The 53,010-nt window shown below is 59.4% G+C and carries 31 protein-coding genes and 5 pseudogenes; 13 read left to right on the top strand and 23 right to left on the bottom strand.

The genetic code is table 11. The annotated features are described in order from the left end of the window. On the top strand, positions 1-1,745 hold a 1,745-nt coding region (locus tag ABID26_RS34690), incomplete at its 5' end, for a class I tRNA ligase family protein (RefSeq protein WP_354418015.1). A 188-nt stretch (positions 1,746-1,933) separates the two neighbouring features. Here ABID26_RS34690 and ABID26_RS34695 read toward each other — a convergent pair. The 9 genes and pseudogenes from ABID26_RS34695 to ABID26_RS34735 form a co-directional block, all read right to left on the bottom strand. Continuing rightward, positions 1,934-2,701, bottom strand: a complete 768-nt coding sequence (locus ABID26_RS34695; protein ID WP_354418017.1) for a sulfotransferase — start codon at positions 2,699-2,701, stop codon at positions 1,934-1,936. Positions 2,702-2,912: 211 nt separating this feature from the next. Beyond that, positions 2,913-3,701, bottom strand: a complete 789-nt coding sequence (locus ABID26_RS34700) for an ABC transporter permease (RefSeq protein WP_354418019.1) — start codon at positions 3,699-3,701, stop codon at positions 2,913-2,915. Between the two features lie 3 nt (positions 3,702-3,704). Continuing rightward, positions 3,705-4,613, bottom strand: a complete 909-nt coding sequence (gene nodI, locus ABID26_RS34705; RefSeq protein ID WP_354418021.1) for a nodulation factor ABC transporter ATP-binding protein NodI — start codon at positions 4,611-4,613, stop codon at positions 3,705-3,707. A gap of 10 nt (positions 4,614-4,623) precedes the next feature. Beyond that, positions 4,624-4,998, bottom strand: a pseudogene (locus ABID26_RS34710) (carbamoyltransferase C-terminal domain-containing protein); the annotation flags it as partial. 12 nt (positions 4,999-5,010) lie between these two features. Beyond that, positions 5,011-5,112: pseudogene (locus tag ABID26_RS34715) on the bottom strand (carbamoyltransferase N-terminal domain-containing protein); the annotation flags it as partial. A gap of 13 nt (positions 5,113-5,125) precedes the next feature. After that, positions 5,126-5,772: pseudogene (gene nodS / locus ABID26_RS34720) on the bottom strand (nodulation methyltransferase NodS). 10 nt (positions 5,773-5,782) lie between these two features. Then, on the bottom strand, positions 5,783-7,126 hold the full coding sequence (gene nodC / locus ABID26_RS34725) for a chitooligosaccharide synthase NodC (protein ID WP_354418023.1): 1,344 nt from the start codon (positions 7,124-7,126) through the stop codon (positions 5,783-5,785). A gap of 15 nt (positions 7,127-7,141) precedes the next feature. Beyond that, positions 7,142-7,801: a chitooligosaccharide deacetylase NodB gene (nodB, locus tag ABID26_RS34730; RefSeq protein WP_354418024.1), complete on the bottom strand. Its 660-nt coding sequence runs from the start codon at positions 7,799-7,801 to the stop codon at positions 7,142-7,144. After that, positions 7,798-8,388 (bottom strand): NodA family N-acyltransferase, encoded by a 591-nt coding sequence (locus ABID26_RS34735; RefSeq protein WP_354418026.1) that lies wholly within the window; start codon positions 8,386-8,388, stop codon positions 7,798-7,800. Before ABID26_RS34735 ends, nodB (ABID26_RS34730) begins: the two co-directional genes overlap by 4 nt. An 809-nt stretch (positions 8,389-9,197) precedes the next feature. Between ABID26_RS34735 and nodB (ABID26_RS34740) the strand changes: the two genes are divergently transcribed. The 4 genes from nodB (ABID26_RS34740) (at position 9,198) to ABID26_RS34755 (ending at position 13,192) form a co-directional block, all read left to right on the top strand. Next, a complete protein-coding gene (nodB, locus tag ABID26_RS34740) occupies positions 9,198-9,857 on the top strand; it encodes a chitooligosaccharide deacetylase NodB (protein WP_354418028.1) in 660 nt (219 codons plus the stop codon). Positions 9,858-10,138: 281 nt separating this feature from the next. After that, positions 10,139-11,050 carry a LysR family transcriptional regulator gene (locus ABID26_RS34745; RefSeq protein WP_354418030.1) on the top strand — a complete coding sequence of 304 codons (912 nt, stop codon included), beginning with the start codon at positions 10,139-10,141 and terminating at the stop codon, positions 11,048-11,050. Positions 11,051-11,752: 702 nt separating this feature from the next. Further along, complete coding sequence (locus ABID26_RS34750) at positions 11,753-11,935, top strand: phosphopantetheine-binding protein (RefSeq protein WP_354418032.1); 183 nt, start codon at positions 11,753-11,755, stop codon at positions 11,933-11,935. 48 nt (positions 11,936-11,983) lie between these two features. Beyond that, complete coding sequence (locus ABID26_RS34755) at positions 11,984-13,192, top strand: beta-ketoacyl-[acyl-carrier-protein] synthase family protein (RefSeq protein WP_354418034.1); 1,209 nt, start codon at positions 11,984-11,986, stop codon at positions 13,190-13,192. Positions 13,193-13,357: 165 nt separating this feature from the next. On the opposite strand, the gene ABID26_RS34760 is transcribed toward ABID26_RS34755, so the two are convergent. Both ABID26_RS34760 and ABID26_RS34765 read right to left on the bottom strand, forming a co-directional pair. After that, the gene (locus ABID26_RS34760; protein WP_354418036.1) at positions 13,358-13,738 is read right to left on the bottom strand and encodes a thioredoxin domain-containing protein; all 381 of its coding nucleotides are present in this window, start codon (positions 13,736-13,738) and stop codon (positions 13,358-13,360) included. Positions 13,739-13,932: 194 nt separating this feature from the next. Next, positions 13,933-14,712 carry an AraC family transcriptional regulator gene (locus ABID26_RS34765; RefSeq protein ID WP_354418038.1) on the bottom strand — a complete coding sequence of 260 codons (780 nt, stop codon included), beginning with the start codon at positions 14,710-14,712 and terminating at the stop codon, positions 13,933-13,935. A gap of 132 nt (positions 14,713-14,844) precedes the next feature. Between ABID26_RS34765 and ABID26_RS34770 the strand changes: the two genes are divergently transcribed. From ABID26_RS34770 to ABID26_RS34785, 4 genes are all read left to right on the top strand, one after another. After that, positions 14,845-15,795: an aldo/keto reductase gene (locus ABID26_RS34770; RefSeq protein WP_354418039.1), complete on the top strand. Its 951-nt coding sequence runs from the start codon at positions 14,845-14,847 to the stop codon at positions 15,793-15,795. Between the two features lie 635 nt (positions 15,796-16,430). After that, entirely contained in the window at positions 16,431-16,568 is a 138-nt protein-coding gene (locus ABID26_RS34775) for a hypothetical protein (protein WP_354418063.1), read from the top strand. Between the two features lie 274 nt (positions 16,569-16,842). Beyond that, on the top strand, positions 16,843-18,576 hold the full coding sequence (locus tag ABID26_RS34780; protein WP_354418064.1) for a type I secretion system permease/ATPase: 1,734 nt from the start codon (positions 16,843-16,845) through the stop codon (positions 18,574-18,576). Between the two features lie 31 nt (positions 18,577-18,607). After that, the gene (locus tag ABID26_RS34785; protein ID WP_354418041.1) at positions 18,608-19,921 is read left to right on the top strand and encodes an HlyD family type I secretion periplasmic adaptor subunit; all 1,314 of its coding nucleotides are present in this window, start codon (positions 18,608-18,610) and stop codon (positions 19,919-19,921) included. Between the two features lie 80 nt (positions 19,922-20,001). Here ABID26_RS34785 and ABID26_RS34790 read toward each other — a convergent pair. Next, positions 20,002-20,721, bottom strand: a pseudogene (locus ABID26_RS34790) (IS3 family transposase); the annotation flags it as partial. An 899-nt stretch (positions 20,722-21,620) separates the two neighbouring features. Here ABID26_RS34790 and ABID26_RS34795 point away from each other — a divergent pair. Then, positions 21,621-25,511: a Ulp1 family isopeptidase gene (locus tag ABID26_RS34795; protein ID WP_354418043.1), complete on the top strand. Its 3,891-nt coding sequence runs from the start codon at positions 21,621-21,623 to the stop codon at positions 25,509-25,511. A gap of 485 nt (positions 25,512-25,996) precedes the next feature. Here ABID26_RS34795 and ABID26_RS34800 read toward each other — a convergent pair whose 3' ends face one another. Next, entirely contained in the window at positions 25,997-26,482 is a 486-nt protein-coding gene (locus ABID26_RS34800) for a molybdopterin-dependent oxidoreductase (protein WP_354418044.1), read from the bottom strand. A gap of 1,357 nt (positions 26,483-27,839) precedes the next feature. Between ABID26_RS34800 and ABID26_RS34805 the strand changes: the two genes are divergently transcribed. Further along, the gene (locus tag ABID26_RS34805) at positions 27,840-28,247 is read left to right on the top strand and encodes a Ros/MucR family transcriptional regulator (RefSeq protein WP_354418046.1); all 408 of its coding nucleotides are present in this window, start codon (positions 27,840-27,842) and stop codon (positions 28,245-28,247) included. Positions 28,248-28,444: 197 nt separating this feature from the next. Beyond that, the gene (alr, locus tag ABID26_RS34810) at positions 28,445-29,617 is read left to right on the top strand and encodes an alanine racemase (RefSeq protein WP_354418047.1); all 1,173 of its coding nucleotides are present in this window, start codon (positions 28,445-28,447) and stop codon (positions 29,615-29,617) included. A gap of 353 nt (positions 29,618-29,970) precedes the next feature. On the opposite strand, the gene ABID26_RS34815 is transcribed toward alr, so the two are convergent. The 10 genes from ABID26_RS34815 to ABID26_RS34860 form a co-directional block, all read right to left on the bottom strand. Continuing rightward, the gene (locus ABID26_RS34815; RefSeq protein WP_354418049.1) at positions 29,971-33,783 is read right to left on the bottom strand and encodes a Ulp1 family isopeptidase; all 3,813 of its coding nucleotides are present in this window, start codon (positions 33,781-33,783) and stop codon (positions 29,971-29,973) included. A 523-nt stretch (positions 33,784-34,306) separates the two neighbouring features. Next, positions 34,307-34,456, bottom strand: a complete 150-nt coding sequence (locus tag ABID26_RS34820) for a hypothetical protein (RefSeq protein WP_354418051.1) — start codon at positions 34,454-34,456, stop codon at positions 34,307-34,309. 247 nt (positions 34,457-34,703) lie between these two features. Continuing rightward, positions 34,704-35,639 carry a MurR/RpiR family transcriptional regulator gene (locus tag ABID26_RS34825; protein ID WP_354418053.1) on the bottom strand — a complete coding sequence of 312 codons (936 nt, stop codon included), beginning with the start codon at positions 35,637-35,639 and terminating at the stop codon, positions 34,704-34,706. Positions 35,640-36,092: 453 nt separating this feature from the next. Then, on the bottom strand, positions 36,093-36,461 hold the full coding sequence (locus ABID26_RS34830; RefSeq protein ID WP_354418055.1) for a tetratricopeptide repeat protein: 369 nt from the start codon (positions 36,459-36,461) through the stop codon (positions 36,093-36,095). 241 nt (positions 36,462-36,702) lie between these two features. Next, entirely contained in the window at positions 36,703-38,763 is a 2,061-nt protein-coding gene (gene sctV / locus ABID26_RS34835; RefSeq protein ID WP_354418057.1) for a type III secretion system export apparatus subunit SctV, read from the bottom strand. Between the two features lie 5 nt (positions 38,764-38,768). Then, complete coding sequence (locus ABID26_RS34840; protein ID WP_354418058.1) at positions 38,769-39,146, bottom strand: tetratricopeptide repeat protein; 378 nt, start codon at positions 39,144-39,146, stop codon at positions 38,769-38,771. A 42-nt stretch (positions 39,147-39,188) separates the two neighbouring features. Beyond that, positions 39,189-39,740: a hypothetical protein gene (locus tag ABID26_RS34845; RefSeq protein WP_354418060.1), complete on the bottom strand. Its 552-nt coding sequence runs from the start codon at positions 39,738-39,740 to the stop codon at positions 39,189-39,191. 25 nt (positions 39,741-39,765) lie between these two features. Further along, positions 39,766-40,656, bottom strand: coding sequence for a SctD/MshK family protein (locus ABID26_RS34850; protein ID WP_354418061.1), 891 nt, complete (start codon positions 40,654-40,656; stop codon positions 39,766-39,768). A gap of 115 nt (positions 40,657-40,771) precedes the next feature. After that, complete coding sequence (locus tag ABID26_RS34855; protein WP_040971374.1) at positions 40,772-40,978, bottom strand: hypothetical protein; 207 nt, start codon at positions 40,976-40,978, stop codon at positions 40,772-40,774. A gap of 981 nt (positions 40,979-41,959) precedes the next feature. Next, on the bottom strand, positions 41,960-49,051 hold the full coding sequence (locus tag ABID26_RS34860; protein WP_354418062.1) for a shikimate kinase: 7,092 nt from the start codon (positions 49,049-49,051) through the stop codon (positions 41,960-41,962). A gap of 2,479 nt (positions 49,052-51,530) precedes the next feature. Between ABID26_RS34860 and ABID26_RS34865 the strand changes: the two are divergent. Further along, positions 51,531-53,010 (top strand): annotated as a pseudogene (locus ABID26_RS34865) (hypothetical protein); the annotation flags it as partial.

Below are 53,010 nucleotides of genomic sequence, written 5' to 3' on the forward strand. Positions count from 1 at the left end.
GCTGTGCTGCTAACCACGCTCGTAAGGACGACCTTAAGAGCGCAGCCTCGCTACCGTGCCATGCTCGCGCAAGGCGGCCTTCGCCGGAGGCGTACATTTCCAGGAAGGAAGCGACGGCAAAAGACAGACCGTTGTTGCTGGTCCCCGCCATGCTTACCCCGAACGGGCACATGCACATAGGTCATGCCTCAGGACCGTTCCTCCACGCGGATGTGTTGCGCCGAATTGCTGAGACAGGCGACCGAGAGGTCTTCGTGCTGCAGGGCACGCACGGTCATCTTGAGCACATTGCAATTGCGGCCGACGCTGCAGGACTGGAATACTACCAGCTCGCGCAGAAAAATACGGCTTCTTTCCAGGAGGCTCTGGATCGGCTCAACGCAGTCCCGGATATTTTCCTTGGGACAGAGCCAGACCGCCGCGGCAAGGCGGTCGTTCTCGAGGTCTTCAAGCGACTTTGTAGCAAGGGCCTGATCGCTGAAAGAGAGCATTTGGTCCCATATGACGTCGAAAGCGGGCGCTTCAGGGTCGACGCCTTCGTCCACGGCAAATGTCCCTATTGCGGCGGCTACGCTTCCGGCCATGAATGCGAGGATTGCGGCGCGCTGGTCCTCGATGCCGAACTTCAGGATCCGGTTGATCTCGAGGGGCGTTCCCTGGAACGTCGCCCCCTGAAGCGCCTTTTCCTGAATCTCGCTCCAATGCATGACGCGCTCGAATCCTTCGCCTCGCGGTCCTTCCTGCCCATTTACGCCAAGCACTACATCGAATCCTGGCTGAGCCGGGGGCTTCCGGAAGTCTGCATCTCTAACCCAAACCGAGAGGGAATCCGGATTCCAATCCCAGGATTTGAGTGTCAGCGGTTCAACATCACCATCGAACACGTGCCTCGGCACTTGCTTGCCTTAGAAATGATAAGGGAAAAGAGCGGATGCCCTGTCTTGTGGTACCAAATTCCGCGGGACGAGCTGCCGGAGCTGAACATTCTTTTCGGGGCGGACAACGCCTTCGGACGCTTGTTGGTCATTCCCGGCGTACTTTTGGCGCTTGATCTGCATGAGATGCTCCCTCGACGGATTTTCGTAAATCAGATGCTCACTCTCGATGGGAGGAAGTTCTCAACATCACGAAATCACGCAATCTGGGTGAACGATATCACTGGAAAAGAAACCGGCGAACCGCTTCGCTTCTACTTGTGTCGCCGGCGCCCGGACGGTTGTGTTGAGGACTTCTCCCTGAGTTCTTACGAAAGCTGGAAACGGAATTTCTGGGACGAACGGCTGTTAAGATCGACCGGGAAGGCTAACCAGGTCATCGAGCGGGTCGCAACTGACGAGCTCCCTTGTCCTGGCCAGTGGTCAGCCACCGACATTGCGTTCCTGGCGGAGTGCAGACGCTTCAATGCAGAAGTGCGAACGCGCTTCGAAGCCGATTACCCGGACGTCCGTCAGCTGACACGTGCAATCGAGGCGTTCGTCGACGCAATCGACCGCTATTCATGTTCAGTGCTGCACGTTCCAGCTGCAGCGAAGGAAAACGAGGCGCTTGACCGGACCGCGGCCCGCGCAGTGACCTTCGCGCTTGTCGGACTCTGTGTCGCGGCCTACCCACTCATACCTGATTTCGCCGTCCGCATCGCAGGGAGTCTTGGGCTGGGGGTTCCCAAGCTCAGCTGGTTAGACCGCGACTGGATGGCCGAGCCAGTGCGTCTGCCTGAAAGCATTGGCGCCAGAGGCGGTGAATAGCCGGTAAAATGATTTCGGACTTACGCGGAGCCGCACATCGAGGAGCGGGCGCCGGGGAAGGCGCGCCAGGAAACGTCGGCGACACGTCTGATGTGGACGCCGATGCCGGTCGGGCCATACGCTCCATCCGTTCTCCAGCATAGTGGCCTTCGGTGTTCGCGTGAGTTTTTTATCTTTCGATAAACCTGTCAGTCGATCGCCACTGCCCTTCCCCTCTCGCCGACGTCAAAGAATCTCGCGTAAGGTCCGTGCGAGAAGTGGCGGCGCAACTCATGAAAATTCTCGATCGTTTGCTCTAGCGGTCGCATTTCCTGGCGCTGAAGCGTCGCCGTACTGGAAAATCGAAGCGCCGGAACGCCTAAGAAATCCCAAATCGCTGCCAAGCATGTGGCAGGTTCGCGCAAAAGGCACTCGTACTCGATCTCAAGCATATTGCTCTTCGTGAAGGATCGCACGACCCGAGCGTGGAAATCGTCGGCAGCCTTGAAGTATGCCTCACAGTCGGCGGTCGATAATCTAACTTGCGGCGGCGGAGCATCATTGTCCGACCTGAACTTCAGCCATTGGCGCGTTTGTCTCGCCTGTACCAGTGACCGCAGCGATTCCAACGTATTTTCGCGAACCACGAGGATGACTCTGAGGCCCGGCCAGCGTGTCAGCTCGGCAAAAAAACCCGGACGATCATGAAATTGAGGTTCGTTGACCTTGCAGCCCACATGCGTCGCCTTTTTGTCGCTCTGCGCGGGACAGCACGAGTAGGCAAGCTCAAGCAGCTCTCGATCGCTGCGAAGCAGACGATGCTTATCAGGCCAAGTCGTGGCATATGGATTGAGCAGCTCACCGTTGCTCAACACATTCGGATGCGCGTTCAGCAATTCTTCCAGGTAGTGCGTGCCAGTTCTTGGCATCGCCAGGATCACGAATGGCGCAGGCGGCGGTATGTGGCTATCAGTCATTGCGTGTGTTCCTAACCAGCATTAGTCGCGGCAGTTCGGGTGGCGCTTCGGACGAGATGCCTGATTGCTATCTTCGAGACTGCCTCGCTCAAGGATGTTCGCAACCGGTCGGACTAGCTCGAACTCAAGCAAACCGTACAATCGGAGGGATAGCACCACGGTCTGCGCTGACAGGGGCGAGTGCCCAAGCCTCGGCACCGACGCAGCAGCGTCAGCGCATCAGGCGCCGACGCAACAGCGCCGCCGACAAGAAGAACGGCAAAACCGCGTAGACGCAAAGTGTGGTAATATGCAGGCCGAGGCTTTCAGCCGGGCGGCCAAGCATGACTGAGCGGATAAGGTCGACCGAGTGAGCCAAAGGCAAGAGGGACGATACCTGCTGAAATGCGCCTGGCATTTGGCCGACCGGAAAGACGGCCCCGGACAGGAACAGCATAGGCGTGAGAACAAGCGTTTGGTAAAATACGAGACAGTCGTAGTTGGGCGCAAGCGCCGCGACGATCATGGCTAGACTTGCGAAAGCAAGCCCAGTTAGGGCGATGATTGGCAGCGCGTAGAGAAGGGACGGCCACGCGGCATAGCCGAGTGTGGCAGCAACTAGCGTAATCGCCGTACCGGCCAGAAGAGACTTGGTGCCGGCCCAGGCTAGTTCACCAAGTACGATATCGCCGAGCGTGAGCTGAGTGCACAGCATCGCTTCCCAGGTGCGTTCTCCTCCCATGCGAGCAAAAGTCGAGTAGATCGTTTCGTAGGTCGCCGAGGTCATCGCGCTTACCGCGGCCATGCCGGCCGCCAGAAAGGCTACGTACGAAGTGCCTTCAACACGACCTATCATTATCCCGAGGCCAAAGCCAAGGGCGAACAACGAGATCATCGGCTCAGCGAGGTTCCCGAGAACCGCCGCAAGGGCAATTTTCTTCCAAGCCAAAAAATTGCGGCGCCACACTGCAACCCAATTCCAGGCATTGGCGGGCATAACGGCCAAATAACCTTCGGTCATTGTTCAGTCCTTCATCTCGCGCCCGGTCAGCCGCAAGAAGACATCCTCGAGATTCGGCGGACGCTGCAAAAGGCGCAGACCAGCAACCCCACGCAGCTGCGTGAGCACCTGCTCGGGATCGGGCGCATAGCAAAAGAGGGTTTCGCCGCTCAGCTCGATGCGTTGCGCGTACGGCTTGACCAGCGATCTCAGTTCATGTGGATTGCCGCCATAGACTTCGACCACCTGGCAGCCGATCTGCTCGTCGATCAACGCGTGTGGTCGCCCTTCGGCGATCTTGCGCCCCTGCTCGAGCACACACAGCCGGTCGCACAACCGCTCGGCTTCCTCCATGAAGTGAGTGGTCAAAAGTATCGTTTTGCCCCGCGCCAACAAGGAACGCAGGCGTTCCCAGATCAGGTGGCGCGCCTGTGGATCGAGGCCAGTGGTCGGCTCGTCCATGACCAAGAGTTGCGGATCATTAATCAGCGCTCGGGCTAGCGTCAGGCGTCGCTTCATGCCGCCGGACAGTTCGGCGACGCGCGCATCCGCCTTGTTCTCGAGGCGGGCGAACTCGAGCAGCGATGGGCTGACCGCTTCAACCTCGCGTTTGCTCATGCCAAAGTATCGCCCGAACACCAGCAAGTTTTCACGTACCGTGAACCTATGATCAAGGTTGTCGAACTGCGGGACCACGCCGATGCGTCCACGTGCCAAACGGGCACGTGCCGGCACTGGCACGCCAAACACGGTGATCTCGCCTGCGTCAGGCGTTGCCATACCGAGGAGCAGCCGTGTAATCGTGCTTTTGCCCGCGCCGTTCGGCCCCAGCAGCCCTAAGCACTCTCCCGGTGCAACGGTGAATGACATGCCATCGACAACGACCCTTTTGCCATATGATTTCGTCACGCCGACGAAGTCGATTGCCATCATGGTCGCGCACTCACACCAGCGGAAGGGCGCCGTCGACCGGCGATAGTTCAGTTTCGGGAATTTCGGTCAACAGCACGCCATCGGACCATATGTGTTCAATTCGTCCCCAGCGGCAGGCTGCGGCGGCACCCTGAAAGGACCCACGTCCATGGTGGTTGGCACTCGTATTGCAAACCAGCGGAATGCCCGTGAGTTTTTCATATTCGATGAGTAGCTCGGCCACTTTGTGCTCAGAGGTTCTGGAAATGGTCTGCAGTCGCACGAAACCGTCGAGATGCACGACAGCGGGGACTTTGTCCCGCCATTCCGCCCGTGTCTGATGCTCGAACAACATGTAAGGATCCGGCGTTCCGGGGCTGAATATTTCCGGCGCGCGGTCCTCAAGACCTCGTCGGTTATTGTCCTCCCGCTTCTCCTGTTCAATGCAAAAGACGAGTTGTCCGTCCTCGACAAGGCCGACCGGCCCGTCATGCGTCAGCTTGATACCACAAATGCGCATAATGCTGCCTCGTCTAACGCAGGCAATTCGACAGATCCGGAGGCCGAACCGGACTCCGAAAACGGGCGAGCAAGCAGTCTTGGTTGGGGGTGTCACCCTGGCACTGCAGATAGTCGACAGCGATCAACGTCTCGTTCAGCATTGCCATGACAGTTTCGGCACCAGCGGCGTGACCCCAGCGCCGGCAAGTGGCATCGCGCGCCGATCCGAATACCAGGTGCCCCCCTGGCGCAAGCATGCGCGCAAGGTTGCGGATGGCAGCGCGCATCTCGGCAATGCCATTTAGGTAATAGAGAACCTCCGCCACGACGATCAGATCGAACGGTTCCTCAGTCGAGAACTGTTGAACATCGGAGACTACCCAGGTGATGTGCGGTAGGTCCTTCATCCGTCTGCGCGTTCGATCAATCGCGCGCGGCACGACATCGATTACTGTAAGCCGTTGGCAATGGGGCGCTAGCCTTTCCGTGAACGCGCCTCCCGCACACCCGACTTCAAGTGCATTTGTGATGGATCCATGCAAAAGCGACAGCCGCAGCATTTGCGTGTGACGCTCCCGCTCGAACGGATTGGCATCGAGCAGCCACGGATCGTCTGCGGCCAATTCCCGATCCAACAATCGATGATTATTGTCAAACTTCAAAATTCGTCTACCTCGATACCGCAACCATTACTCGTCGGAAGTCACCAGCACCGAACAGTCCGGTGCAAGATGGCGCATACGATTCTGCACCGCATCTCCCGACAATTTTGTAGTGCTTGATTCGGTGGTCAGGTTCTGGACGGGAGCCTGTTTCCCATCCTTAACTGCCACGGTGGCAGCGAAGCTGCGCGACAGCCAATCGCTGTTGCTCAACGTACACAACGCATAGGCTTTCAGGGGGATCAAGAGAAAGACGTTGATGAATGTGTGGACAGAGAAGCCTATAAATCGAAGTTGGCGAGCACGAAGAGCCACCACGCTGCAGCGAACGATGGTCATGAATACAATCATCAGGATTGTCCACCATGGCACGGTGCCCATCAGTAGGAACTGCGCGAGGCCTGTTAGCACCGATACGGCGAGTAGTAGCGGCCCGAGATTCTGTCCCACCACGTCCAATGTCAGAAAGCGGTTGAGGCCCGGTAGCAGATTCAGTGCAAGCCAGGTGTCCCGGAAAGTGCTGCGTGCCCACCGGAGTTGTTGGCGCAGATAAGCCCCTAGGCTATCTGGAACGACTGTTGCCGCGATGGCGTCCGGGACGTACTCAGTTCGAAGGCCTGCTTTCAGCATTAGGATCGTAAGATGGCGATCTTCACCGAAGTCGCTTGGCTTTCCCCGAAATGTTTGGGTCTCATACTGATCCAGCAGCAAAAGGAGTGCGGATCGACGGTACATGGCACACGGGCCGCAGCAGCACATTACGGCGCCGAAGCGAGCCTGCGCTGCGCGTTCCTCGTTGCAAGCCAGCCAGTACTCCATATCGATCAACCGGGTCAGCCAGGTGTCGCTCCGGTTGCTGGCTGTCAACTGACCCATGGCTGCGCCGATCCCCGGATCTTGCATCTTCAGCGCAAGCTTTGTGACGACATCGGACGCTAGCATCGTGTCCGAGTCGACATTGAGCACCAAATCTCCAGATGATCGGCGTATCGCGGCGATCTGTGCCTTGCGCTTTCCGGCATTTTTGGGGAGCAGAATGAAGATGAAGTTCGGGTGGCCCGCGAAGCTCTGGTGAACGGGCCTAACGGCGTCCCGATTCCCAGAACCGTCATCAACAACATAGACTCGCAGTTTTCCGGCGTAGTCCTGGTTTGCAATCGACGTGAGGCACTCGAAGAGTGTGCGCGGGTCCTCGTTGTAGCAAGGAATGATGACGTCCACGCTCGGCCAAAGATCGGGACTGGCTAGGTTGTCCGAGACCGATGAAACGCTCGCCGGCCGGGCATAAGCGGCCTGCATGCTCTTATATGTGGTCGAGAGCAGCGCATAACACGAGATGGTGACAGTGCTGACTGTGCCAAGAAGGTCCATGAGATCTTTGGTTCGTTAGTGTTGTTGGGGGAGCGAGCGCATTACAAAGCCGCGGTCGTGCAACGCTGGAATTATGCGCGAGAGGGCCAGGATGGTTTGGCTTCGCAAGCCGGCGTCACTGCCCGGCTTCATCTCGCTAGGAGGGCACCCGTCGTGCAAGAGCACGATTGCGCCCGGCCGGACGGAGGCCAGCACTGCATCGACGATTGCATCGACACCGGGACTAGACCAGTCTTGCGGATCTGCCGACCAGTGGACAGCTGACAGCCCAATGCTGGCCGAAGAGGCGATCACTTGTTCGGTCCAGATGCCATAAGGAGCGCGCATGTACCGCACCGAGGCTCGAGGGCAGGCCGCTTTGATGGCTCTGTTAGCCTCGAATATCTCACGCTGCACTACGCCGGGTTCGCACTCGGACAGATCAGGGTGAGTCATCGTATGGTTAGCTACCTCGTGCCCTTCCGTGATCATTCGTTGGATTAGTGCCGGCTGGTCTGCCGCGTACGCGCCAATGACGAAGAAAGTCGCCGACACACGGTGTTGCGCCAGCACGTCGAGCACCTTCGGTGTGCAAAACGGATGAGGGCCGTCATCAAACGTCAAATAAACGCTAGGTTGCCCGGCACCGTTAGCGCACTCGCTGTACACTTCGGAGAAGCAGTCGAGGTGGCTCAAAGCTCTGCTCCGTTCCGATCAATCATCTCGCCGGCGGGCCAATCGGAGATCGGACGTCCAACTGGCACGACAACGACGAGTGAGTCGTCTATGCGCGTGGGCGGTTTGTCGAGAAGCGCGAAGTGAAGGGTGGAGCGCACGCGAATGCCCGACTTGACGACCAGCAGACCGTCTCGCCCCAATCTTGCAACGTGTTTATGCAACGCAGGCCGAACCGTGCCGAAGCCGAATGGAACCCCGAGTTCCTGCAACACGGGAAGCACGACGCGGAATGAACTGCTGATTCCGCGCCCCTCGAGATCCCGACGAATCCCGTACAATCCGAGTTCAGCCACCAGGAGGTCAGCGCCATCGATTTTGATGAATCGGCGCAGCAAGCCCATGTGTGCCGCAATACCGCTCGAGTCATACGCGATCGCACGGAACTCGGGTCTAGCTCCGGCCCAACTTCGGCTGCCTTCGAACGGCTTGGCATTAAAGGCGCCGGTCGGTCCGTAGGTCCTTCGAAAGAATTCGGCGAGTTCGATATGGTCGGAAAGTTCCAACTCGCTTTCCCAGCACAGCTTCCACCGCACTTGAGAGCGCATACAAAGACTCCTTTTCTGATACTTCCCGAGGGCACGCATCACGCGTCGACGCCGCGTGATCCGGTGCGAGTTCAGACGCTGCCGTCGGCGATCGCGATACTAGCCAATTGAACTGGCCGAACCTCGTACGACGGGGTTCCAGCGCTGATGGGCTCTCTCAAACTTGCCGTCCTTCCTGAGCCCATACCCTTCATTTCGGGTTCCTAATGCAGCACCACCACCGATTGGTAAAATCGATTGTTTGGATGGTTATTATTCGCTCGGTGGATGTCAGGGTCGAGGCCTTCCAAGGGTCCTGACGCTCGTGATCGGCTGGCCGAAGTTGGTGCTGTGCAGCGCCGGAATACGGCTCGGGGACTGTCGACTGCCGTGCACTGGACCCCAGGGATATCAATCCACAGCGCGGATGGGATTTATCCAACCAATCAATTTGACTGATTGCGCTGAATCCTGCATTCATGATCGGACAGCAACGCAAGTTGAGCGAGGTACAAACCGGGGCCCGGGAAGAAACGGCTCTGAAAGAGTTCCTGCCCAGTCACGTCAATAACTGACATGCACCATAAGGCTTGCCGTTTCACTAAGTTTGTCGCCATAGACCCACTGGCGGCCGAAGTATAATCGCACCCAATGCAGGTATGCATGGAACAAGCTGGCGCTCAATTCGAGGTCGGGTCAACCCTTCAAAAGGCGTCACCCGATTTGCCTCAAAGCCCACGGAAAACGCAGCTGTCGCTGTTACACCGGTTGAATGTTCAACGCCCGATTGGCCTGCCGGAGCGACAATCGACCGGAACGGACTAGAGCCAATGATACATTCCGACTGGTTATGGGATGTGCGCAGTGAGTGCGACGACTGCATCGGCCACCGCAGTATATATTTGACTTTTGACGACGGTCCTCACCCGCTTTGCACACCGCAGATCTTGAATCTGCTCGCTCAACATCGGGTCCCGGCGACGTTCTTCGTCATTGGCACCTATGCCTTGGGCCAGCCGGAGCTAATTCAAAGAATGGTCGCGGAAGGGCACGAGGTAGGCAACCACACGATGACTCATCCGGACCTGTCTAGATGCGGGTTCGACGAAGTGCAGCGTGAAATATTTGACGCAAATGCGGCTATTATGATGGCTTGCCCTCAAGCGTCAGTTCGGCACTTGCGCGCGCCATACGGGAACTGGACCGAAGAGGTCTTTGCCGCGTCCGCCATCGCTGAACTGGCAGCTATCAAATGGTCGGTTGATCCGCGCGACTGGTCTCCCCCCGGGGTGGACACGATCGTCGAAACGGTGCTGGAATCGGCCAAGCCCGGCGCAATCGTCCGCTTGCACGACGGGTTTCCTCCCGACGAGCTGATAGCCGGATCTGGTTCAGGTCTGCGCGATCAGACCGTCACGGCGGTATCCCGTCTAATCCCAGCTTTACTTGAGCGCGGATTCCAAATCCGCTCGCTTCCTCATTTTGATTGAAACGCACCGCCGGCTAACTCCGCTCATCGGAGAACTCGCTCGTTAACCCGGATCCGAAGCCCTGTGCTCAATGACGTGCCGTCCCGATCCTGACGCGGCCGCTGGGGCGCAGGACTCTGCAGCACATCTCGGGCCGGAGCTAATGAGCTCCCGGGCGGTCGGCTGCTTCATTTTGCCTCCCCTATTTGCATTTAAAGACACTTTTCAAATGTGACGTCTCATGACATTAGTGAAATCTATTGCTTGGATGACATGCATCCATGCGCCAGATTGGAATTGGAATGCGGTTCAAGGGCCTTGATCTGAATCTCCTCGTCGCGCTCGACGCTTTGATGGCCGAGCGTAACCTCACAGCGGCTGCTCGCAGTATCCACCTTAGCCAACCAGCCATGAGCGCGGCTGTCGCCCGGCTGCGCGGCTATTTTGGTGATGAGCTTTTTACAATGAGAGGCCGTGAACTCATCCCGACACCGCGAGCCGAGGCGCTCGCCTCGCCAGTCCGCGAGGCGCTGCTGCATGTACAGCTCTCGATTATATCCTGGGAGGAATTTAATCCGCGGAAATCCGATCGCTGTTTTAGGATCATGCTTTCCGATTACATGACGATCATTTTCTTTCAGAGGGTCATTGACCGTGTTGCGCGAGAAGCTCCTTTCGTCAGCTTCGAACTCCTGCCTCTCGTTGACGATCTGGATGAACTCTTCCGGCGCGGTGACGCCGATTTTCTGATACTCCCTGAATTGTTCCTGTTAAACGGGCATCCAAAAGCGAGGCTTTTCGACGATACACTCGCCTGTGTGGGCTGTCGGACAAACAAGGAACTGTCGAGAAAGTTCACATTCGAGAAATATATGTCAATGGGCCACGTAATGGCCAGATTTGGACGTTCGCTCAGGCCATCCATTGACGAGTGGTTTTTGATCGAGCATGGCCTCAAGAGGCGGGCCGAGGTGATCGTGCAGGGGTTCAGCCTGATCCCTCCGATGCTACCGGGCACCAATCGCATTGGGACCATGCCCTTGAGGCTGGTTGAGTATTTCGCAAAAACGCTACCGCTGCGCGTCGTCGAACTTCCGCTCTCGTTGCCGGTGTTCACTCTGGCGATGCAGTGGCCTGCGCTTCAGAATGGCGATCCGGCAAGCATCTGGATGCGGAAGATTTTGTTGGAGGAGGCGTCTCGACTGGCGACATAGCCGAAGGCTGCGGTATGATTTGCACAACTTTGGATCTGCTCAGCGTTTCAGCGGTGTGCTTTGTCGCGAGTGGCCGCCTGTCATCTCCGCCAGGAGGCGCAACTGGACACTTGCCGGTTCCCTGCCCGGCGCGGGCCGCAGATCAATACGAGCCAGCCGTTTCGCTGGCGTAAGAGCCTTCCCGCTGAGCGGAGCCATCCCTGCTGCCGTTGGTGCCTGTGAGGCCAGCGACGGAGCAGTATCGGGGACGGTCGGCACGCCTGCCGGCGCGGCATGGCCGGATTCGAGATCGAGCTGGTCGGTCACTGCGCATTCAGGTCGACCGCGACGTCGATAAGGCTACGCGCAAGGCGGCTCAAGCGAAAGCGCAATATGACTGCGTGTACCCTGATCGACTAGCGATACTATTCCCCGCGTCCTGAAATTCCAACACATCACTATGTACAGGAAAACGCGATTTGTGAACGACGCCCTTCAAAATGCGTATTCCGGTAATGCTGGACGGCATTTCCAACCTGACGCCGGTCGCAAACAAATAGTTCGGAGTCCGCCTCTGGCCCATATGCGCCCCATCCATTTCTTGAATGCTTCTTATCCAAAATATCAATTTCCCTGACAGCGCCGAATTTTGCATCATAACAATGCTGATTCTTTCGCGTCACCGAGATTCATGGTCGGCCGCCAGACGGGAGCTTAAAAGGCATGACTGACCAGCTTACGACTGAAGAGCACGCTGAACCGGATGCGAATCCGATCACGCTTGAGACGAAGCTCACTGATTTGGGCATCCATTCGCTGGAAATGGCGGACATCCTGTTTGATCTTGAGACCAAATACGGGATCCACATCGAATCGGACCTTACTGACGTGGAGCAATTCGCATAATATGGGCAGCGTGGTCGAAGCCGTCCGTGCGCTTAATGAGCACTGACGATGAACAAGCGCGTTGTTATCACCGGCATAGGCGGGATTTGTGGGCTCGGCAGCTGTGTTGCCGATATTTGGGCCGCCATGTGCGAGGGCCGTTCAGCAATCGGCGTGTTGAGCAGTCCCTGCCTGCACGACATCACCGCGCGCACGGGATGCGCGATCCGCGATCTTCCTCAGCATGAGATCGAGCGCAAGCAAATTCTTTCGATGGATCGGTTCAGTGTGCTTGCAGTGCTTGCCGCTCGCGAAGCAGTCCAGCAAGCAGGGCTGACCGCGTCTGACAAAAACCGCTATCGCCTGGGTGCGACGGTCGGTGTGGGCGTCTGCGGATGGGAGGCGATTGAGCAAGACTACCGGGCTATGCTGCTCCAAGGCAGAAAGAGGACCGGGGCTTTCACCGCGCCTAAGGTCATGCCAGGCGCTGCTGCTAGACATGTCAGCATGGACCTTGGACTGCGCGGTCCCGTCTACGGCGTCACTTCGGCTTGTTCCTCCTCTAACCATGCCATTGCCTCCGCCGTCGACCAGATCAGATGTGGCCGCGCTGATGCGATGGTGGCAGGTGGCGCCGATGCGCCATTGATTTGGGGAGTAGTGAAATCGTGGGAGGCTATGCGCGTGCTATCGCCTGACACTTGCCGGCCTTTTTCCGCGAATAGGCAGGGCGCTGTTCTCGGCGAAGGCGCAGGCATGATACTCTTGGAAAGTTACGACCATGCCCGAGCCAGAGGCGCTGAAATATTGGCGGAATTAGCCGGTGCGGGCCTTTCGGCCGACGCTTTCGACATCGCGGCACAGACCATCGAGGGTCCCGAGGCGGCGATCCGCGCTTGTCTAGCCGATGCGGGTCTGGTTCCGGAGGAGGTCGATTACCTGAACGCTCACGGCACCGGCACTAAGCCAAACGATCAGATCGAGACCGCAGCAATCAAACGAGCGTTCGGCGACCACGCCTATCGAATGTCGGTATCCTCGACCAAATCAATGCATGCCCACTGCCTCGGGGCCTCGGGTGCACTGGAGCTGATCGCCTGCGTGATGGCAATTCGGCATGGCATCGTACCGCCTACCGCCAACTATGAGCAACCAGATCCGGATTGCGATCTAGATGTTACCCCCAACGTGGCGCGGGAGCGGAAAGTCAAGGTGACGCTTTCCAATAGTTTTGCGTTCGCGGGTACCAATGCGGTGCTGGCCATCAAGGCGGCGTGATTGTTTCGATCCGTGATAATATTGGTTGCGGTCAATCGTGAAGTGGGTGGCCGTCCCTGCCCCGATCTTGGAGCAAAACTCGCGGCAGCGATCAAGAAATAGCCCTGGAGAGCAGATCCGGGAAAAGTGCTTCGCGCTTCCTGGATTGCGAATGGGCTTATCAGCTCAGGCAGCTCGGTCGGGTGTCCGTATGGATGCCCGGCCGATTTTCTTGCGCGGTATCGATAAACAAGCGTAGCCATTTTGTCCGCGGTTCTTCGATGGCAATGCGCCCATCGAACACGAAGTGGGGAACAGAGAGCACGCCCACCCGCGCGGATGGGCCGCCTCCTGCGCGACCCGCTTTTGTTGCGCGGGATCACGAGCGATCGCGCGGGCTTCGGCCGGATCGAATCCGCAGCATGTCGCGATGTCGGTCAGCACGTCGACGGTGGTGATATTTCGCATTGACGAAACGGAGCTTGCTGATTGCGACTGTGGGCCGATATTGCGTGCCGCGTCCGCGCGCGCCAGGATCTGGATCACCTGGGCGAAATTGAAGCCCATCGTGCGCTGCATGAGGAGAAGGCAAAGCAACTGCACAACTCGTCGTGAGCTTTTCCGCTCGCCCCACGAGGGTTCCTGCTTGTGCCCGGCCGGATCTACGGCCCTGGAGCAACGATGCTTTGCCTCCCGGCATCCTGCCGGGGCGGTGCGCCGAATAGCCGCTTGTACTCGCGGCTGAACTGCGAGACGCTTTCCTAGCCTACCGCGTAGGCCACCGTCGCGGCTTCCGAGCGCTTCGTTATCAGGCGTCGACGTGCGTCATGCAGACGGATTTGCTTCTGGTACTGCAGCGGGCTCAATCCGGTAATCGCCTTGAAGTGGCGATGGAACACCGACTCGCTCATACCGGCCACCCTGGCCATGGCCTCGATGCTCAGATGCTGCGCGTAGTGCTCGCGAATCCATGCCATGGCCCGCCGGATGTGTGACAGGCGGCTGCCGGTGCCGGCGATCTGCCGGAGCAGCGCCCCTTGTGGTCCCATAAGGAGGCGGAACATGAGTTCGTGCTCCCTGTGACGCGCCATGACCGGGATTTCACTCGGGCGGTCCAGAAGTTCCGCGAAGCGTCGCCAAGCTTCGATGAGTGCCGGCCCTGCGGGGCTAAATCCAAACCCCTTATCCATCGGCAGCTCCGGCATGCCGCCCATCTCCAGAAGCAGCGTCGAGATCACCTCCGGATCGATGTAGAGGTTGATCGCGACATAGGGCTGCTCGGGTGAAGCCTCGCTGATCTGCCCCATGGCGGCGAGTTCGGCCGCCACCACCATGCAGTGCCCGGCGCCGTACTCCAGCACCTGGTCTCCGATGAAGACCTGCTTGGCGCCTTGCAGGACGAAGCAGACAACCGGGTCGTAGACCAACCAGCCGGGCTCTGAGGGACGGTCGAAGGTGCTGACGCTGACCCGCGGCATTTTCGATTGCGGCCTGCCGGCATGGCGCAGGGCAATGGCTTTGAGTTGGGCAAGATCGGTCATGAGACTATCTGCTCGGGTTCACCTGGAAACGTCAAGCGATCGGCAGGATTAGGCAATGAACCGGCAGGATCGGGCATCGCTCGGTCGCGTGTGAGAAGCGACACTGGGACATAACAGGAAAGGACGTTCACGATGCAGCAGCGCAAGCTTGGCCGCCACGGCCTGACAGTCGGAGCCATTGGTTACGGTGCCATGGGGACCGCCATCGGTTACGGGCCCAGCGACGACAAGGAATCGATCACGGCCATCCGCCGCGCTCATGAACTGGGCGTCACCCACTTCGACACTGCCCGCATGTATGGCTGGGGTGAAGGCGAGAAGCTGCTGGGTATTGCCCTGCGGCCGATCCGCGACCAGGTGACGATCGCAACGAAGTTCGGCCTGACCGAAAGCTATGCCCCCGACTCCCGGCCGGAGACCATCCGCCAGGTCGTGGACTCTAGCCTCAGGAATCTGGGCGTCGAGACCATCGATCTGCTGTACCAGCACATCCCCGACCCCGACGTCCCGATCGAAGACGTCGTGGGCGTGATGCAGGAGTTCGTCCAGGCGGGCAAGGTGAGGTATCTCGGCCTCTCCAACTCGGACGAGGACACCATCCGTCGCGCCAGCGCTGTCGCCCCTATCTCGGTGCAGCAATACCAGTATTCCATCTTCGCCAGGGATGTGGAACCGCTGCTGCCGGTCCTTGAAGAACTGGGTATCGGACTGGTTGTATACTCGCCGCTGGCGCGCGGTTTCCTTACTGGCCACGTAACATCTCGCGACCAATATGCCGCCGATGACTTCCGGCAGAATCTCGGATGGTGGGCGCCAGGGAATTTCGGCAAGAACATGGAGATCGCGGAGGAGCTTACGTCACTGGCCACGGCCAAAGGCATCAGCCTCTCTCAGCTTGCCTTGGCCTGGCTTTTGGCGCGAAAGGTCTACATCGTCCCGATCCCAGGGGCTCGCAACCCGCAACGTGTGGCGGAGAACATTTCGGCTGCCGAACTCATACTGACGGATACTGATCTCAAGCGGATTGACGAGATCGCGCCGAGCGGGGGCGTCGGCGGGCGCATCTGGGAGGATCAAGGGTAAGCTTAGCCATCCGACAGAAGGGTCCCGGACAACTCGATTGGACCCAAAGCGCACGCATAGCAGCTGTCACCGATTGAATGTTCAAGGGCTGATTGGCCCGCTAGCGTGACGGTTAGGGAAGTTGCGCGGGCCGCAGATCATACGAATCAGCTGTCTCGCTGGCGTAGAGCTTTCCCGCTGAGAGGTGCCAGCCGTGCTGCCGTTGGTGCCTGTAAGGCCAGCGTCGGAGCAGATTGGGGAACGCCTGCCGGCACGGCACGGCATGGCATGAAACGAGATCGCGCTGGTTGGCCGCCGTTGCATCCGGGTCGACTGGGGCCCTTGAAGCACTGGGACTCGTTTCCAGTCAGCCTACGGGGCAGCGGGGCGTAGAGCCAATCCAGCTTCGAGGGTGTGATGTGGCGCGCTACCAAAGGCATCCAAGGAGTGAATGCATGATATCCAATCAATCGATTTTACAAATTCGAGCAGCGACACAAGAGTGCTATGAATCAATCGCGAGGAGCATATGCGGTGGCAAAGCCTATCGAAGCTGGGCCCGCAGCCAATACCCCGTACGGCAGTAGCGGTGACGAGTTAATCTTAGATTTCTCCAAGGTAATGCTCGGATCGACGGCCGTGCTGGCACAAACTCCATCTCGGCCGGTCGGGGCGTCGACCGAGCCTTCGGCGGCGCGGACAACGACAAAGTCTTCGGCGGAGAGGGCTTAATTATCTTTTCGGCTACGGTCGAAATAAACCTCGCATGGAGGATGACGACTGAGCGCTGTTAACAGTGTGGCAGACATCGAGGCGTTGCATCTGACTGGGTCCTACTTCACTTTCGTCTCCTCCAAGACGCCAGGACTAAGCATTCCCGCGCTGAGCATCCGCCGTGTGTCAGGAGTTAGTGTCGCCGGTGACGTAGGCCGGTTCTGCGGGCCCATAAAGTGGCAGATTCCAGCCCAACGGTGCTTATGAACGAAGGCCTTTCCTGGTGGTCCCTTCTTGAAAATCTCAGCGAGCAAAGAGCAGTCGCCCTCGAGGCCTTTCGCCCTAACGGCCACCATTTGGGCAATTTTCTCAATCAGTGGCGTGATCAACTTGCTTGCGCTGACTTCGCCACTGTTCATGCTGCAGGTGTATGACCGCGTTCTGGCGAGCGGCAGCGTACCGACGTTGCTGGGTCTCGTCGTGCTTACTGCGGGACTTTATGCATTCCAATCCCTGCTCGACATTCTGCGCGCACGCGTACTGCTGCGGATCGGCGAGCGTTTCGACGGGGAGTTTTCCGGACGCGTTCATGAGGCAATTGTTCGCTTGCCCCTTTTAACACGCAGACCGGGCGATGGCTTGCAGCCGCTTCGCGACCTCGACAACGTTCGCGGGTTTCTAGCCGGAAACGGCCCCGCGGCGTTCTTCGATCTGCCATGGATGCCGCTTTATCTCAGCATTTGCTTCCTTTTTCACTTCTGGATCGGCATGACGGCGCTTGTCGGGGCGGTCCTCCTGGTTTCCCTAACGGCTCTAACTAACGCATGCTCCCGGCGGGCCACACGTGATGCAGTCAACCACAACATGGTCCGCAACGGCCTACTGGAAGCGGCGCGCCGCAATGCCGAGGTCATAGAGGCTCTGGGCCTTGGAAGCCGGATCGCTGCCCGATGGCATAAGGTGAATGCCAAATATCTTGCTGCCAATCGTAAGGCCGGAGATGTGGCAGCTGGGCTCGGCGGGATTTCAAAGTCGCTACGCATGATGCTGCAATCGGCGATCCTCGCCGTTGCCGCCTACCTCGTGATCGCACGTGAAGCTACCGCTGGGGTGATGATTGCCAGCTCCATTATGATGGGCCGGGCCTTGGCTCCAGTCGATTTGGCGATTTCAAGCTGGAAAACTTTGCTTGTGGCGCACCAGAGTTGGGCACGGCTGAAGGACCTCATGGCCAAGATGCCTCAAACCGCTTCGGTCATGCCATTGCCCGCTCCTGAACGCGAACTGCGCGTCGAAGGCGTGATGATCGTCCCACCCGGCGAGAAGAAACCCACCGTGGCAGGCGTTGCGTTTGCCGTTCGAGCGGGAAGCGCACTCGGGGTTATCGGCCCATCGGGTTCTGGCAAGTCAACTCTCGCGCGCGCCATCATCGGCGCCTGGGGGCCCTCCTCCGGAAAAGTTTGCATCGACGGCGCGAGCCTCGATCAATGGAACCGAGAAGCACTGGGCCGCCATCTCGGTTATTTGCCTCAGGGCGTTGAATTGTTTGACGGAACCATCGGCGAAAACATCTGTCGTTTTGATGACAATCCTGATTCTGAGGCTATCGTGGCTGCGGCAAAAGCAGCGGGTGCACACGAACTGATCCTCAGATTTGAACATGGCTATGAAACTCAGATCGGTGAAGCTGGCTCGGCACTTTCCGCCGGGCAGCGTCAGCGTATCGGTCTTGCCCGAGCTCTTTATCGCGATCCCTTCCTAGTCGTGTTTGATGAACCCAATGCCAACCTTGATGCGGAAGGCGAGGTCGCCGTGGTCGAGGCGATCAATTCCGTTCGTGTGCGCAACGGCATTGCCGTTGTCGTCGCACATCGCCCCAGCGCCATCGCCGCCGTCGATTGCATATTGATGCTCGAAGGTGGGCGCCAAAGAGCCTTCGGTCCGCGCGATGAAGTGCTTTCCACTGTCTTGCAGAGAAGAGCAGCGACGCCGCCACGAACTGAATCCAAGGATGTGTCTGCGACCGATGTTGGGAAGGCATCTGCTCGGGGGATTGCGTCTGCGTCCAAGGGCGCTGTGTCCACATAAAGACCTAGGCTGCCCCGATTCGAGGATTGCGATGTCTGAAATTGACACGAAAGCCGACGCTTCCCGTTCTATTCGCCGAAACTTACTGACAGCACTTTTTTTGAGCGTCGCCGTTCTCGGAGGGGCGGGAGCCTGGGCTTCAGTGACGAATCTGTCTGGTGCGGTTGTCGCGTCCGGACACTTTGTCGTCGATTCATACATAAAAAAAGTGCAGCACCCGACCGGTGGGGTAGTGAAAGAAATCCTCGTGCGTGAGGGCAATAGAGTCAAGACAGGCGACGTTATCATGCGACTTGATGCCACTCAGCCACGCGCCAATCTAGCCATCATCATTAAGCGACTCGATGAGTTGGCATCCCGGCTAGCACGGCTCGAAGCCGAGCGTGACGATCTGGCAGAGATCGTCTTGCCGGAATGGCTGCTCAAGCGGCGAGATATTTCGTCGGCGGCCTCCGCAATACTCGGTGAGCGGAAGTTATTCGAATTTCGCAGGCAATCCCGCGAAGGAAAAAAGTCGCAGCTGGCCGAGCGGATCGCGCAATATAAGCATGAGATCGAGGGCCTCAAAGCGCAGCAGATTGCATTTGAGAAAGGTATCGACATTCTCGGACATGAAATTGCTGTTTTGAGTAAGCTGCGCGAACAAGGCATTGTCTCGGACCAACGCTTAAATAGCCTCAAGTCGCAGGCTGCCACCTTAAGCGGTCAGCGCGGTGAAACGGTCGCGAACCAGGCCCAGACGGCGGGCCGTATTGCCGAAACTCGTCTGCAAATCCTGCAGATTGATCAAGATTTCAAGACGGAAGTCGGCAAGGAACTCGCACAGGTCCAGGCCCAAGTGGAGGAATTCCTTGAACGCAAGGTAGCTGCTGAGGATGAGCTTCGGCGAACCGATATCGTCGCGCCGCACTCAGGAATCATCCAACAGGTTGCTGTCCATACGGTTGGTGGTGTGATCAGACCCGCCGATCCCATCATGCTGATTGTGCCTGATGGCGACGATCTTCTGCTGGAAGTACAGATCTCTCCGAAAGACATCGACCAGATACGCCTTGGTCAACGAGCCGTGTTGCGGATGTCGGCCTTCAACTTGAGAACCACACCGGAGTTGAACGGATATGTAAGCTGGATAGCGGCCGATCTGATGACGAATGAAAAAAACGGCACTTCTTACTATCTGGTGCGCCTGTCAGTTCCGCGTTTTGAACTGACGAAGATCAAGGATCTGACATTGATCCCAGGCATGCCGGCCGAAGCGATGATCCAGGCGGGCCAGCGGACAGCGCTTTCCTATTTTCTCAAGCCCCTGTCTGATCAGATCAATCGCGCATTCCGCGAAGAATAGAGTTCTGCTTTTGAGGAGGTGAAGTAGGCTGAGCACTCGCTCGGTGCAAGCTTGCGATCACTTGACCTGCCACTGAGTTGTCATCCAGTGGCGATTAGAGCCTCGACCGTTTCTGTTACGCCGTGTGGCGCGGGTTGAGCAACCGGCGAAGGCGCGGAGCCACCAAATAGCGCAGCGCTGGAGCCGGTTGCGGTGAAGACCACGGCGAAAGCCGCCGGGGTCTGATAGCCCAACGAGGAGTGTGGCCTCGCGGTATTGTAATCCTCCCTCCATTCCGAGATGGCGCTGCGGGCATGATCGATGCCAAAGAACAGGCTCTCGTTCAAAAGTTCGTCCCTCATGCGGCCGTTGAAAGATTCAACGTAGCCGTTTTGCATAGGCTTTCCCGGCGCAATGTAGTGCCATTCGACGCGATGATCCTTCGACCAAGCAAGGATGGCGTTCGATGTGAACTCGGTGCAGTGGTCGGAGACGATCATGGCAGGCTTGCCGCGCCGGCCGATCAGTTCGGTCAGCTCACGCGCCACACGCCGGCCAGAGATCGAGGTGTCGGGGATCGCGGCCAGGCATTCCCGTGTCACGTCGTCGACGATGTTGAGCACACGGAAGCGTCGGCCGCAGGCGAACTGATCGTGCACGAAATCTAGTGACCACCGAGCATTCGGCCGTACTTCGACCAGGATCGGCGCCCGTGTTCCGACTGCCCGTCGTCGTGCCCGGCGCTTGCGCACGGTCAGTCCGTCCTCGCGGTAGAGCCGGTAGATGCGGTTGACCCCTGAAGGCTCGCCCTCCCGCCGGAGTGACGTGCCACTGACATGTCATCCGGTGGCGATTAGAGCCTCGACTGTTACGCCGTGTTGGCGGGTTGAGCAACCGGCGAAGACGCGGAGCCACCAAATAGCGCAGCGTCGGAGCCGGTTGCGGTGATGGTTACATCCAACGCAACAAATGCTTCGCTATACTCTCCTATGGCTCGCCCTCCGTACGTGCGGGGCGGCCACCGATCTTCGCCTCGGAACACGACGTCTAGCACTGATCTGCTTTGACGGTAGCCACTGAGACTCAACGCCCTGCGTCAGATCGCTCTCTGCTTCTGAAGGAAGCCATTAGCTCGGCTCGGGCCTGATCGGGGGCTTGGCTGATGGGCAGCGCGACTCCTGTACCAGCCCTATGACCGAGCCGGTGTTGGAGTGCCTGCCGATCGATGACGAGGTTGTCGAGGTGCAGTCTGGCTGGCTGCAGCCTTTGCCCCAGTCGTCCGACCAGCGCCCTGGTTGCCGTCAAGCACAAAGACGCCGCAATTATAACCGTTCTGCTGCTGGGTTATGCGGGCCGGCTCCAGGCGGGCTCCCAGCCGTTGTGCGAGCTGTGCCGCGGGCTGGTCGTTGTGGGGTCGGCTCCGTAGCCGTAGCCGTCCAGTCCGCCTGAATGACTAAGCTCGTCTGGGGATCGTGAACATTATGATGTCACGAACCGGCGCAACCTCTGATTCAGCATCGCTCAGATGATGCTGAGCTCTCATAGCGCGTCAGCTTGTTGTCAGGTCAGCCAAGCTACGCTCCGACTCAGCCGGGCGGCTCAGGTCGCGCAATCGTTTCACGGATCATCTCGCGGCCTATCCGCGGCCTTATGCGCGAACCAAACGTTTCCAGCCGCCAGGGTCGGCTTGAGCTGCTCGGAACAGGCAAAAGGAGATAGCATGGATCCCTTTAAGAACGTCAATCCATCCCATGTCTCAGATTTCACCCGCACAGACGATGCAGGCTCGCAACAGCAGCAGACCGACCAGGCGCGTTTTCAGGAGCATCTGAACGCGTTGCCGCCGGGCCAGCATCGGCAAGCCGTTCCAAACAGCCGTCTCGCCAGGCGGCGGACCGGCTCAAATGCAGATGCGGTTGGTCCGAGCATGCTGCAAGAGGAGGACGCCGCGGAAGGCGGTTCGCACTTGCCCTTTGCTCCACCAGCTCACTCACCTGCGCAGAGTTTTGACCAGGACGAGCTCTTTGCCGCCGCCGACCGCGCCGGGCCGTTTGCGGCTGCCAGTTTCGCTTCGGAGCAATTCTGGCAGGATGCGGAGCGGGGGGTCCACTCACCGGCGCAAAGTGTCGATCAGCCGCGGAGCCGCGCAGCGATTGGGGTCGGTTACGAAGCTTCGAGTTCCATGCCGCCGCCGGGGGTCAACCTGCCCGCCACGGGATTTGGAAGCGCACCCGATGGCGTGAGCTTCCCTCACGTCGTCGCGGACGCATATCGGCCTGCGGCCAATCAACAGGGCGATTTGACCGGCGCACGCCATACAATGCCGGCCGCGGCGCCGCACCAGGCTGCCGTCATTCAGCAAACCCGCAGCCGCAAGCGCGGCCGCGAGCACCCGGACGAGGCGCTTTTTGCCGCCTACCGTGCCAAGGCGGATAAAACAGCCAAGGTGAGTGAAGGCTCGATTGCTCGCGGTATAACGGCGCTGCGCAAGTTCAGCACATGGCTTGACGAGAATCACCAGAGCCAAATCCACGGTCGGGTTGAGGACGAGCAGCTGGATGGTCTGGCGAAGGACTTCGCGGGCAACGATGCCAAACTACTGGGCGACACCAACGTGGCGTTGGGAAGGCTCCGGCAGCATTCAGCCGGACAGCCTGTGACGGCTGCTTCGAATGTTCGACCCGGCACGAAGGACGATGAGGAACTCTTCGCCCAATACCGGGCAAAGGCCGTCGTCAAAGCACCAACCGTGAGGGGCGATCTAGCGGCGCTGCGCAAGTTCAGCAGATGGCTTGACGAGAACCATCGGACGCAGATCGCCGGCCGAATTGAGGACCCGGGATTGGACGCGCTGGCGAAGGACTTCGCGGTGCGCGAGAGCACGCGTATCAATCCGGCGCTGAAGAGGCTCCGGGAGCATTCTGTCAGACAGCCTGTGACGGCTGCTTCGAATGTTCGACCTGTCACCAAGCATGATGAGGAACTCTTTGCCCAGGCTGCAGGCCTCAAAGAAGGAAGCATGGGAGGGGATTTGACCGGCCCGCGCCATACAATGCCGGCCGCGGCGCCGCACCAGGCTGCCGTCATTCAGCAAACCCGCAGCCGCAAGCGCGGCCTCGAGCACCCGGACGAGGCGCTTTTTGCCGCCTACGGTGCCCAGGCTACAACAAAGGTGAGCAAGAAGTCGATCGCGCGCGACATAACGGCGCTGCGCAAGTTCAGCACATGGCTTGACGAGAACCACCAGAGCCAAATCGACGGTCGGATTGACGACGAGCAGCTGGACGGCCTGGCGAAAGACTTCGCGGGCAACGATGCCAAACTACTCGGTCAACTTAAGATGGCGTTGGGAAGGCTCCGGCAACATTCTGCCGGACAGCTTGTGACGGCTGCTTCGATTGTTCGACCCGGCACGAAGGACGATGAGGAACTCTTCGCCCAATACCGGGCAGAAGCCGTGGGCAGCCTCAAAGAAACAACCGTGAGGGGCGATATAACGGCGCTGCGCAAGTTCAGCACATGGCTTGACGAGAACCACCAGAGCCAAATCCACGGTCGGATTGAGGACGAGCAGCTGGACGGCCTGGCGAAGAACTTTGCGGGCAACGATGCCGTACTACTGAGCGACATCAACGTGGCATTGGGAAGGCTCCGGCAGCATTCTGCCGGACAGACTGTCACAACAGCTAGATCGCGTCCTGTCAGCGAAGACAACCAGGTGATCGAAGATGCATGTCAGGCAGCTACAGGCAGGTACGGAAAAGACACGCTAAATAGCTATCGGAGTACTTTGGGTCGTTTCAACAGCTGGCTTAGTCAGAACTTCGGCGAGGGCATTGCCCAGATTGAACCCGCGGTTCTGAGCCGGGCGGTTGACGAATACAAGAAGAACGCAGGCCCCCGTTTCGCCACAGCCTGGGGCTTTCTGCAGAGATACCGGCAAATGGTCGCAGCCAACAATGCACTGGGCCTGTCAGCGCATGGGCAAGCGGCCCCGCGCGAGCGGCCAAGCGGCCCGGCAATGGGAACTGCCCAGAGCGCCTCACCCGTCGCCTTCTCGCCCATCCCCATGTCCCCGAGCGACCCGGCCTGGGACGTGCTGCGAGCCTTCCATGAAGAAGAGGCCGTACAGCGTGGCGCGCCAATGGCTGCCAATGTGCCGCAGTTCCATCAGACGACATCGCTCCCGCCAGAATTGGTCCCCGTGCCGGCCCCATCCTCGCCTGCTCAAAGTGCCGACTCGTCCTCGACCTTCGCCGGCCTTGCGCCGCTGTCGCCCATACCTTATCGGCGTCCGGATTTTGATCTGAATGCGCTCACGCCCGAGCAACTAACTGAGGGTGCTGACATTAGCGGCTCGGGCCATTGGAGCGCAGTTGCCGGCCCGGCAATTGCCCAGCCCGGCTCGTCACGTAGATCCTCGCAGATCTATGCCGGTCTTGATGACATCGTCGACTTGCAGGACGATGCCGGCTCCGCGCCGCGGCCGGACGCTGCCAGGTCGAGATCGATTGCCGGGCCATCGCCGTCATCGAGCGTGCCTGGCGAAGGTTCCGCCGCATCGAGCGCTGCACATGGCAGGCTCCCGGATCTCGGGCCACAGCTTGGCTCGCGGGAGCAGGCCGATTTGGGGGTAAGGCCCGCCGCCTCGCAGGAAAGTTACGATCAGTCGCAACTTTGGCAGGAGGTGGACCAAGCCGGAAGGCAAAGACCTGCCGGTCGGGACCGCCCCTGCTCAGGGTGGTCGCCGCAGTCGGATCAAGACATGGGGCCAGCTCGGAGGTCCACGTCAGCTCGCTCGTCAGACATCTACCGCGGTCTTGATTCCATAGTTGATTTGCCGTCCACATCGGCCGAGCTGCGTGACGATGCCCATTATGCCCCGCCTCTAGGTACAGCCTCCGACGCTCAGGTTGAGGCGCTCAATCCGCGAGCCTCGTCTCACGACCGCAGCGGACTGGCGCTCGACGCCACGCAATGGCTGAGCGATGAGCATATCCAGAGGGACTACGAGCTGCTGGCGCAGCAGCTGCAGAGGGAAAATTCAGATCTCGCCGCCCGAACGCGGCTCGTCGACCCGCTGATAGCCCATTATCATCTGCGCCTGGGCTCGGACAATGCCGCCCTCAGGGCTTTCCAGCGCATCGTCTATGATCGCAATGGCAACGACGCTTCCGACTTCCTGTTCCTGCCTGTCAACGATGCCAGCGCTACCGATCCCGAACGCCGCGGCAGCCACTGGTCGCTGCTTCTGGTTGATCGACGCGAGCGGGAAAGGCCGGTTGCCTATCATTACGACTCCGCCGGCCGGCACAACTCCCAGCCCGCGGCACAGCTCGCACAACGGCTGGGAGCCCGCCTGGAGCCGGTCCGCATGACCCAGCAGCAGAACGGCTATGATTGCGGCGTCTTTGTGCTTGACGGCACCAGGGCGCTGGTCGGACGACTGGGGCAAAGGCAGCAGCCAGCCAGGCTGCACCTCGACAACCTCGTCATCGATCGGCAGGCACTCCAACACCGGCTCGGTCATAGGGCTGGTACAGGAGTCGCGCTGCCCATCAGCCAAGCCTCCGATCAGGCCCGAGCCGAGCTAATGGCCAAACTCCAATAAACATCGCCTGTCACACGTCCTCTATAAGCCGTCGGGAGATTGGTCTCCGTCACTACGCGCTTATCGGGGAGGCGTGTTTACCTGAGGATTTCCGCCTTTTCCGTTTCAAATGAAGCAATCGGCAATTTTTTGCGGCGTCAACGCGCCCCGCGTCCATGCCTGCGCCCGAGCGCCGGCTCAATGGCCGGGCTGTCAGGCTCCAGAAGCGGCCAGATGCCAGGCAGGGAAAGCTGCTGCGTGTCAATGACGAGCCGCTCTACGAGGCGACCGGCGAAACTGGCTTCAAGCGCAAAGGGGTCACGGCGAGGCGACTGTCGGCGGAACTCGCCTTCACAGCAGTCCTGCTTTCCGCCCGAGGCGAAGATCCCGGCGCAGAGCCTGCAAGGCATGATAAGGATTTCGCCCTGGTTGAAAGCCGCAATTGCAATCGAGGAAATCGTCTTCGAACACACTACAGCCACGTGCTGACCATCCGCGCACGACAGCTACAGGCTCCGCGCCAAGCGATCGTTGTCCGACCTGACAAGATATGGAGCATTCGTCCAATCTCGCACGAAATCCCAATCGAACGCCGCGCGTTCAATAAGCTCTCCGAATCGCAGGATCCAATAGGTGCTGTCCGACAACGGGGATGACGATCCCGAGGTTACCGCGAAGGCGACGGACTCCGGACCGCCTCGGGCAACATGGCCCTTCAACCGATCAGCGATCTCATCGAGTGCTTCGTCCCAAGAGATCTCCATCCACCGCGGATCCGGATCGCTCTTCGGCGTCGTGCGCCGGAGCGGCGCCGTAAGACGCCTTGAATTGTGGACGACTTCCGGCGCCGATCGGCCCTTGAGGCACATTGCCTTTCCGGTCGGATGATCAGGATTTGGCACCACCTTTTTAAGCCAGCCGTTTTCGACGACGTTGATGGTGCCACACCGTGACTTACACAGCGTACAAAAACCGACTTTTTCTTCTATCATGGTAGGCGGGTCTCCGAAGTGCGATCGTCGCTGGCAACAAGAGAGCAGGGCGAAACGCGGCTTCACGACTATCGCGTAGCGACCGACAGTCCGATCTATTCCAGCACAAAAATTCCCATCTAAACCGTCGAGGCGGCGGGGATGGACGGCTTTTATTGCCACTGATCTCGGATTAGTCCGGGCATTGGGCGGCAAAGCCGGAAGATTCCAAGCCGGTCGGCTGGGCCCATTTCACCGAGCAGGACCGGGGGGTCGGTTCCCTCAGATCACGTTCGGACGAAGGCCTATACATTTCGTAATTTGTCATCGCCGGACAATTCACGATAGGGCTCGCTTGCGGCTCGCGTCGCCATCCGAATCGGACCAACTCTATCTCCTCCCGCCGGATGGACGGCTCGAGCCGCCCCTGCCCCGTGCACAGGTCGCTGCAGTTGTCGGAAGCGAAGCTACTCAGCCCGGCGGCAGCTGTTACGCCTGCGCGATTGCCGTAGACCGCAAGCTAGGTCGGTCCCGCCATCTGGTGCACATTCGCAGACCTTTGAGACCGCATCCGGAGCCTGTCCAGCGATGTGTCCATACATTTGCACAGCCCACTGGGAACCTCGGCCCGCAACAGTAAGGAGGGCCCCCTTCGGACCAGGAAAATGGGCAGATTCGCTAAGCGTTATCTCACTCGCCGGCACCCGCGGTTGCCAATTTCGACACACCTGATCGGCTGCTGTCCAGTTCGCCCACGCCGCAGGGTTCGAGGTGTTTGCGCTCGGCCGAGGCGGCGACCGCAAGTATCGCCTAGCGAGACTTCTTTCAGCCGTCATGATGCGGATGCAAGCTAAGGGGCGGCTAATCCCGCCGGTTGGCCCTTGCGTTCCCGTTTAACTCCTGGGCCCGGCTTACGAGCGGGCTTCTTTAGGTAGGCCCAGTCTCGACCGGATCGATCGGGATTCAGATTGGCCGGCAGCGTGCGGCGTCGAGCGCGAATCCAAAAGGCCTTCCGTGGTGTGAATCGAGAAAATGCGGATCACGCCTTTGGAATCCTCGACTGTCGAAGTGTGAAATTCGCTCGGCCCGACAGGCAATGCCTTCTTCGTCTGGCGCATCGCTCACCTGTGTCCATAGCGCCGACAATCGCGCAACCCGACACCATGTTAAAGCGGACCTAGAGGTCCGATAAACTTCATGACCTTGTAGAGCCCGGGAGGGCGGCGATAATCGCGCGCTTCCGGGGCCGTCGGTGGCAAAAAGCCTCCGTGGACTTTCAAACCGACCCCGTTACCCGCGGACTTCGTTGCGTTCATGCCGCGCCACCGTTAAAAAACGAGAGCTTCGGCGACATTGCTTCAGGCAAGGAGTGCACGCGATGGAAGAAACCGACGACAACACTAACGCCGTTATCGAGCTGACCGCCGAGGTGGTCTCAGCCTATGTCTCGAACAATCCAGTCCCGGTCGGAGATATCCCGGCCCTGATCGATCGAGTGCATGGAGCGTTGAAGAGCGCCGGCGGCGGCGCGGCGGAAAAACCGGAAACTCTCACGCCAGCGGTGCCCATCAGGAAGTCCGTCACGCCGGACTACATCATCAGCTTGGAGAACGGGAAGAAGTTCAAGTCGCTGAAGCGGCATCTTTCCGTTCACTATGGCCTGACGCCGGACGAATACCGGGCAAAATGGGGCTTGCCGGCTGACTATCCGATGGTGGCCCCGAATTACGCCGCCGCACGTTCTTCGCTTGCCAAGTCAATGGGACTTGGCCGCAAGGCTACCTGACAAGCCAAAGGGGCGCTCGCTGAGACAGGCCCGCAAGCTTCCTGGGCGATGCGGGCCTGCCAACGCTGATGGCCTTGCCCCTTCTTGAGAGTGGAATGCTGCCGAGCGCGGTCAGGAATTCACCCGTCACCAATACTTAGACAGCTCGGAAAGACTTGATAAATCGACGGTTCTCGGGATTGTTTTCATGTTGTGTCATGCTTGACTATCAGACACTGATACATTGCGGTCCACCCGGCGCCTCTGACCCCCACCGCACGCCGCTGCGCGGCAGCTGGTACGAGATCGACCTGGACGCGATCAGGCACAATTATCGTCAGCTTCGCGCACACCTGCCCGCGGCAGTCCGGATTTTCGCGTGCCTGAAGCGCAACGGGTATGGGTGCGGCGCGGGACCGGTGGCTTCAGCTCTGGCTGCAGAGGGGATTGACGGCTTCGGCGTCGCTGCGCTGCCGGATGCGATCGCGATAAGGCATATGGGAGTCGAGCTTCCAATCCTGCTCTATCCAGGACCTCTGCCCTCATCGGCCGACATCATTGAACGGCTCGGGCTCACAGTCACGATCTCCAGCCTTGAGGAACTGGAACGCTGGCGTGCCGCAATGGACAGCACGCGGGTCTTTGTAAAGGTTGATCTTGGCTTTTACAGGTCGGGGGCAGCGCCGTCGGTTGTCAGCGCATTGCTCGCTGCCGGCCATGCTTATGACGATGTCCATGTCGAAGGGCTTTACGCGCATCTCAGCGAACTACCTTCGAAGGCGCCCTTCCATCTAAGCGAACAGCGCTCCCGTTTGCAGCAGATTCTTCAAGCGGCCAATGCTTCTGGGACACGACCTCCCGTTGCGATGGTGGCGAGCACGGCGGGCGTGCTTCGATACCCTGAGATGGATTTCGATGCCGTCGATCCCGGTGCCTTGTTCATTGGTGTCTCCGAGACGGATCATCCCACCCGGCCTGTCGCCCTGCGGCCGGCTCTTAAGGCCATTTCGAGCTCTCTGGTTTCAATCAAGCGGACCGACTCCTCGCTCGGGACGGCGCCGGATCTGCCTGGCTACCGGCAAGGAATGGTCGTCGGAGTGCTCGGTATCGGTTGGGGAGACGGGCTGCCACGTCAGCTCCCGCCGGGTGCTGAGGCACTGGTGAGAGGCCGGCGTGCGCCTCTGCTGCCGCCGGTTCATTTAGAACATCTCCGTATCGACCTCACGGAGATCCCCGATGCTTGTTTCGGCGATCAGGTGCTCTTGCTCGGGCAGCAGGGAGACCAGACCATCACACAGCATGAGGTCGCCACCTGGTGGGGCACCGACATCGTCGGGCTGTATGCTCAGCTCCGGGACCACGTTCCACGCGTCTATGTCCGAGATTCATAAAAGCACAATCGAGAGCGGGTGATTCCAGAGCAACGGCTTTCACTAAATGGGCAGGACAGGCTTCTTCCCCCCAAAGACCCCGCGAAATAAAGCGGATCCGTGCAAGTCCGGGAGCTGCAGGCTCTCAGCCCTGTGATCGTGGCAAGAAGAATCAGACATGGGCGGAAAGCTACCGGCTGATGACCGATCTCCTAGGCGGGGCCCTGAATCAAATCTGGAACTGAAATTCATTGCATTGGAAGCTTGACCTCTTCGTGAGAGGTTTAGCGATGGCGCACAACGGCTCCGGGATCAGGCTGGGATACCAGAAAACCTCGGTCGGTATATCGCTTTTTGACCAGCAGAGGCCGACATCAGCCCCGCAGTCGGTCTTGGAGTGCTTGCCGATCGATGACGAGGTTGTCGAGGTGCAGCCTGGCTGGCTGCTGCCTTTGCCCCAGTCGTCCAACCAGCGCCCTGGTGCCGTCAAGCACAAAGACACCGCAATCATAGCTGTTCTGCTGCTGGGTCATGCGGACCGGCTCCAGGCGGGCTCCCAGCCGTCGTGCGAGCTGTGCCGCGGGCTGGGCGTTGAGCCGGTCGGCGGAGTCGTAATGATAGGCAACCGGCCTTGCCCGCTCGCGTCGATCAACCAGCAGCAGCGACCAGTGGCTGCCGCGGCGTTCAGGATCGGTAGCGCTGGCATCGTTGACAGGCAGGAACAGGAAGTCGGCTGTATCATTGCCATTGCGATCATAGACGATGCGCTGGAAAGCCCCGAGGGCGGCATTGTCGGAGCCCAGGCGCAGATGATAATGGGCTATCAGCGGGTCGGCGAGCCGCGTTCGCGCGGCGAGATCTGGATTTTCCCTCTGCAGCTCCTGCGCCAGCAGCTCGTAGTCCCTCTGGATATGCTCATCGCTCAGCCATTGCGTGGCGTCGAGCGCCAGCCCGCGGTCGTGAGACGAGGCTCGCGGATTGAGCGCCTCGATCTGAGCGTCGGAGGCTGTACCTGGAAATGGCGTAGAGTGGGCATCATCACGCAGCTCGGCCGGTGTGGACGGCAAATCGACCAGGGGGTCGAGACCGCGGTAGATGTCAGACGAGCGAGCTGACGCGGACCGCCGGGCTGGCCCCATGTCTTGATCCGACGGCGGCGACCACGCTGACCAGGGGCGGTCCCAACCGGCAGGTCTTTGCCTTCCGGCTTGGTCCACCTGCTGCCAAAGTTGCGACTGATCGTAACTTTCCTGCGAGGCGGCGGGCCTTACCCCCAAATCGGCCTGCTCCCGCGAGCCAAGCTGTGGCCCGAGCTCCGGGGGCCTGCCATGTACAGCGCTCGACGCCGCGGAACCTTCGCCAGGCACGCTCGATGACGGCGATGGCCCGGCAATCGATCTCGACCTGGCAGCGTCCGACCGCGGCGCGGAGCCGGCATCGTCCTGCAAGTCGACGATGTCATCAAGGCCGGCATAGATCTGCGAGGATCTACGTGACGAGCCGGGCTGGGCAATTGCCGAGCCGGCAACTGCGCTCCAATGGCCTGAGCCGCTACCCTCCTCAGTTAGTTGCTCGGGCGTGAGCGCATTCAGATCAAAATCCGGATGCCGATAAGGTATGGGCGACAGTGGTGCAAGGCCGGCGAAGGTCGAGGACGAGTCGGCACTTTGAGCAGGCGAGGATGGGGCCGGCATGGGGGCCAATTCTGGCGGCAGCGATGTCGTCTGATGGAACTGCGGCACATTGGTCGCCATTGGCGCGCCACGCTTTACCGCCTCTTCTTCATGGAAGGCTCGCAACACGTCCCAGGCCGGGTCGCTCGGGGACATGGGGATGGGCGAGAAGACGACGGGCGGGGTGCTCTGTACCGCTCCAGTGGGCGGGCCGCTTGGCTGCCCGCGCGGGGCCGCTTGCCCCTGGGCTGCCAAGCCCAGCGCATTGTTGGCTGCGACCATTTGCAGGTATTTCTGCATAAAGCCCCAGGCTGCGCCGAAAACGGGGGCTGCGGTCATCTTGTACTCCTCAACCGCCCGGCTCAGCACCGTCGGTTCAATCTGGGCAATGTCCTTGCCGAAGTTCTGACTAAGCCAGCTGTTGAAACGACCCAAATGGCTCCGATAGATCGAAAGCGTGATTTGACTGTACCTGCTTGCAGCTGCCCGACATGCATCTTCGATCACCTGCTTCTCTTCGCTGACCGGGCGCGCTCTAGCTGTTGTGACAGTCTGTCCGGCATCGGCTTGTCGGAGCCTTCCCAACGCGACATTAAGTTCACTCAGTAATTTTGCATCGTTGCCCGCGAAGTCCTTCGCCAGATCGTCCACCCCCGGGTCCTCAATCCGGCCGGCGATCTGCGTCCGGTGGTTCTCGTGAAGCCATTTGCTGAACTTGCGCAGCGCCGCTAGATCGTGCCACATGGTTCCTTCTTTGAGGCGGGCAGCTATGGCTCTTGTCTGGTATCTGGCCGGGAGTTCCTCATCGTCCTTCGTGCCAAATTCCCGGATATTTGAAGCGATTGTTACAGGCTGTCCGGCAGAATGCTGCCGGAGCCTTTCCAACGCCACATTAAGTTGACCCAGTAGTTTGGCATCGTTGCCCGCGAAGTCCTTCGCCAGCGCGTCCAACCCCGGGTCCTCAATCCGGCCGGCGATTTGCGTCCGGTGGTTCTCGGCCAGCCATTTGCTGAACTTGCGCAGCGCCGTTGTATCGCGATCAATCGAGGCTCCACTCACCTTGGCAGTGTTCGCCGCCTCGGCACGGTAGGCGGCAAAAAGCGCCTCGTCAGGGTGCTCTCGGATGTGCTTGCGGCTGCGCGTTTGCTGAACGAGGGAAGCCTGGTGCGGCGCCGCGGCCGGCATTGTATGGTGCGCGCCGGTCAAATTGCCTCCCCTGGTCCCTTCTTTGAGGCCCGCAGCCTGGGCAAAGAGTTGTTCATAGTCTTTGGTGCCAGGTCGAACATTCGAAGCGGCCGTCCCAGGCTGTCTGACAGAAAGCTGCCGGAGCCTCTTCAACGCCGGATTGATACGCTCGTCATCGCGCGCCGCGAAGTCCTTCGCCAGCGCGTCCAACCCCGGGTCCTCAATCCGGCCGGCGATTTGCGTCCGGTGGTTCTCGGCGAGCCATTTGCTGAACTTGCGTAAGGCCGCTAGATCGCGCCTCACGGCTGATCCTTTGACCACGGCTTTTGCCCGGTATTGGGCGAAGAGTTCCTCATCGTCCTTCGTGCCGGGTCGAACAGCCGAAGCAGCCGTCACAGGCTGTCCGGCTGAATGCTGCCGGAGCCTTCCCAACGCCACTTTGGTGTCGCCCAGTAGTACGGCATCGTTGCCCGCAAAGTCCTTTACCAGACCGACCAGCTGCTCGTCCTCAACCCGACCGTTGATTTGGCTCTGGTGGTTCTCGTCAAGCCATATGCTGAACTTGCGCAGCGCCACTATATCGCCAGCAATCGAGCTTTCACCCACCTTGGCTGTTTTAGCCGCCTCGGCACGGTAGGCGGCAAAAAGCGCCTCGTCCGGGTGCTCGCGGCCGCGCTTGCGACTGCGCGTTTGCTGAACGACGGCAGCCTGGTGCGACGCCGCGGCCGGCGTTGTATGGCGCGCGCCGGTCAGATCGCCCTGTTGATTGGCCGCAGGCCGATATGCGTCCGCGACGACGTGAGGGAGGCTCACAAAATCGGGTGCGCTTCCAAATCCCGTGGCGGGCAGGTTGACCCGCGGCGGCGGCATGGAACTCAAAGCTTCATAACCGCCCCCAAGCGCAGCCCGGCTCCGCGGCTGATCGACACTTTGCGCGGGTGAGTGGACCACCCGCTCCACATCCTGCCAGAACTGCGCCGAAGCGAAACTTGCAGCCGGGAACGACCCGGCGCGGTCGGCGGCGGCAAAGAGCTCGTCCTGGTCGAAACTCTGCGCAGGTGAGTGAGCTGGTGGAGCAAAGGGCAAGTGCGAACCGCCTTCCGCGACGTCCTGCTCTTGCAGCATCCTCGGTCCAACCGCATCTGCATGGGAGCCGGTCCGCCGCCTGGCGAGACGGCTGTCTGGAACGGCTTGCCGATGCTGGCCCGGCTGCAACGCGTTCAGATGCTCCTGAAAACGCGCCTGGTCGGTCTGCTGCTGCGAGCCTGCATCGTCTGTGCGGGCGAGATCAGAGACGCCGGATGGATTGACGTTGTTAAAGGGATCCATGCTATCTCCCTTGCCTGCTCCGAGCAGCTTAAGCCGCCCTGGCGGCTGGAAACTGTTCTATGGGGCTCAGCTGTCGACAGGCTGACGGACCGAGAGCGCGGCAGGACGTAGTCGAGATCATCACTGCAGGCGCGAAGGAGGAACTCGCTGCACGGCCCGCCGATCTTGCCGTTCGACGAGCCCGTGCTACCGCCGTTGCGAAGCTGTCGGATCTGGTGATGACGCGCCTCCCCTATGCTGCCCTGCGGCGCGGCCACCTAGGTGAGTGTGCGTATTGCCTCACGTAACGACTCCGCGAGTTTCAAGCGTTGCCTCATGCGCAGTGTTTGCAGCCTCGCGGCAGCGCTTAAAGGCGCGGTTGTAAGGGAAGCCGACGAAAATTGGGGACCTAAAGAACTAAGAACTGCCCGCCCCACCTCCCAATTCGTTGAATTCTTATGCGAGCGATCCGAGTGCGGGGTGAACTGGGTCTGCAGAAAAATCACGCTCTCCCTATCCAGTCGCCCGTGAACAATGAAGCTCGTCAGGCTTCGAGGGATTTCGGCCGGCTTTGGAGCGCGGCGATCAGCAGCCACAAAAGCTGCCTGAACCAGTTGAGCAGCAGCGAGAAATTGAAGCCGGCTGCATACCGGAATGGTGGCCGGTGTTTGATCGGAATGGCGGCCGGCTTCACGCTGGAATCCGCAGGCCCGGACGGCAATGGCGAGCTCCGGGTTGAGTTGCGGGCGAGGTTTAGCAGGCTCGAGCTCGCTTCCATTTTCATGCTCAAATCAGCTCTCCTGTGCGCTGCCTAGTCTAATCCCGGGCAGTTGCCGGTTTCTCCGCACGTGCAGGGTTTGGTACCATGCCGAGCCGTCCAGGCGCTTGCGATAGGCGTACCCTTCCATGTCGCCTTGCGCACATAATCACGCGGGTAATCATCAAGTAATTTCCGGAAACGCGCTAATCGCGCTTCCAGCGGTTGGATTACATTTCGCACGCCCGCTGTGCTTCCCACTATGGGGCGGTTTCCAGAAGACATCGAGCTCCGCGAGCTGGCGCTCGATTTCCTTCACGACCTCATCGACATTCATTCCGGAGTTGGCAGCGATCAACTTGGCCAAGATCTCGCTTGCTACCAGAGCCGGCGCGATACTTTTGAAGAAGGATTGTGGATTGCTAGTTACAATAACGCTTGCCTTGGCCATACGGGCGAGCGGCGATACGCTGCTGTCGGTAATGGCAACCACAGCCACTCCTTGGCGCGCTGCTTGCCTAGCCGTTTCGATGGTTGCACGACAGTAAGGCTCGATGCCTACGGCCAGTACTACGTCTCCTGTCCCGACACCTCGCAAGGCATCGATGCCGAGTCCCCCGACCGCATCAAGAACAACCGCCTGCCGGCCGAGCCGTGACAGCGTATAGGCAAAATGCTGTGCCACCGGATGCTCTGCGCGCAAGCCAAGGCAGAAGAGATTTCGGCTCTCGGCAAGGACATTGGCAGCAGCCGTTAGCTGCATCGCGTTCGCACATTCCCCGAGCCTCGCGATTTCCGATGCCAGCGTGCCCGCGACGACTCCGACCGTTGAGCAACTGCCATCGCCATCTTGCCGAGGCTCAGGCAGCGGCGATTCGGCAGACGTGCGCAGGGCCTTCGCATAAACGCTGCGCATGTCTTCGTAGCGGTCGAAGTCGAGCCATCGCGCTAGCCTCATCATGGTCGTGTGGGACACACCCGCTAAATGCGCTTGCTCGCGCATGGACATCAACGCGACGTCCTGCGGATGGTCCAACACAAACCGGGCAGCCCGCTGGAGCTGAGGCGGCATCGTCTCAAACCGTTCGACTAAGAGGTCGGTTAGAGGCCCCTTTTTCATAGCCCCTCGCGCCGGTCGGCCAGCTGAAAGGTACGACCTATTTCACAAAAATAGACACTCGAAAAAATTCCAACCGGACGCTCTTGCTGAACGACACTGCCCCGGTACCGGGCTACATCACCCGATGAGACACGCGCCAGTTCTTCATTGCCAACAAAATGCCGCGCCGTTTCTGAACGACTTCTCATGTCGCAGCGATAAGCACCTCTTCTGCACCTCCAAGTTTCAAGAACGCAGAGGAACGTACGTTCGGAGACATACTCTGTTTGATTACCGTGGAAGGCGTCCACTTTCTGGATCCAAGCATTTGAGAGATCAATTCACGTACCTATGGACCAAGCCTTTTCGCGCTGATTTCGGGCTCGTCAGGTTTTGCGGGAACAATAGGGAACAACTGATGAAAGCTGCTGCGACTATTTGATGCCTGCGATGAGCTTCCGCGCGAATGTCAGTCTACCGCGATCGTGCCGGCGCACTCCGTCCTGACTTCTCGTCAAGCGCGAGCGACCGGTTGAGGTTGTTGACCAACATCTGGTTCCCGGGTTCTTTCCTGAGAGCTTGGCGATATAGCGCTTGTGCCGCTCCATGCCGTCCGCAAATGTCGAGCACAACTCCCTTCGCGTTCAATGTGCGCAAGTTGCCTGGAGCCGCAATCAAAACCCCGTCGAGCACCTGGAGCGCCTCGTTCGGGAGTTTCCTTGCTAGTAGGGCTTTCGTAAGCTCTATCGCCGCGTCGACATTGCCTGGTTGCTGCTGCAGCTGATCCCGCAAAGCCCGCTCGTGAGCATCCTGACCAACGGAGCTCAAGATGCGTTCGCGCATGGCCGGATTGATATCCCTGGCACCGAGCAACTCGGGTGACGGCGTCTCTTTCACTGAAAGAGCTTGCGGGCCCGAGCTAGCGCAACCGCCGAGAGGAAGAACGGAAAGTATTGCGAAGGGAACTGACGCCATACGAACTGAACGCAACTGTGGAACGACTGTTGTTCTCATTTGAATGCCGCTATCCTTACGACTATTTCTACGCACTTCAGCTGGGCTCAACGTGCAAATTATTACGTTCTCATGACGTTTCATGATTCGTTGCAGCGGTGAGCTTGACGGATCCGACCGGCTGAATCGTAAACTCCGAATCCAGATCCTGATAAGACAAAACGACGAGATCGATCCCGTTACGGGTAAGGAACCCGCGGACGAAGCGTCGGACGTCCATTGAAGCCAATATGACAGGATGGCGCTGTCCCGGCGCAGGGTTCGAATGGATCTGCCGCATTTGTGACAGGAGCATCTCACTTTGCCCGTCGCCTAATACGAGGTAGGGACCAACAGCCGAATCACGTATCGCGCCGCGTACCAAATTCTCGGTTTCACGTTCGATAATAAAGGCGGGCACGACACCCTGAGCGTTGGCAAAACGATGACAGATCTGCCGCGTCAGACCGGAACGAACATATTCCGTCAACAATGCGACGTTTTGCTCCTGCTCCCCCCATTCAGCCAATGCCTCCAAGACGAGGCGGGTGTTGCGGATCGGGATATCTTCGTCCAGTAGACGGCGCAGGACATCGGCGATCCGGGGGATCGGCGTCGTGCGTAGCACCTCCTTCACCAACTCGGCATATTCCTGCTCCATACGGCCCAGCAATTCACGGGTCTCTTGGATGCCTACCAAGCGCCGCGCACGCCGCGCGAGCGTTGCCTGGACTCGCGACGCAATAAGTTCGATGGGACTGTGATAGCCGATGCCGGCGTCATTGAGAGCGGATGCATGGCTTTGTTCGACCCAGATCTTGCCCGCTTGTGGGTCATGCTGGAAGGGGATGCCGCTCAATTCAATATTGGCCAGATCGTCGGTAAGCCTTAGCTGCGTCGGATCAATCGCATCCTGTTCGACCGGTACGCCCTCGACATCTATCCTGAACTGCGACTCCGGCAACTGCTGTTCGACTGCAACAGGGATGCGGGGAACAATGATGCCGAGGTCAGATGAGACCAGTTCCGAAACGCGCTCAATGTGCTTTTGCAATTCGGTTTGATTGATCGCATCTCCAAGGCTCGGTGCAAGGAGCAGGGTGATCGGACCTCCTTCCGGAGGTGGGGTTTGCTTTTTTGGCTTCCCTGGAGCTGCAGTGGCAGCAGTGGCATTGTCGCCGTTTTCCTTATCGCCTTTGGTAAAACTTGCCGCCGCGAAGACCGCGGCCAACACGAGAAAGACGGGCAGAGGGAAGCCAGGAACAAACCCCATCGCAACCAAGACACCAGCAGCCAGCCTCAATGCGCGCGTATTGGCGGTGAGCTGGCCGGCAATGTCAGCACCAAGGTTGAGTCTCCCGGCCCCGCCCACACGCGTAACTATGGTCGCCGATGAAATCGACAGCAGCAGTGCTGGAATCTGTGAGATTAATGCATCACCTATGGTCAGCAGAGTATATTGCTGCACCACCTCGCCGAAGGGCAACCCCTTAGACAGCCCGATGGAAACTCCGCCCAGCAAGTTGATACAGATAACCACCAGCCCGGCGATGGCATCGCCCTTCACGAATTTCATAGCCCCGTCCATAGCGCCATAAAGTTGGCTTTCTTTCTCCAACATGGCGCGCCGTATACGAGATTCATTCTCATCGATGTGGCCGTTCCTTAGCTCGGCATCGATCGCCATTTGCTTGCCTGGCAGAGCGTCGAGCGTGAATCGCGCCGCCACTTCTGCAACGCGTTCGGCACCCTTTGCGAGAACCATGAACTGGACCATGGTCACCACTAAAAAGATCACAAAACCTACAACGATGTTGCCTGAGATTACGAAGTCGCCGAACGTATGGATGATGCTACCGGCCTCCCCTTCCGCAAGGATTAGTCGCGACGTTGCAATGGTAAGCGCGAGGCGGAACACCGTGGAGATCAAAATGACGCCGGGCAGGGAAGAAAGTTCAAGTGGTGTGCCGATATACAGGGCAACCATTAGAAGAAGTATGGCGAATCCGAGGTTGAATCCGATCAGGACGTCAACGACGCCGATCGGGATGGGCATGATCATCATACCGATCGCCAGAAGCAGCATTAACGCGACCATTAGATCCGGGTTGGCCGGCGCTTGCGCGATGAAGTTGCGCATGAGGTTCGCCATCTTCTTTATGTTTGTTTGAGAAGAACTGTGCGGCTGCGAAGTGAAACGTAGCTTTGGAAGACCGCTCGCGCCTCGTCCATGCGACGGGCTCGCAGCAGCGCATGGCTGCGCATGAGAGTCAAAGGGACGCGAGAAGATTGCTGGTCATCAAGTACGTCCAGCCTGTCCAGGATCGTCAATGCTTCATCGCCGAGACCCTCAGCAATCAACGCATAGGCGAAAATCCGTAGCAGGTTGACGTCTTGAGAATTGTCGCTGACGGCGAGCCGCAACAAGGCTAGGCTTTGGGCGCTCTGCCCACACGCAAGGTGGGTATAGGAAAGGGCGCACAGCAAATCTCGCTCCTGCTCGGAAATCAGCACGACATCACCGGTCTTTGGCAACGTGTGTCCCGACGGGATAACCCAACATTGAAGTTTTATTCTTCATCCAGGTCGACCTTCGCTCGCCTTGATCAAGCTGTTCCGGTTCAGTCGCAACAGCACCAGCCGCCGAAACTCCTGTTGGAGGGCGGCAATACCTTCACGCGCCACCGAATCCTCAGGTACCGCCGCGAGCGCCTTGACCAAGCGCTCCAGAAGAACACTACGCTTCCCTTCGCGCAGGATTTCCGGATGACGTATGCGTGGCATGATGAAGGAGAGCTGGCTACGTGCGAGAGTATGGCCATAAAGAGCGGCCGCTGCAGCGCGGGGGTCGATCTCACTGATCTGAAAGCTCTCGCTCGGGCTGACGGACGTGACCGCCTCGATTTCACTAATTCCCAACAATCCATTGGCCGTGCGTACGAGCGGCATATCGTGCGCGTGTGCACGCCGCAAAGTCGATGCATGCTTCTTGCTGCGATTTGCATGAGCGCGATCGAATTCCATCTTTTTGGTTTCACCATTGGCCGGCTCGGCTGCTCCTGCAGGCTCAATGTTAAGATCGCGCGCCGAGATCCCGGAGCCGACAGGGAAGCTGGACATCTTGACCATGGAGTTCTCCTACCGAACCTGGAGTTTAATAAGGGAGCGCAGCAACGCGGCCATTTCGGCTCAGCAGCACCTGAGCGTCCTCGATCCGATCGACCATCCATCCGTTATCCAATAGAGCTCCCACGAAATACTTCTGCCCACCGATCAGAAGATGTGGAAGATTCCCGCGCCAAACAGCTTCAATGGGGATTGCGGATGGTGCCTTGTCCTCTTTGATCACCACACCGTTCACGAGTGTTAGCGCTCCATTTGTGCGACGATCGAACAGCTCTTGGATCTTCTGCCATTTGGAGACCAAGGCAGGCGTGATGGTGCCCTCGGCGGTAACAACACTGTCTGCGGATTTGATCTTGATATCGAATAACTGCGCCCGATCAATTTCGTCTTGCAGCGCTTTCGCCGCTAACTGGACGCTCTGATCACCAGGGCGCTTGATGGTTACCTTCGATATAGGTCCGGGGTTAGTAGGATTGGCGCTCAATCCGCTGGTGCTGCCGTAGAGGGAAAAAATGGTTGAGAGCGCGCCGAGGCCAATGCAGCTCAGCAAAACAACGGCTATCACTGGCATTGAGAGGCGACGCATGCCAATGGGGCGCTTCTCCCCGGCATCTTGAACGGACCAGAGAATGGACAGCGCGCCCGCATGAATGACGACAGGAAGAGAAACAACAACGCGCTCGCCTACGGCGATATTTTGGTTGTCCTCTATGCGGATCCCATCCGCAAGGGCCTCGACCTCGATCGAATTGCCAAGAAGACTGATACGAAGATGACGCGGCTCTAGCCCTTGCTCGATGAAAATTATATCGGACTCAAGACCACTACCGATTACACTCGGCTCCAGAGGCGCATTACCAGTCAGCCCAGAATAGAGACCCGACAGCACTTCGAAATCGATAGAAATGGCGTCATTCACGGAACTCTCCCGCACAAGGAGATGAGCCGTACAGCCACGGCCGTACGGCTCACTTTGACTCCACATTGCACCGCCAAGGCAGCGGTCGGGACGACGCTACGTCCCGGTTGCGATGTTACTGAACGCGCTCGTCGGCCACCTTCTTGACCGTTTGAAGGTTGGTCGTAACGGTGCGCAGCATCACACTCCGTTCCGTGGCCTCTGCGCTCATTGCCGTGAGCGCCGCAATTTGCGACTGGAAGGCGGCAGCCCCAGCCCCTTCATTAGCCATATTGCCAAGGGCCGGAGCAGCACCACCACCAGCGGGAGCAACTTTAGACATATCGTTTTACCTTTCCGTTCGAATTGTGCCGTGCTTGACGGCTCACACACCTGACGCCGAAGAATCCGGCGTCAGGCATCCTCTTCCGTATCACCCATGGCGTCATCGAAATCAGCCATGGAATCGCTCGCCATTTGTACTGCAATGGAACTCAGAACACTTTGGAATGCCGCACTCTGATCTACGGATTGCGGGTCATTTCCGGAGTTAACCGGACCGCTGTCCCGACCGCCCTCCCCAATCGGTCGGCCACCACCAGAAGGCCCGCCGGGCTCATCGTGCCTATCCCCATGGCCGGCTCGAGCCAAGGACGCACCGGTGCCGCCACCTCCACCTCTAATTGCTCCAACCATCAGGTACCTCGGTTTCTTTATTGCCCTCAAGAGGCTGCGATGCGGTGTTCAAAATCGACTTGCTCAAAGTAAGAGCGCGAGCTTTCGAGAAGCTGACGGCCCCCAAAAAAACGAAGAGACGCTGTCACAAAAAACTGAAGGTCGTATATGGGCTGGCCTGCTCATATCGATGCGCGGCGGCTTTAAAGGCGCCATTTACCCGGCAAGGTTGGATCGGAAGGGGCAGTCATGCTCGGTGCCGCAATTGAAGCAGATTTGATGTGAAGCGTTCGGAGTATGCGAACTCTGCCGATCGATGAATTGATATGGCAGGGGCTCGACGCGTCATCGTTATCCACCCGTTCACGATCGCCGCTAAGCTGGCGATCCATAGGTATATGGCGTGGGTGCGGAACGGTGCTTTGTCCTTTCAGACGCAAGTCAGCGAGTGCTTTTGCCGGCGAGCGCTTGGCGGCTGCGGCGGCGTTTTGGGTCGTGAACAAACCCGGCCAGCGATGAGGCCATCGACGATGGCCCCCTGACTTCGTTTCGGCGGTTATTACGCTCTCGTATCGGCGTTTTCACTGCCCAGCGACTTGAAAAGATACAGAGGGCTCATTCATGCGCTCCCGTCAGTTCCTGTGCTTGTCTACGGTTTATCCTGGTGATGCGACCCTATTGGCGACCTGCTGATTGGCGGCCGCGCTCGGCACAGATGGGCGTGTAGCGCGCTGAGGCATGGATCCGCGTTCTTTTTGTCTTGCTGGTGAGGCGGGACGAAGGTGAGATCGGCTTGTTGGTAGAATGGTCTGCGCTCATCGATCAGTTGGGCGAGCTTTTGCTCCGGATCAGGGCCTTGCAGCAGCGGGCGGCTGGTATCCCTTTTGAGGCGCTTTTTGATCACCTCAAGCTTGGTATCGAGCCAGATCGAGACCGCCTTGTCGCCGATGAGACGGCGGCTCTGCTCATGCATGAACGCGCCGCCGCCGGTGGCGATCACCGCGGGCTCTGCCTCCAGCAGACGGGCAATCAGTTTCGCCTCCATCTCCCTGAAGTAGGCCTCGCCCTGCTCTTCGAAGATTTGCGAGATCGATTTGTGGGTCTGCTTTTCGATTATTTTGTCCGTGTCGCGGAAGTGGAGCTGCAGTCGCTTCGCGAGAGCTGGGCCGATGCTGGATTTTCCGGCGCCCGGCATGCCAACGAGCACGACCGGCCGACTGCCGAGCGCGGCGAGGACTTCCTTCGCCTGTGATGACCTGACGGTTTGCGGCATGCTCGATTGCCCGACAGGTCGCAATTTCAGGGCCGCAGTGGCGCTTGCCCCGCGTTCGCCTTCAGCTTCCCACTGAAGCACGGCCAGAGCGCCATCGGGGACTGGGACGCCTTGGCAGTTTTCCATGACGCGCTGCAGGAGTTGCTCCGCAGGAACCTCCCCACCCACCCGCCTCAGCTTGTCCAGCTGCTTGTATGTGTGATGATTGGCGAGCTTGGCTTGGTAGCTGGCCGGCGTATGGAACTCAACCTGGAAGCGATAACCATGCGGTGTGGCGAGCACGCTCTGGATGCCGCTGAAAGTCGGATTGCGCATCCTGAACCAGTTGCTTGTGTGGCGTTCGGCATAGCCGCGCTCGTCGAAGGCCAGGATGGCTTTCTTAAAGCCACGGGTAAAATCCTGGTCGGGGAGTTCGAAGATGTGGCGGACAGCGTTGCTAATCAGCTGCGGCGCGCTGCCAGCGGGGGCGTTCAATCCGGTGAGATGTTCAGCCATCGAGCCTTCCGATCGCACCCGGCGATCGAAATGAGGCATGTTCACCGGGATGCCGGCCTGCCTGAGGCTCTCGGCAACCGAGAGTGCCGCTGCGGTGATTGCCTCCTCTTCAACGCTCGCGCGCGTCGCCTCGATTTTGGCCTGCTCCGATGCTTCCTGGCGGCTCAGCGTTACCTTCACATCGGAATCCACGGCGACAGGGCGGCGGCCGGAGCGTTCAGGCAACAGGCCGTTCTGTGCGGCGAATTTGATCGAGGCCTCCATGACGCCAGCCGCCAGCGTGGGATTGTCCTTCAGTTCCTCCAAGGTCGCGTCGACATCGAACCTGCCTTGGCTGAGTGTCGCCGCCATGCTCTTGACGTAGGGCACGGGCTGCAAGCCCGGCGTCTGGCATAGGAGCCGCTGCAGCTCATGGCTTTTTTTCAGAAACCGGCGGGTGCCGGTGTCGGATTTATAGGCATCCGTCCCAACCTTAATGCCGAGGCTCAGGAGATTGCTTGTGCTTTCGACGAGGTCGTCCGGATTGTAGCCATCCGGGGAAGGATCGATCCGGGCTTGAGTGTGATCGAGCAAAAGCTGGACGCGGTCGCGAGGCTGGGACGTTGCCGGATAGCTCTCCGCCAATTCCTGGAAGAGGGTTGCAAGCGCCGGGCTCACCGTCAGGCTTAAATCGTCCACGCTCTCGGCGGTTGCGGGCAAGTTTTGCTGATCCGTCTTCGCCGCCCACGCCGCGAGTTCGGCCACGAGCAACGCGGCCATCTCGCGCGCGACCGGATGCCGGGCGACCTCGATCTCCTGCCTCGCCCTGGCGAGCGTGTCCTGGATATCCTGGCTCCGCACCTCTTCCGCGTTCAACAGGTTAGCGATGTCGCGCCTGAGCTCGTGGTGAATGCCCTCGTAGGTGCCGAAGACAGCACGCTCGGCAAACCAGCGTCGGGCGTCGTCGGACTGCGCCAGAAAGTTTCGTTGCAGGCAGCTATAGGTTTCCAGGACGTCCTGCGTGGTGGCAAGGATCTGGCGGGCACGACTGAACTGATAGCTATCGTCCTTAAGCGCCGGGGTATGCGACTTCGCCGGCTTGAGTGAGCGAACGCCGCGCGCTTGCTCCTTCTCATCGAACTGCCGCACATGCTCATAAAGCTGCGGTCGGTCGCCAATGATGATGACTGCGTCCCCGTCGAAGTCGCCGTCAAGCTTCTTCTGTTCACTGGTCGGGATAGCAACCAACGAGCCCGGAGCAAACACCTCCGTCGCCTGGAGAATGCCTATACTGTCGACCAGCGTGTCCACCTTGGCGCGATCCTTGGCGTGTGTCCAGCTCGAATGTGATTTGACGTCTTCGGCGGACAGCACCAGCTCACGCTCGACGTAGTCGGCCGGCCACATCTCATCTGGCACGACGATCAGAATGCCTTTGGCAAAAAACATCGGATCGTCGCCTGCCAGTTCTTTCCCGTTCTTCTCAGCGACATTGAAACTGTATTGAATGGCTACGCAGCCATCCAGGAAGGCCGCAGTCGGATCCCCATCACCTGCCGACCTGACTTGCTTGGAGCCAAATGGCCGCAGGTTGGCCTTGTCATAGGGGGCTCGCCCGATCAGAACGCCACCCCTCCCCGTCAAGGTCTCGCTCTTGAGCGTGGGCACATGGACGCAATCATCACTGGACGGTACGGCGACCGCGCCGGGAGCGTCGATGTGTCCGGCCGTCACGGTGCGAAACAGATCCTCGGCCCCCAGCTCTTGTCCTTCTCTGCTGTCGAGCCAGGTCTTGGCCTTCTCGCGCGTCTCATCCGCCACCAGCTCGCTGCGCGGATAATGTTGCAGCGCCGAGGCAGGAACGGACGATCTCCTTGCCTCAGCAAAAGCAGCCACCCGATCGAGACCTTGGCCTTGAGCGGCCCGACGAACAGCCGGCATACGCTCGGCCAACGAAGCCTTTATGAAGCCGCAACCGTCATGCGGTCGCAAGGCGATCGGGCCTTCCGGCCCGGTCAGCCTGAAGGGATGCGCCTCGCCCGTCGGACGGTCCGGCAGCAGTGACAGTTTGAAGGCTCCTTCGAGTGCGTAGTCGTGGGGCCCTAGACCTTTGATCGCCGGGGGCGCGGCAAAGCCTCGGCGCTGCGTGTAATAATAGGCTTCTTTGAATGGCGCCCAGTATCGCGACAGCTGCTCGAACGCCGTACCCGGTGCGGTTTCGGCATATGGAATTGCCAGCAGCTTCCCCCCGAGCGCCTGAGCCGCCGTTTCGCCTGGAGCGCGGGCGGCGATCTGGGCGAGGGTCTTTTTCGGCGGTTTTGACTTGCTGCCGCCGAATAGATCCATCCGGTATGGCACACCCTCGACACTCAATGTCCGCCCCAGCATGAAGGCGCTCGGCTTTCCCGGCAGTTGTACCGCGACCACGTTCACCGCCCCCGAGGTCAGGCGATGGAAAGTGGAATAGCGCGTCTCGGGCTCCGTCGGCAATCGCCGCCCCTGCATGTCCACCACTGGCAACTGCATCAATCCCGCATCACCCTCCGGCGGTCTCGGCTCGTGATCCATAGCGCGCAATACCTTATGGACATCGAAGACGGCGGCTGGATGTCGGGCCTGGATCAGTGCTGCGTTCTGCGCCATGAACTCGTCCAGCGCCTCGACCGGCCCCTCTGCCTCGATCTGCGCGATCAGGTTCCAACTCATGTTGGAAAGGTCGCCTTCGATGAGGCCGCGCGTGCTGGCCAGGATCTCCCTGGTTCCGCGATGCAGCTCATCCCGACGCCGCTTCAAAGTGGAACTTTCGGCATCGACGTAGGGCCTCTTGTAAAGCCCCTCAAGGACAGCACGGGCCTTGAGCACTTGATAAATCGACAAGGCGGGACAGCGGCTCGAATTCGGTCCAGCGATCCGCTCGGCCTCGCGTGCCTTGAGTTGCGCCTTGATCTTGTGCTCCACGACTGGCTGGATGTCGTTCAGCAGGTTCAAAGTCTGCCTGCGGTGCCAGCGCAACGCCCTTTGGGAGCTGCGCGCTAACGGCACCAGAGCGGCGCAGAGATTGCCCATGGTCTCGAGGTTCTCTGGCGCAAAGCCAGAGGTTCGACGCAAGGCCTCGAGCCGATCCAAGCCTGCCCGTGCGAGTAGACCCAAATCGTCGTGCAACTGCGCCTTCGCCAGCGCCTTGAAGATATGCACGATGCTTAGCGCATCGGCCTGCTCCAGGCGATCGCTGGCGTAATGAAGATGATGGGCCAGCTGATGCAGCCGATCCCTCAGCAGAGCGGTGTCTGCAATTTCTCCAGCGTCCTGTCCCCGTACGACGCCGCGCCCCAAGATATTGGCGATGGTGCCGAGCGCGACGGTAGTGAAGGTGCTAAATCTTGGACCCGCTGCGCCGAACCCGCGCACGATGTCCATGATCGCCCCGTGACATACCGGTTGTTCGGGCCATTTGCCGAAGCCATGCAGGACAATGGCAAGTTGCTGCGAGGAGAAATCGGACAGCCCCCCGGTGCGGTCGGCGCGACGACGAACTTCAGCAGCAATTGCGACCGAGGCGTCCCCGCACCCCGTCTCGTCAGTCCACTTGCTGAAACCGTTCACCAGATTTGCCAGATCCTGAGGATTGAAAGCAGATAGCTGCTCGGCGCGATCGGCACGGCGAACCAGATCGCCGGCGATCGCGACGGTAGCCTCGCGACAGCCCGCCTCTACCGGCCACTTGCTGAAGCCATTCACCAGGTTCGCCTGCTCCTGCGCAGTAAAATCGATCAGCTGGGCGCCGCGGCGGCGAACCTCACCGGCAATCGCGACGGTGGCCTGGCAACAGCCCGTGTCATCCGGCCATTTGCTGAAGCCGTTCACCAGGTTCGCCATAGACTGCGGGGTACAATAAGATAGCTGGCCAGCGTGGTCAGCGCGGCGCCGGATCTCGCGAACGATCGCGACGGTAGCGCGGCGACACTCTACTTGTTCCGGCCATTTGCTGAAGCAACCTACCAGGTTGGCCAGATCCTGCGGATCAAAGACGGACAGCGCGTCGGCGCGGCGACGAACCTCGCCGGCGAGAGCGACGGTGGCCGCAGCACAACCCGTATGCTTTGGCCATTTGCTGAAACCGTTCGCCAAGTATGCCAGATCCTGCGGGCTGAAAGCAGATAGCTCATCGGCACGGTCCCCGCGATGAAGCATCTCACCAGCGATCGCGACCGTAACGTCACCACAGGCAACTTCATCGGGCCATTTGCTGAAACCGAGCGCAAGGTTCGCCAGCTCGCGCGAATCAAAACCAGGGAGCCGGCGGGCACCGCGGCAAAGAACCTCACCAGCGATCGCGAGCGCGGCCTCGCGGCAGTTCGCCTGATCGGGCCACTTGCTGAACCCGTTCACCAGGTTTGCCAGATGCTGGTGGGCAAAACTGGAAAGTCGGCCGGGGCCGAGGCGAACCAACTCACCAGCGATCGCGACCGTGGCGCTACTACAGCTCACTTGGTCCGGCCGTTTGCTGAAGCCGTTCACCAGATTCGCTAGTGCCTGCGGAGTAAAATCGGACAGCCTGTCGGCGCGCCGGCGAATCTCACAGGCGATCGCGACCGTGGCTTCGGCACATGCCGACTCGGCAGGCCACTTGCTGAAGCCGTTTACCAGGTTCGCCAAGTCTCGCGAATCAAAACCCGAGAGCCGGTTGGCAAGGCGACGGACTTCACCGGCGATCGCGACAGTGGCAAGGCGTGAACTCTCTTGTCCAGGCCACTTGCTAAAGGCGTTCACCAAGTTTGCCAGGTTCTGGTGAGTGAAATTGGCGAGCCGATCCGCTCCAGTGGCGCGACGACGAATCTCAGCCGCGATCGCGAGGGTGGCCGCACCACACCCCCCTGTGTCAGACCACTTGCTGAAACCGTTCACCAGATTTGCCAGACCCTGCGGAGTAAAATCAGATAACGCATCGGCGCCGCGGCGAAGAACCTCTTTGGCAATCGCCGCCGTGGCCGCGCCACAGCCTGTCCTTTCCGGCCATTTGCTGAAACCATTCACCAAGTTCGCCAAGTTCTGCGAATCAAGAGTAGAGAGCCGGCTGCCGCCGCGGCGAAGCACCTCACCAGCGATCGCGCCTGTGCCGTCGCCGCAGCCTGCAGCTTCCGGCCATTTGCTGAAACCGTTGACCAAATTGGCCAGTTCCTGCGGATGAAAATCACAGAGCCGGTTGGCTTGGCCAGCGCGACGGCCGACCTCGCTGGCGATGGCGACCGTGGCCGTGCCACACCCCGTCTCTTGCGGCCATTTGCTGAAACCGTTCACTAGATTCGCCAAATGCTGTGGCTCAAAACCGGCGAGGCCGTTTGTCCGTTCGGCACGGCGACGGACCTCACCGGAAACTGCGACAGAGGCAAGGCGTGAGTTTTCCTGTTCCGGCCATTTGCTGAACCCGTTCACCAACAGGGCCAGGCTTTGACTGTCGAGTTCCCGAAGCACTCCGCTTTGCTGGCAACAAAATTCAGCAATGCTGCTCATTCCGTTTTGGCAGGCCGGCACCCGTGGATATCGACTGAACGATAACGCCAAGAGCGCAAGCGCTTTGGGCTCGACATCAATGAGTTCGTGGGCAAACCTACACAACTGAGCTGCCATGGCCCGGCAAGCTTCCATGCCTGCCGGACCTTCCTCGCGGCTCACTGCATTGCAAACTGTGGCATATCCCCATGTTTGCCGGGCGCGGATCTCGTGCTGCCAGTTGGTGACAAATCGAGATTTGAACTGGGCAGCGGCCTGTTGCAGGAATGTTGCAAGTTCCGGCATCTTCAGTTCTTTGCGATAGCGCACCACAGCCATTGAGAATTTGCGTATGTCACCAGCGAAACCAATGTCGTGTAGGGCGCCATTAAGCAGTTCTTGCGATTTTGCAGCGCGGCCATCCCGTCTAGCCACATGGTCGATAGGTCGCTCACCTGATCTGGCAGCCAGATCGGGTACGCTTTGTCGCTGCGGCGGCGGCAAGGCGTCGATGCGCGAGCTTCCGGTCGCTTGATGGCTGCGCCAGGGTTCGCCACCGGGCTGCCGCCTTGGTCCGTTCCGTTGCGAGATTCCGCCGTGACCGTCCCGCCCGGCGTTATCGTCGATAGGCCGTTCTCCCGGTCTGGCAGCCGGTTCGCTCACGCTTTGCTGGCGCGGTGGGCGCGCGGCTGTATATGAAGGTCCGGCTGATCGGTCGCCGCGCCAGGGTTCGTCATCAGGATGCAATAAGCCTTCTTCTCGGGCTGGCCCCTCGCCCTCCGGCACCGAGGGGAAGCGACGCCGCCGCCCACTGATTTGACCTAGAGCAGCAGCCAAAAGTCGGCGTGAGCCAAGCGAGGGACCGACAGGACGATCGCCAGCAGCATTGTCGGCCTGGGGCGCAACGGGAGCGGAAGACGTCGCTTGGTTTTGCGGCCCAGAGTGCATTCGCTGCACGACGGAATTGAACGATTGACTGCCTTCTTCGGGGGCGCGGCCTGATTGCGGGCACGGACCTCTCGATCCCCGCGTGCTGCCGGACTCAGCACCTCCCGTGTGCGGTCTTCCAGATCGTCCAATGCCCGCCATATCCAATCTCCAATGCGGGCAATGCCGCCTATAGTGTCGAGGCTGATCGCTCATCCGTAGGGCGAGCTGCGATGGACCGGGCGCCAAGGCGAAGATGGTCTTCACGAAACGGGGGTTCTGAAAAGTCTGACGCTGGTCATGCCCTCATTAGCCGCTCGAAGCGCATGTGACCGAAGTACCCACCCCATTGGTCAGCTCAATGCGTGAGACCCCATCGGTTCCGTTCGAGGTCTTGTCGATCGCCCGGATGCGATCGCTTGCACGGCATCGGCGGCCATCCCCAAAAGCTTTGCCTTAATTCGAAGCACACGCAGTAGTCGCGGCAGGAGATTTCGGACGCACGTCGACGGCATGGAAATAACGGGAACCGCAGTCATCAAGCCATGCGCCAAAGGCGACGATGTCCCTCTGCGCGCACGCAGGTTCTGGCTTCGCCTTCTCGGCGTGATGACCTTGCGCGCGGGGGTGCTTCGCTTTCTTTGGCGGTCATCCCAATCCTACCCGTAGCACCCGACAGACATCGATCTTTCGCAAAATGTTTTCCTGAGACAATGACAAAGCTTTGACCATCACACATAGCCGTCCTTACCTGACATAAACCTGACCTGCGCTCGGCCAAAATGCTGAAATCGCCAAAAGCGAAGACCACTGGAACTACTGCGGCATCGGGGCGTGGGCTGCAGCCTGAGAGAACTGGAAATTTGTCATCGTCAGCCCTGCGGCCGCTCCGTGGCCGAAGAGGCCGAACAATGGGACTTGATCCGGCTGCAGAAGCAGACCGACGACCGGGCAACCGTGCAGGCTTTGTTCGCCAGCTGCACGAAATTCGATTCCTGCCGGTACTCTCGTCTCGACACTGTCCTGGGCAACAGGGCGCGTGTCGTGACCACAAGACGAGCCGCAATGGCCTGATCCGCTCGATGGGAAGCAGGCGGCGAGAGCTCAATAGACACGGCGACGGTCGAAGCGGTCTGTCAGCGGCCTTCGAGGAGATCATATCTCCCTGTTCATTCACGCTCAGCCATCCGAGTTCGCAACCAGTTGAACATCAAACATCAGATGGCAAATCAGTAGCCCCGCCATTGCCACTCACAGGCCGCGCACTCCAACATTTGTGAAACTACCGGCACGTACAAACGTGCTCGTCAGCCTTCTGACAGCTAAATGAGGGATATACCGGACGTTGAACAACGCAAAGCCTTCGAAGCCGTTAGGTTCGATCGGAATGCAAATTCCGCATCCGGGCTTAGCTTAGGTCCAGCTATGATTTGTCTCATCTATGGAGAGTGATTTGGAGCCCCACAACGGATGGTTTGATACGAACGCTTGGATGCGCGACTACGCTGCTCTGCAGGAACAGCAGCGGGTGCGGCAACAATCGGGAGGCATGCCCGAGGATCAAGCACGTTTTGAACAGCAACTGAGCGAGTTGCAGCTCAGTTCCGCTGGAGCGAGCCCCAGCGATACTACTTACCCTGAAGCTAGTATGCCTGACACTCGCCCTGCGAAATCGCATGGATCATCCCAGCGCGCTGACATAGAGGATTCAACGTGGATGCCTCAGCGGGCCAAGTCACGAAATGGCGGGGCCAGCAGCACGTGCTACACCGGGCCCTCGGGAGCCCCTCCTGCTGTGCGGACGAAGGACGGCAAAGGCCGGCACCTATGGTCAAGTGTTAAGTCAGGTGTCGCCAAAGCCTTTTCGGGGCGTCGTCGCGAGGACTCGTCCGGCATGTCGGCGACGGATGTAGTTCATTCAGGGCTTCGCATATATTACGCGAAGCGACGGCTCCCGACCGAGCCCTTCGAGACGGACAAAATCCTTGTTTCCAGGTTTTTGAGGGCGTCTCTCGGCAGCACATTCGTGCAGACTGCCCAGAGGAATGCATCTCATTTGCACCAGTTCAGTGCATGGCTTAACCAGCGTGAGAGGGACCCAATTGCCGACCGGCTGAACGACCATGAGTTGGACAACGATGCACGGGAGTATGCGCAGCAATTTGACTCTACCGGCAGCAAGAAAATCAAAGATCAAATCATAGAGGCATTGGAAAACATCCGACAAACCAATCTCCCACCAGCTGAGCTCACAGATGACGAGAGGCTTATTGGTGACTTCAGGGAGGCGGCCAAATCCGCCGGCCGTTCGGAAGGCACCGTTACTTGGTGGGTGGGAAGGCTGCATCAGTTCCGGACATGGCTCTGGTCGAAGGACTTGACGCTGACCAGCTTGCTTGAGCGCCCCGAGGAGTTGAATCGACTTGCGACACTCTCTGGCACAAAGCGTCTCCATGCGGCGTTGACAGTGCTCCAAGAGTTCCACGCCGCAAACGTCGAGGAACGCGCCGCGAATTTCAACCCCCACCGCCGACAGCGGTTGGCTGCTCTCCCTGCCGAAGACGATGCGCTTATGAAGCGGTTCAAAACGGCAGCCATGCAAGCCGGCGTTCCCAAAAACACGATTGACAGCAGCCTGATACATGCAAAAAAATTCGCCAACTGGCTCCATGAGAACGATAAGGAGCCGTTGGCTTCTCGGTTTCGAGATGAATCGCTGGCGGACGATTTAGACCTGTATAAAGCTCAGGGTAATGACCCTGAGAACCGTCTTCAGTCGACGCTGAATCATCTCCGGAGGCTCATGTCGGAAGGGTACGGCATCGAACAGGTCGGGCCCGGCCCGCGTCTCATGGGGCGGCGGCTCCTGCACCCCTATCCCGCAGACGCCCGTGTCATCGACGCGATGCTGGACGAATCCATACGTGGACTTGGAGATGCGACTACGGCGCAAAAGCTGCCTTTTCAAGACCGGGCTAGCCGCCTTCGTGCCTTCAGTGACTGGCTCCAAAGGGAGGGTAAGAGCAACATAGTTGACCGGCTTAGCGATACTGACCAGCGACGTGGCTTAGACGCAGATGCCAAGAACTTTAGGAAGGTTTCACCTCGGCTCTATGGAACGGATCTTACGATGCTTCGGCAATATCTACAGCTCGTCGAGGCGAATAAAGCGCTCGGGTTGCGGGCTCCCGAGGAGGCGGGTTGGTTTGCCGAGGAAGGCGCCCAGCACGCCAGCTCGTTTCAAGAGCTTTCCTCGGCTCCGAATACTCCATTCGAGGGAGCTTGGGATTGGCTCGGCACGCAGATGCAGAGCTCCGCGCCCTCGTTTCAAGAGCCTTCCTCAGTTCCTGATAGTCCGTTCGAGGGAGCTTGGGATCGGCTCACTACGCAGATGCAGAGTTCCGCGCCCTCGTTTCAAGAGCCTTCCTCAGATCCGAATACTCCGTTCGAGGGAGCTTGGGATCGGCTCACTACGCAGATGCAGAGCTCCGCGCCCTCGTTTGCAGAGCCTTCCTCAGCTCCGGTTACCCCGTTCG

Origin of the sequence: Mesorhizobium shonense (genome assembly GCF_040545255.1) — a bacterium.
Taxonomy (GTDB): domain Bacteria; phylum Pseudomonadota; class Alphaproteobacteria; order Rhizobiales; family Rhizobiaceae; genus Mesorhizobium; species Mesorhizobium shonense.

What these genes read in the sequence shown, in the direction of transcription:
- ABID26_RS34760 (WP_354418036.1), bottom strand. Translation starts at nt 13,738, where the DNA reads ATGGGCTTCAATTTCGCCCAGGTGATCCAGATCCTGGCGCGCGCGGAC.
- ABID26_RS34825 (WP_354418053.1), bottom strand. Translation starts at nt 35,639, where the DNA reads ATGAAAAAGGGGCCTCTAACCGACCTCTTAGTCGAACGGTTTGAGACG.
- sctV (WP_354418057.1), bottom strand. Translation starts at nt 38,763, where the DNA reads ATGGCGAACCTCATGCGCAACTTCATCGCGCAAGCGCCGGCCAACCCG.
- ABID26_RS34755 (WP_354418034.1), top strand. Translation starts at nt 11,984, where the DNA reads ATGAACAAGCGCGTTGTTATCACCGGCATAGGCGGGATTTGTGGGCTC.
- nodI (WP_354418021.1), bottom strand. Translation starts at nt 4,613, where the DNA reads ATGATGGCAATCGACTTCGTCGGCGTGACGAAATCATATGGCAAAAGG.
- ABID26_RS34795 (WP_354418043.1), top strand. Translation starts at nt 21,621, where the DNA reads ATGGATCCCTTTAAGAACGTCAATCCATCCCATGTCTCAGATTTCACC.
- nodC (WP_354418023.1), bottom strand. Translation starts at nt 7,126, where the DNA reads ATGGACCTTCTTGGCACAGTCAGCACTGTCACCATCTCGTGTTATGCG.
- nodB (WP_354418028.1), top strand. Translation starts at nt 9,198, where the DNA reads ATGATACATTCCGACTGGTTATGGGATGTGCGCAGTGAGTGCGACGAC.
- ABID26_RS34695 (WP_354418017.1), bottom strand. Translation starts at nt 2,701, where the DNA reads ATGACTGATAGCCACATACCGCCGCCTGCGCCATTCGTGATCCTGGCG.
- ABID26_RS34855 (WP_040971374.1), bottom strand. Translation starts at nt 40,978, where the DNA reads ATGTCTAAAGTTGCTCCCGCTGGTGGTGGTGCTGCTCCGGCCCTTGGC.
- ABID26_RS34830 (WP_354418055.1), bottom strand. Translation starts at nt 36,461, where the DNA reads ATGCGCGAACGCATCTTGAGCTCCGTTGGTCAGGATGCTCACGAGCGG.
- ABID26_RS34750 (WP_354418032.1), top strand. Translation starts at nt 11,753, where the DNA reads ATGACTGACCAGCTTACGACTGAAGAGCACGCTGAACCGGATGCGAAT.
- ABID26_RS34735 (WP_354418026.1), bottom strand. Translation starts at nt 8,388, where the DNA reads ATGCGCTCTCAAGTGCGGTGGAAGCTGTGCTGGGAAAGCGAGTTGGAA.
- ABID26_RS34815 (WP_354418049.1), bottom strand. Translation starts at nt 33,783, where the DNA reads ATGGATCCCTTTAACAACGTCAATCCATCCGGCGTCTCTGATCTCGCC.
- ABID26_RS34800 (WP_354418044.1), bottom strand. Translation starts at nt 26,482, where the DNA reads ATGATAGAAGAAAAAGTCGGTTTTTGTACGCTGTGTAAGTCACGGTGT.
- ABID26_RS34845 (WP_354418060.1), bottom strand. Translation starts at nt 39,740, where the DNA reads ATGGTCAAGATGTCCAGCTTCCCTGTCGGCTCCGGGATCTCGGCGCGC.
- alr (WP_354418047.1), top strand. Translation starts at nt 28,445, where the DNA reads ATGCTTGACTATCAGACACTGATACATTGCGGTCCACCCGGCGCCTCT.
- ABID26_RS34785 (WP_354418041.1), top strand. Translation starts at nt 18,608, where the DNA reads ATGTCTGAAATTGACACGAAAGCCGACGCTTCCCGTTCTATTCGCCGA.
- ABID26_RS34745 (WP_354418030.1), top strand. Translation starts at nt 10,139, where the DNA reads ATGCGGTTCAAGGGCCTTGATCTGAATCTCCTCGTCGCGCTCGACGCT.
- ABID26_RS34805 (WP_354418046.1), top strand. Translation starts at nt 27,840, where the DNA reads ATGGAAGAAACCGACGACAACACTAACGCCGTTATCGAGCTGACCGCC.
- ABID26_RS34770 (WP_354418039.1), top strand. Translation starts at nt 14,845, where the DNA reads ATGCAGCAGCGCAAGCTTGGCCGCCACGGCCTGACAGTCGGAGCCATT.
- ABID26_RS34700 (WP_354418019.1), bottom strand. Translation starts at nt 3,701, where the DNA reads ATGACCGAAGGTTATTTGGCCGTTATGCCCGCCAATGCCTGGAATTGG.
- ABID26_RS34765 (WP_354418038.1), bottom strand. Translation starts at nt 14,712, where the DNA reads ATGACCGATCTTGCCCAACTCAAAGCCATTGCCCTGCGCCATGCCGGC.